The sequence below is a fragment of the Vibrio lamellibrachiae genome (assembly GCF_050337265.1).
Classification (GTDB): Bacteria; Pseudomonadota; Gammaproteobacteria; order Enterobacterales; family Vibrionaceae; genus Vibrio; species Vibrio kyushuensis.
The window spans coordinates 1-50,903 of the sequence record NZ_JAKJSU010000021.1; the positions used below are offsets into that span (position 1 = coordinate 1).

The following is a 50,903-nucleotide window of genomic DNA, read 5'->3' on the forward strand; positions in this document are numbered from 1 at the left end:
TTGAATGCGTGTTTGAACTTTTATAATCAGTTTTCCGAATTTTAGAATTTGCTTGGCGACCATAGCGTTGCGGACCCACCTGATTCCATGCCGAACTCAGAAGTGAAACGCAGTAGCGCCGATGGTAGTGTGGGGTTTCCCCATGTGAGAGTAGGACATCGCCAGGCTTTAAATATCGTTTTTAGGTCAAGACCTAAAAACAGATGGACACTTGCTTTTGCAAGTATGCCACTGCGGAGTGGTAGTTCAGTTGGTTAGAATACCGGCCTGTCACGCCGGGGGTCGCGGGTTCGAGTCCCGTCCACTCCGCCACTTATTAAGAAAGCCCGATTCGAAAGAGTCGGGCTTTTTTACGTCTGTAATAAAGTAATAAATAGAAGTTAGCGCCTAGAAATAGAAACTGAGTTTGCCTTTCGATAATTGGATATGTTGATGGACTCCAATTCACTCTGTTATTCACACGGAAAACCGAAAGAAAAAAGACCTAAGCTACTTGTTAATCTTTCTAATATACGAAAATATCTCTTTCACCTCCTCTTCTGATAGTACTGCCCCCCAAGCCGGCATACCCTCGTTCCCATTTAGCACCGTATCAATTAGCTCATTTTCAGTTTCAAACCAAGAGGTTAGCCCTGAGTAAATATTTGATGGGGCTTCAGCTAAACTACTGGCGGCTAATCCGCCACCATGACCTAGATCTCCATGGCAAGTAGCGCATAGGCTTTGATAGTTCTTTTCTCCATTAGATTCATTGGCTAATACGAAAGGAGTGGTGAAGATGATAGCTAGAGAGAGTATTAGAGTTTTCAAAGGTAGACCCGCATTGTTTAGTTTTATTAATAGTAAGCGGCTGTCCGTGGATTTTATGTGAAAAAATACCGACAACGTTGTCGGCATATTTATTCGTATTAAGGTGCTAGTAATAGGTTAGCTGTTGTTTACTAACATAAGAGCTTTCTTCGAGACTTCATGTGCTGCTTTCGACATGTCTTGTTTCTCGAGTGCGTCTGCAAGATAAGCATAATCTGAGACATTTGAGCGAATAGAGAGTGCAGTCTCTAAGTGAGTTTGTGCATCTTTCCAGTTACTTTCCCTTAGATAAAACTGAGCAAGTGCACTGTGCGCTGAAGCGTTTGTATTGTCTTTTTTGATTGTTGTTTTTAGTAACTGAATAGGTGGATGAGTATCCGTTAGGTTCATTTCAGGGAGCAACTCAAATAACTCAGGCGTAGTATGTTTCTTTAGAGATTCCTTTAGAACTATATACGCTTCGTTATCCGCTTTTCTGCCGATAAGTTGCTTTATAAAACAAGTGATTAAGTGACTATCTGTTTTGACTTTCTTAGGTAACTTATCCCAGTGAGTGATCAAGCCTTCACTGCCTTTTTGTACGGCAATTTCAGCTAAAAGACCACACTGTGCTTTTTGCAAAATAGCAGCTTGTTCTTCACTACCGATGAGTTTGGCTTTGATAAGTTTAGGAGAAAGCTCAATGAGCGGCTGCCAAAGCTTAAGCTCTAGATAAACGGTTTTAAGCAGATTCAATAGAATAGAATTATTAGGGTACTCATTTTTTAAGTTAGACAAGGTATCAAATGCTAACTCATACTCAGCCTCACGGACTTGTTGCTTGGCTTTAGTTAGCTCTACAGCTAGGTGAGCATTCTCTTGTTCACTTGCTTTTGTTAGGTAATGATCTCGCTTTTGTTTGTCACCCATACCTTGTGCCGCTTCTGAGGCCACGAGGTAACAGAGTAAAGGCATGTCATGATGGTTAGCCCATCGCATGACCTTTTTTTCTGCGACTTTTAAATCGCCTTCCAGAAGCTTAATGATGCCTTCATTTGTATATCGACGAGAACGTCTTAATTTTCTCACACTGAACCAATTCCAAGTTGTGGAACTGGTACGTAGTGCTTTTTTTATCAAAAACTCTAATAGGAACAGTGCCGCTAGAGTAGCAATGATGAAGATTACCAAGGTGGTAACGCTCATCTCGATGGTTTTGTTAGCCACCGAGATCAGCACATAGCCTTGTTGCCCTGCGAATTGAGTCCCTGCGAATAACCCTAGGCCAAGAACGACAAATAGGAATATAGAACGAAACATTACTTATCCTCCGTAACTAAGGTAGTCACTTCGCGACGTAATCTTTCAGTAATAACGTCTGAAAGGATATTTTGTGTTTGTAGTTTATCAGGGTAATCAACTTCGATACTTTGTTTACCAAGAAATGCCAGCGATGCATTGAACTCTTTTACTGTATTGTCATCGGCATTAAAGAAAGAAGTGGACCATTGATGTGCGGTCGTTAATGCGGTTGCATAGATCTCTTCTTGCTCTATATATGTCGCTTTAATTGCTGTCTCAATCTTAGCTTTAACGTTCTCTCTCAGATAAAAATCTTGCTGAGGGGAGAGTAAAGGTATGACATTGCCATCACGAGTTCGGTAAGTAATGAAATTCTCAGAGAAGTCTTTAATCGACGTCATTAAGTTCGTCTGCCAGTCGTATATGTCTTGCGAGACTACCGCTTTTTCTTGTGCTTGAGCTTCAGGAAGAATAGCGTTGGCTAGAGGCAGTGAGTTCACTTGTTGCTGTAAAGCAGTAAGTCGTAAAACCAACCCATCGCGGTCAATAATAGGCACCGATTTTAGGTGTGTGATGTCATTGGCCATTGCTTTGCGAAGTGGGACTAAGCTCGGATCATTTAGAGATGCGATGCGTTGGTCTGCGCTCTCCATCAACTTTGTTGCACTGACGACATCTTGTTCTAGAAATAGCTTACGGCCAGCAAGCTTAACGAGGTAATCTGCTTCAGCGAGTAACCAATCATTTGGACGACGGCCTTTCACATCAGCAATCGCAAGTTGAAGGCTTTCTATACTCTTTTGTTGTTGAGTAAGAACCACTTCACTGCGGTGGGATATTTGAGACGCTTGCTTAATAGTCTCTTTTTGGGCAGCTTCTAATCGACTAGTTAACTCTAATTGAGAGGAGGATATTTCAGCCTTTAATGATGCTATTTGCGCCAAGTGAGATTCATTCTGCTGCTGAATCTTGTAGGTTAGTGCTCCGCCAACTAATAGAGATAAAATGATCGCTGCAATGCTCAGCTTACGTGATTTCTTTGCGGGTGGTTGATCCGAGGTTTTGTTACTCGAGCCTTTTGTTGTGGGTTTTTCCTGTTTTTCTTTTTCTACTATGCTCTTTGGTGCCGCTTCTTTTTTTGTTTCAGGCGCCGCTGATTTATCTGATGCGATTATGGCGTCACTGGTGTTTGATATAGCATCTTCTGATGTTGGCTTCTGTTTTTTTTCAGGTTCAATATGCTCGTTATTTTTTTTACTTGTCATTGCTTATAGTCCTGTTTATTTAAGCTGGAGAGCAGTCACTAAATCATGGTTGGAAGCACTACCGGTATTCGTGACTGAGTTAAATCCTAATTTTTTCGCATCAAGTGCAATACGTTCACTTGGTACCAATAGGTGTAACTGAAAAAGCCAGTTTTTATAGCTTGGATTTACTTGAGAAGTGAAGAAGTTCAGTTGTCCAGAGCTAGTGATAACAAGGGTATCAACACCTTGTTGTTGCCATTGAGCAATTAGAATTTCAGATGAAAAGTGTAGATAATTTCTTTGGTAAACTTCTCTATATTCCACGTTGGCTAAACGTTTTAATAATGTGTCGTAAATGAGTTCGCGCCCACCATCACCCCGTAAAATTACGATGCGCTTGTTCTCAATTGACTGAAGCGGTTCTAGCGCTAATAAGTGCTCGCTATCTCCAACCTCTGGGTAGTGTACTTTTTGTTGGCACAGTTTGCTTAAAATCTGTGCTGTTTTTTGACCGACCGCAATATAGGTCGGATGAGTTGGCCAAGATTCTGAATTGTTCTGTAAGGCTTGGTGAGCGAAATTGACGGCATGTTGACTGACGGCAATGACAATATCGAAGCTATTGAGCTGATTGAGAAGGGTATCAAGGTCTGGATCAGGGGTAATCGAAATCAACGGATGGTGGAGAGCTTTTATCCCCACCTCCGATAGCTGTTGGCAAAGCTGAAGCCCTTGTGATTCAGGGCGAGTTACCAATACTGCCATAGATTATTCGTGCTCAGCGTACAACTTAGAGAGAATCTCTTTTGCACCATCATCAAGCAGTTGATTAGCGAGGGTTACGCCAAGTTGCTCTGCTTGTGCTCTTGGCCCGCGAATCTCACCACGTACCATTTTAGAACCATCTGGCTCACCGACTAAAGCTCTTAACCAGATATCGTCACCGTCTAAAAGAGAGTAACTACCAATAGGGACTTGGCAACCGCCTTCTAGTGTTAAGTTCATTGCACGTTCACAGAGGACTCGGTCTTTAGTGTCAGCGTGGTTTAACGGTTCAAGTAACTTGATTAGACGGTCATCGTCAAGACGGCATTCGATGCCGACAGCGCCTTGTCCAACGGCTGGAAGAGACTGCTCTGGTTCAATAAAACTACGAATACGTCCCTCAAGTTTTAAACGTTTTAGGCCGGCAGCTGCAAGCACAATTGCATCGTAGTCACCCGCATCAAGTTTGCCTAAACGAGTTCCAACGTTGCCGCGTAGCTCTTTGATGATCAGATCTGGGCGTGCTTCTAGTAGCTGGCATTGACGGCGAAGGCTACAAGTACCAACAATTGCACCTTGTGGAAGTTCTTCTATAGATTGATATTTATGAGAAACAAAGGCATCGCGTGGGTCTTCACGCTCACAGATAGTGACTAAGCCTAAGCCTTCAGGAAAATCAACAGGAACATCTTTCATTGAGTGAACCGCTAAATCAGCACGTCCTTCAAGCATCGCAACTTCAAGCTCTTTAACGAAGAGGCCTTTACCGCCTACTTTTGCTAAAGGTGTATCAAGGATGATGTCTCCTTTAGTCACCATCGTTACTAGCTCAACTTCAAGATCTGGGTGTGCATTTTGAAGGGCATCTCTGACAAAATAAGCTTGCCATAGAGCGAGTGGGCTTTTACGAGTGGCGATACGGATAGGTGCGTTCTGAGTCATGAATATCTCAATTGATTGACATTTTGTCTTCATCCTACCATTCCAATAGTGAAATTCTTACTACTAGATCGCGTGGTTTTCATATTGATGAACGGTTAGCAGAAATAGCTCAAAATTGTGTGAGCTACATCTCGTTTATAATATGAGCTATTATTAGAAATGCGAGTTAACTACGACACTATGTAAAAAATAAATGCTGAAGATGATGGTGAAGTGCTTTCTTGCGTGAGCGCGGTTCAATTCTTTACCAAATCGAATAAAAGTGTTAGATTGATCACGTTTTGGCATTGTGTTTTGCTCGAAAGATGAACGAAATACAAAATTATAATTCAATCAAGGAATTACCTTGCAGGCTTATACACAGACTTTAATCCAACGATTAGATCGCTTAAACCAGCAACGCATTGAGCGTGCGCTGGCGCTAATGGATCTACAAGGTCAACGTGTATTCAATCTCATCCCACTGCTTTTTCATTTTAATCATCCCATTATTCCTGGTTATAAGGATTGCAATATTCCTTATGGCATCAGTGGCTTTGAAGCGACAGCGACTCAAAGAACTTATATAGAAGACACGGAAAAAACGGTCAATCAAACGTTAAAAACGTCTGACTCACCAGCTATCCTTGGTTTGTATACCATGGGAAGTACTTCTTCTATCGGTCAGAGCACGTCAAGTGATTTGGATATTTGGGTTTGTGTCTCTCCAGAGATGAATAGAGAAGATAGAGAAAACCTAACCAGTAAATGTTTAGGGATTACTGAGTGGGCTAAAACGCAAGGTATTGAAGCCAATTTCTTCTTGATGGATGAGACTCGCTTTAAAAGTAATTATTCTGAAGAGATGACCGGTGACAACTGTGGCTCATCTCAACACCTGCTACTTCTTGATGAATTCTATCGCTCAGCTGTTCGACTTTCGGGTCAGCGCCTATTGTGGCAAATCGTTCCTCCAGAGATGGAAGAGTGCTATGACGATTACGTCAAAGACCTCTGTAGTAAAGGCGATATTGACTGCAATGAATGGATCGACTTTGGCAAGCTTAACCGAATCCCTGCCGAAGAGTACTTTGGTTCGAACCTCTGGCAATTATATAAAAGTATCGATTCTCCGTATAAATCGGTATTAAAAGCGATACTGCTTGAAGCTTATTCGTGGGAATACCCAAATACGCAGTTATTAAGCCTTGATACTAAGCGTCGCTTCTTCGCACATGAACCTGATTTGTATGGAATGGATGCGTACTATCTCATGTTAGAGAAGGTAACGCGCTATCTTGAGCGTATCGGTGATGAAGCACGCTTGGATTTAGTTCGACGTTGTTTCTATCTGAAAACTCATGAGAAGCTTTCTCGTGACCCGGGTGCAGGCTCTGTCGCGTGGCGACGTGAAGCTCTGACGGACATGACAACAAAGTGGAATTGGGGTTCGTCGGTTATTTCTGAACTTGACGATCGCCGTCATTGGAAAGTCGAGCAAGTAAAAGTGGTGCATCATGCACTGCTTGATGCCTTAATGCAGAGCTACCGAAACCTGATTCAATTTGCCCGTAAAAATGATATTACCTCTGCGATTAGCCCTCAAGACATCAGTATTTTGGCACGTAAACTGTACGCTGCATTTGAGGTGCTTCCGGGCAAGGTGACTCTGCTTAACCCGCAGATCTCTCCTGATTTGCATGAATCTGATTTAACCTTTATTGAAGTACAAGATAACCGATCTAATCTACCCGGTTGGTATTTGTATAAACAGCCGCTGATCCCTCATCGTATTATCGGTCAGCCTAGCCTTGAGCATCACGAGTATCTTAGTAAGCTTGTTGCTTGGGCGTTCTTTAACGGCATGATTACAGAATCGACTCGTTTACATTCCGTTGTTCGTAAAGCTCAGCTCGATATTGATAAGTTTTATCAAATGGTGAGTGATTTACGTAATACCTTCTCACTGCGTAAGCGTCGCCCCAGCATGCAAGCGCTGGCTAGTCCGTGTGAAATTAGCCAATTGGCGATGTTTATTAATTTTGAATGTGACCCTACTGCTGAGATCAATACCAAAACAACTCGTGTTGACATGAAAGATGTCGATATCTTTAGTTTTGGTGAAAAGCAACGTAGCTTGGTTGGCAGTGTAGATTTGGTTTATCGTAACTCTTGGCATGAAGTGCGTACGTTGCACTTTCAAGGTGAAACCGCGATCTTGGATGCGTTGAAAACCGTATTGGGCAAGATGCACCAAGATGCGATTCCACCAGAGTCTGTTGATGTTTTCTGTTACGCGAAAAACTTCCGTGGTGCGATTCGAAATACGGTCTATCAGCTACTCGCAGAGTGTATCGATTTACGTTTGAAACCGATTGAACAAGAGAAGCGTCGTCGATTTAAAGCGATGCGCATTGGCCAGCAGATGTACGGCCTGTTTTTTGAGCGTCGTGGCGTGTCGGTTCAAAAGCTTGAAAACTCGATTGATTTTTATCGGAGTATTTCGACCAATAAGTTAAATGGCTCGCCTCTGTTGATGCTCGACAAAGAGCAGGATCGTCAACTACCTGAAATCATCGACGCCTTTGCGAGTGAGGGTTTGGTGCAGTTTTTCTTTGAAGATACTGACAAAGGGTTCAATATTTACGTACTCGATGAAAGTAATCTAAGTGAAGTTTATCACCAGTTCAGCGGTGAAAAAGACGAAATGATTGCGAGTGTAAATACTTTCTATACGTCAGCGCAGGATGAAAACCTACTGCCTGCAAAACAGATTAACTTTAATCTTCCTCAGTATTATCAAATTGTTCACCCTGAAGAAGGTGAAAGTTATGTCGTACCTTATCGTAACGACAACACAACCTATTCCAAGCCATCGCGAGCAGTGAATGCATAGCTAGTTGCGATGTACAGAAAGTTACGTAATAAAAAAAGAGTACCCTTAAAGGTACTCTTTTTTGTTTGAATCACGAGTTATTGAATCTCAGTGACTTATGGCCACTCAATTGTTTCATCAGCGTGTTTTTCACATTCTTGCTTCACCATAGAGAAAAACTCTTGGCCAGTTTTAGAACAAATCCACTGATCTTCAATTTGTTTAAAATGAAATCCGCCAGATTTAGACGCTAGCCATATCTCATGCATTGGCTCTTGTCGGTTCACAATGATCTGACTTCTATCATCAAACTCAAGGGTTAGTACGTTTCCAGAGCTCTCAAAATCAATATCTGCACCTGACTCATCAATCGCATCTTCAATGCGTTGCATCTGTAAATCGACCTCTTGATGAAATTCCGTATCGTTCATCTCTTCTATCCTATTGCTTTTCTTGATTGTGGTGCGATTATAGGGGGCATTGAATCAATAATCACGAGATGCAAAATGAAAAAATCGATCGTAGCACTATTTATGCTCTCTATTTTTACACTTGCAGGCTGTGGGCAGACGGGCGGACTTTACATGCCAGAAGATGCCGCACAAAATGAACAAGCTCAATAAACAACGAAGTTCTATAAAAAGATCAGTCAAAATTTAGTAAGGAAAACACTTTGGATTATTTCAACTACCAGGATGATGGCCAGTTATGGGCTGAAGATACCCCGTTAACGAGTCTAGTTGAGCAATATGGCTCACCTTTGTACGTTTACTCTCGAGCAACGCTTGAGCGCCATTGGAACGCATTTGATAAATCCGTTGGTGAGCACCCTCATCTTGTCTGTTATGCCGTGAAAGCCAATTCTAACTTAGGTGTACTGAACGCACTTGCGCGTATTGGTTCAGGGTTTGATATCGTATCTGGTGGTGAACTAGAGCGTGTTATTGCGGCAGGTGGTGATCCAAAGAAAGTTGTTTTCTCCGGTGTTGGTAAAACTGAAGCTGAAATGAAGCGTGCATTAGAGCTTGAGATCAAATGCTTTAACGTTGAATCTGAACCAGAACTTGAACGGCTTAACAAAGTCGCGAAGTCATTGAATGTCATTGCGCCAATCTCTCTGCGTATCAATCCTGATGTTGATGCGAAGACACACCCTTACATCTCAACGGGTCTTCGTGACAATAAGTTTGGTATCGCATTTGATAGAGCACCTGCAGTCTACAAATTTGCTCAAAGCCTCGAGAATCTAAACATACAAGGTATTGATTGCCACATTGGCTCTCAATTGACGGACTTAGCCCCGTTTATCGATGCGACAGATCGTTTGCTTGCTTTGATTGACCAATTAAAAGCCGATGGCATTAACATTGTGCATTTGGATGTTGGTGGTGGTTTAGGGGTTGTATACCGTGATGAACAGCCACCGCAGCCATCTGATTACGCGAAAGCACTACTGTCTCGTTTATCAAATCACCCTGAGATTGAGCTTATCTTTGAACCTGGTCGTGCCATTGCTGCCAATGCAGGTATCTTGCTGACTAAGGTAGAGTTCTTAAAGCACACTGAATATAAAAACTTTGCCATCATTGATGCGGCAATGAACGATTTGATGCGCCCAGCACTTTATCAAGCGTGGCAAGATATCGTTCCTGTTGTGCCTAAAAAAGGCGAAGCGCAAACCTACGATATTGTTGGACCTATTTGTGAAACAGGCGATTGTCTAGGTAAAGATCGTAGTTTGGTGTTGGCGGAAGGTGATTTACTTGCGATACGTTCAGCCGGTGCTTATGGTTTTGTTATGTCGTCGAACTACAACACCCGAGCTCGCGTCGCTGAAGTTATGGTAGATGGCGATAAAACACACTTAGTTCGCGAACGTGAAGAGCTATCTAGCCTATGGGCTCTTGAAAACATCTTACCGGAGTAACGGCAGCACTATGCATTTCCATTTTTCTAAAATGCACGGATTGGGTAATGACTTTATGGTCGTTGACTGCATTACCCAAAACATCTTTTTCTCACCAGATCTGATTCGCCGTTTAGCAAATCGTCATACTGGTGTGGGTTTTGATCAGCTGTTAGTGGTTGAAGCTCCCTATGATCCGGAAACTGATTTTCACTATCGCATTTTTAATGCTGACGGTAGTGAAGTCGAGCAGTGTGGTAACGGTGCACGCTGCTTTGCTCGTTTCGTTAGAATGAAGGGACTCACCAATAAATTTACCGTTAGTGTGAGCACTAAAAAAGGCAAAATGGTCCTGAGCCTTGAAGAAGATGATCAGGTAACTGTCGATATGGGCGAACCTGTGTTTGAACCGAGTAAGATCCCGTTCAAAGCGAAGCAGACTGAAAAAACCTATATTTTGCGTACAGATGAACACACCCTGTTCTGTGGTGCGGTCAGCATGGGTAATCCTCATGTTGTTACTGTGGTTGATGATGTGGACAACACTGATGTCGATACATTAGGACCACTGCTTGAATCGCATGAACGTTTCCCTGAGCGTGTTAACGCAGGCTTTATGCAAGTGGTTAGCCGTGAGGAAGTTCGTTTACGTGTCTATGAACGTGGCGCAGGTGAGACCAATGCATGTGGTAGTGGTGCGTGTGGCGCTGTTGCGATTGGAATCGTACAAGGCCTTCTTGATAGCTCTGTAACGGTGCATTTACCCGGTGGTGATCTTCATATTGAATGGCAAGGCCCTGGCCATCCTCTTTATATGACTGGCCCAGCAACGCATGTCTTTGATGGTCAGCTATCTTGTTAGTTTAATTTGCCGTTCAGAAATAAAATGATAATTAAGGATTAATTTTGTCTCATATTGAAGCGGGTGCCTTAACCGCTGAAGTGGTTGCCGAGTATCTTCAAGACAACCCAGATTTCTTTTTACAGCGACGCCCATTGGTCGATCGTTTGTCATTGCCACACCAAGAGCAAGGCGCGGTATCACTGGTCCATATTCAGCTCAATAGACAGCGTTCACGTATTGAAGAGCTCGAAGAAGAGATCACCACGCTCATGTCGCTTGCAGCAAAAAATGATCGCACGTTTCATGAGTTTATGGACTTGCAAGAGCAAGTCTTAAAGTGTGAAGATCTGAATAGTGTATTTATTGCAATCGAAGAGAAAGCAAAGTCACTGTCACTGTTGGCTCATATTCGTCTAGTGGACGCTCAAAAATCTAAATATGCAGCGAAGCAAGAGAGTATCCAACGGTTTGCTGTTAATCACCTAAATGGTAAAGATGCTTATCTAGGACGTTTACGCAAAGCCGATCGACTTGAATTACTCGGGGAAGAGACTCACGCTCCTGAGCTAGGATCTTATGTTGTACTTCCATTGATTAAAGAGAACACATTAGGGGTACTGGCATTTTCTAGTGATGATGGCGGTCATTTCCAACCTCATCTTGATACACTTTTCTTGCGTCACTTAGCATTAGTGGTATCCCACTTAACCAACACTCTTCCTTGGCAAGCAATCGATAATGACCGAGTCTACAGCAGCACTTCCTCATAGTTTACAACGGCCCTTAGAACGCTTTTATGAATTTCTTAGAAGCGAAAAAGGGCTGAGCCTACATACTCAACGAAATTACAAACAGCAGTTAGAAACTATGGCCCATCACTTAGTCTCGATGGGTCAAGATGAGTGGCAGCAAGTGGATGCCGCTTGGGTAAGGCAGCTTGCCAGTAAAGGTATGCGTGATGGTATGAAAGCCAGTAGCATAGCGACTAGGCTCTCTTGTTTAAGAAGTTTCTTCGATTTCTTAATCCTAAGAGGCGAACTTAGCGCAAATCCCGCGAAAGGTGTGTCTGCTCCACGTAAGCAAAGGCCATTGCCAAAAAATCTTGATGTCGATGAAGTGGGGCAGTTGCTTGAAGTTGAAAGTGGCGATGATCCTCTTTCAATCCGTGACCGCGCGATGATGGAAGTTATGTATGGGGCAGGACTTCGTTTGGCTGAATTGGTTGGTATTAACCTCAAAGATGTTCGTGCCAGTGCGGGTGAAATCCGAGTCATTGGTAAAGGTGACAAAGAGCGAAAAGTTCCTTTTTCAGGCGAAGCGAAAGAGTGGGTCGCTAAGTGGCTGAGAGTTCGCACTGATATGGCGAATAGCGGTGAACAAGCTCTGTTTGTTTCTAAGCAAGGCGTCAGAATTTCTCATCGAAATGTTCAAAAGCGTATGGCGGAATGGGGACAAAAGCAGGGGGTAGCGAGTCATATTAGTCCGCATAAACTGCGTCACTCGTTTGCTACGCACGTATTGGAATCCAGTAATAATCTTAGGGCTGTTCAAGAGCTGCTTGGGCATGAAAACATCTCGACGACTCAGATTTATACTCATTTGGATTTTCAACACCTTGCTCAAGCTTATGATGAAGCCCACCCAAGAGCGAAGAAAAAGGACAGCAAATAGATGCGTTTTTACCGTAGTATGTCGCCGATTAAAGCGATGACATTTGACCTTGATGATACCTTGTATGATAACCGTCCGATCATTCGACGTGTTGAACAGCAAATTACGAACTGGCTGCATCAGCATCATCCTGTCAGTGCAACGCGATCACTTGGGTGGTGGCAACAGCTAAAAAAAGAGGTTGTGATTGCAGAGCCGCTACTCAAGCACGATGTAACGCAATGGCGATTCGAGCAAGTTTTTCAAGGGCTTTTCCAACTAGGCTACGATAAACAGCAGGCTCAACAGGCTGCACAAGCGACGATTGAAGAAGTGCTGGTATTACGGAGTCAGTTTGAAGTGCCTGAAGAGTCTCATCGAGTCTTGAGAGTACTCAGTCAGCGTTACCCATTAGTCGCCATCACAAATGGCAACGTGGATGTGAATAAGATTGGATTGAGCCAATACTTCTCACTGGTATTGAAAGCGGGTCCTGACGGATTGGCAAAACCAGAAGCGGATCTATTTGTTCAAGCGGCAGAGTTTCTAAGTCTACAGCCAAAAGACATCCTACATGTGGGCGATCACTTAGTGACGGACGTTTTGGGTGCCAAACGAAATGGGTTTCAGGCGTGTTGGTTTAATGATCAAGAAGCCGATCTCATTCATCATAAACACAGTAAGACGCTACCCGATGTGGAAATAAACCGGTTGGACTCACTGCTTCAGTTTTAATCGGCTCATCGACTCACAATTTGGCTTGGTATTGATGACCACATTTGTCGGCATGGAAGACTTTCATATAATATTGAAAGAATTCCATGAGCTTTTGCGAAGATATATTCTCTTCTACTGAATTCAATAGTTCAGCCCCAACCTCGAGGGTGCATAAATGCCCCTTGGCTTGATTTCGTCTAAGCTGATAGCTTGAGTTAGAACTTGGTGAAAGGTGGACATGTTGGCAACCTTCTAGCCAAGGAATCTTCTTCGCCATTTTCTTTGCTTCTTGCCATGTGCCATCGAGAATAATGAATAACGGTACTTTTTCTATCGATTCAATTTCTTTTCCAGCCGTATACCTCTTCTCTGTATCTTTTTGCTCAGTATTTTTCGATGCAATAGTTTCTATTGCTTGAGAAACAGCAATACTCTGTTCGCTAGGGAACAAAATGAGCGGCTCAAGGTGAGGCTGCTTAATAAGGTCAACGAGTGATTGAGTAGGCGCAGTTCGTTGCCAAATGTGTTGAGAGCAGTGCGTTAAACTGGCTTGTAACCATTGCCCACTATTGGTTTCTCGAGTGAGTTCGTTCTCATGCATCAGCAGTGCAATATGAATCGAAGAGTCAATGCGAGGAATTAAATCACAGACACAGTGAAGTGATAGATGGCAGTCTGGACAATTGATTGAGCTAGACATCTTGGCTATTACTCGTTAGTAGCGCTGTTGGTGGAAAAAAGAGTCAGTCCACCATTGGCAATAGGGTAGAGAACATTGCCAACTTTCTCTTGGCTTGCATTTAATTGCTGGCCATCGCGAGTGAAGATTCGCTCTGAACGTAGGAACTGTCTTTGATGGTGAGTCATTACCACTTGTACCTGATTTGAGTTCAGTTGCTGCCAATAGCCTTTCTCGATGATGGCGGGTTCGCCATTGTTATAATCATAGCGAGTCGTGGCGGTGTGGTCGTTGAATAATTCCATCTTAACGGTGAAGTTAGTACCTTGAGTTGAGGCGGCCTGATAAGAGCCTGTCCAGCCTAACGTTGCATCCTGATTAGAGAGTGTGGCGCAGCCTTTATACTGTTTATCATCAATACTCATCGTGGCTTTCCAGCCGTATAAGCTGTCACTCATGGTGTCATTGCACAGTTTCTCTTCAAGCAAAAGGTGGCCATTATCAAGTTGATATTCACGCGATTTAGTGGAAATGTTGCTCTGTTTTATCGTCAACGGTTGAGCATCACTCCCCATTTTTTGAAAGACAAACTTGTCCCCTTCGAACGTGCCAGACCAATTTGGCTCCATACCAAATACTCGTGTCGGCTTGAATGGAAGATCACATCGATTTGGATTTTCAGCGGTGAGTAAGTTTATTTGGTCAACCACAAATCGGGCTTCGAAATCAGTATCAAATCCGTGCTGGGTTGGAGTAACCAAATGGCCAATCACTTCAGCATATAATGGTTGATAGGGGCCTCTCACTAGTTGAGTTGCAGCGGGGCGTTGTGTTGAATCTAGTGCTAGCCACAGCTGTTTGTTACTGCCGCATGGAGTAATACTGCTAACCTCATGACCAATCACAACCTCACCACGAAGAACAAACGTCTGTGGTTGGATTGTCTCTGGTTTGTCGAGAGTAGCATTAACCGATTCTACAGATTGTGTTGATGTGGTGCTGGTGGAGCAAGCTTGAAGAGCTAAGAGTGAGATGAGTAAAGTAGAACGTCCAAATACCTTCATGAGACAGTGACCTTTAAGGATATCAATGGCTGCATTATGGCATAGCGAAGGTAAAAAATAGAAGTGTGATAATAAGGGCAGTGAGGTACTGCCCTAAAGTAGTTCAATTAACGAATGCCTTGTATTACTAAGACAGGTCAATCCATTTTAAATTAGATGCTCTTTCAAATAATGCGCAACAGCATCATCAGCGTTACTACCGATCACTGTGTTATTAGGAAGTGCTTTCATTACTTTATGGTGAGAGGTGCTCATGACTAATCCAAGACCTGCCATACTTAGCATTTCAACATCATTCATGCCATCACCAAAGGCGATACAGTTATCGAGTTTAAGGTTAATTGACTGAGCAACTACATCCAGAGCTTCACCCTTAGAAACTTCTGCTGCCATCACTTCTAAGCACCAAGGTGTTGAAAAGGCGATATTGGTTTCGTTACCAAATAGCTCATTGAGCTTGTCTTCAAATTGCACTAAGTAGTCGTGGTCATGATCTGGGTGGGTAAAGAATATTTTGGCAATGCCGTCAACCGGAGCGTTATCGACATCAAAGACCTTATAGGTAAAGCCGGACTCATCATGGAAGTTCTTAAGGATCTTATCTTCCTTATTAAGCAGCCACTCATCGTTTTGATAAAGATGAATCATGATATCTGGATCTTGTTTAATCACATCAATCACAGGTTGAACTAAGTGTTCAGGTACATTTTTACTGTACATCAATTGATCGTTTTGATCGTGAACACGAGCACCATTTGAAGTTACCATGTACGCTGGAATGCCCACTTGCTCACGGATCCCTGCTACATCAACGTGATGACGGCCCGTTGCGAATACAAATGTTAATCCCTTCTCGTGCAACTCTTTTAAGGTACGTTTGGTGAAATCACTGAGTTTGTGGTTTGGCGCAAGTAAGGTGCCATCAAGATCAGAAGCAACGATTTGAAACTGTGAGTAGTTGTCAGCGGTGGTCATAGTACCCTCATAATGCTGGAAGTGGGTCGAGTGGTCGTTTTATATGCTTAGTTTACGTCAAAAATGAGGAAAAAAAGAGGGTAACTTGAATCTCCCCTTTTTCCTCATTTAGCTTAATGAAGCTGCTGATATTTAGCTGAACGGTTCAATGATGATGTTCATTAATAATGATATTGTTAGCTAGTATTGAGAGAAAAAGCTAAGCGTACAATCGAGAGCATCGTTTCGATAGGTATCTTGTTCAAATAGCAGTTCATGCTTCGAACCATGAACAATCTTAAGCGCGCATTGTGAGTTGGTTTTAGCGAGCTTTTTTATGAAGCGAACTTGGTCTTTGTTATCTACGATGGAGTCTTCACTGGCCTGCATGACCAACAGCGGAATTTCAATGCGCCTTGTTTGTTGAATACACTGTTTTGTCGCAACCAAACCTTGCCAAACCCAACGATGGCTTGGCCCACCGAGTTTTAGTTGGGATTTACTTTCATACAAATCTCGAAACCAGTGGTAGCGTGGCTTACTTTGGGTCAGTTGGTTAATCTCAAACGGTTTTGCAAAGTAGCTTTGTTGGCCTGGTGCGTACTGTGGTAAAGCTGTGACCATGCTCATTACTTGAGTCACAGGGATAGCAACCGTACGTAGTAGCCTTGGCATCGCTATTCCAAACATGGGAGCGCTTAAGGCTGCGGCATCAAAATAATGTTCTGGATTGGTTTGCAAGTAGCGAGTAGCAATTGCTCCACCCATCGAGTGAGCAAGCAAATAGCGTTTCTCATAATGCTCTAGAGAGAATGAGTCTAGCACCTGCTGCATATCTGTTAGATAGTCATCAAACTCATCAACATAGCCCAATTCCGGGTCATCCGTTAAACGCTCTGACATTCCCTGACCTCGATGATCAAAGGAGTAAATATCATAGCCCTGATAGAAAAGGTCATGGAACAGCTCTTGATACTTCCAAGCAGACTCAATTCGACCATTAACGACAACAATTGCTTTGGTGTGTTTAGGGTCGGTTATCTTACACCAGTAAAGCTGGCGCTTATCTCGGGAGGTTAGATACCCTTCCGATCTAAATTGCCAAAGTTGTGAGATATTGGAATTGATAGCTTGCTCAAACGATGACTCTTGAGTATAAGATGAGTTATTCGAGCTCGATTGATTCATAGCATCCTAGTTAATATTTACGTATTACTGAGGTGTAAATTATGTGGGGCTAAGTTCATTTAGTCGAGGAAAATTACATGGATATGCATATTTGGTTGGCGTACGTGGTTACCGCCATTGTATTTAGTTTAGCTCCAGGTTCTGGTACGGTGAACTCAATCAGCAACGGTTTGAACTATGGCACTAAAAAATCATTGTCTGCAATTGCTGGCCTTCAGCTTGGCTTAGCTTTTCATATTATGCTGGTGGGCGCTGGTATTGGTGCTTTAGTTGCTCAATCTGCCTTGGCATTTAGCATCATTAAATGGGTTGGAGTCGTTTATCTAATTTGGTTGGGTATTCAAAAGTGGCGCGATCAAACAAGCTTAGAAGCGAATGCTGATGGTGCAGAGTTGTCTAATTTGGTACTAATGCGTAACGCGGTATTAATTAACTTAACCAACCCGAAATCGATCGTCTTCTTGGTGGCACTGTTTCCTCAATTTCTAGATCCGAGTAAAGACCAATTTACTCAATTGCTGGTATTGGGCGTAACAACCGTCGTTATTGATAGTATTGTCATGCTTGGATATACCTCCCTTGCGGCAAAAATGGGTCGATTCATTCGTTCTGAAAGCGTGATGGGGAAGGTTAATCGCGTCTTTGGTTCGATGTTTATGGGATGTGGTGCACTGTTAGCGACTTCAAAAATATGATGAAATGCATCATTCGCTCATAGATACAGAATTACTATGAATAATATTTACGTTGCTCGTCAGCCTATCTTAAATGCTAAGCGGCAGACATTAGGCTATGAGTTGTTGTTTCGTGACGGGGAAAATAATGCCTTTCCTGCACATATTGACTCAAACCGAGCAACGTATCGTTTAATCGTAGAGAATTTTTTATCTATTGGAACGAACCCCTCTATCGATCGTTCACGCTGCTTTATTAATTTCCCTTATCAAAGTCTCATTAATGGTCTACCTAATATCTTGCCTAAAGATAAGGTGGTTATTGAGGTGCTTGAAACTTGTGAACCGACTGAATCGTTACTTGTTGCCATTAAAGAGCTCTATCAGCAAGGCTATATTATTGCCCTTGATGACTTTGTGTATCAGCCCCAGTGGCGTCGCTTTTTACCTTATGTCCAAATTGTAAAGATAGACATCATGGCGATGGGGTTGGCGAAAGCGTGCTTAATGGTGAAAGAGCTTAGAGCCAGTAATAACCGTTTGAAGTTTTTGGCTGAACGGGTTGAGACAGCAGACGAGTTCTCCGCAACGCGATCGGCTGGATTTACTCTTTTTCAAGGTTACTTCTTCAGTAAACCAGAGATCATCAAACAACGTTATATCAGCCCAGATCAAGTCATTGCGATGGAGCTATTTAACGAGGTTTGTAAGCCAAATGTAGACTTCGATAGAGTAGAGCGAATCATCGCCAAAGATGCGAAGCTTTCTTATAAATTGCTCAAGTTTGTCAATACGATGTCGGACCGATTAACTGTACCGATCACAACCTTTCGTCAAGCGCTTCTCTATCTTGGCCAGGATAAGCTCAAGTCTTTTGTTTCATTAACCGTTGCTTCATTTGTCTCTCGCAATAAACCACAAGAGCTGTCCAAGCTATCGCTTCAGCGTGCTCAGTTTTGCTTTCTGATGTCACGATATCCAATGTTCTCGCCTTATCGCGATCAAGCCTTTTTAATCGGTCTATTTTCGATGCTTGATGCCTTGTTAGATTTATCCCTTGATGACCTAATGGAGCAACTGCCACTCTGTGATGGTGTTAAAGGAATACTGCTTGAGCGAAGTGGTCCGTTTGGCTCACTGTTGTTGATGGAAGAGTGTTTTGAAAATGCCGATTGGCAAGGTTTGCAATCCTTTTGCCATGCTCTAGAGCTGAATGTTGAAGAGGTGATCAATGCATTATCTTCAGCACAGAAGTGGAGCCAGCAAGTGAATCAAGTCAAGTAAGCTATTGGCATATAAACTCTAGTCATGTAGCTACGAGTCATCATCAACGAAGACCTACAGTCGAATTCCTACCTTCCATTCCGAAAACGCTACTACCTGTTATATGAACTTTTTATTGCAGTGCTAATGCACCTATTGACATCAAACAGACTAAAATTAATATATATGGATATGCGTATATGTGAGATTTAAGAATGTTACCACACCAGTTTTTCAAAATGCTTTCTGATGAAACGCGCATGCGATGCCTTCTATTGATCGCAAGAGAAGGGCGGTTATGTGTTTGTGAGCTTACCGGTGCCTTAGAAGAGAGCCAGCCTAAAATATCACGCCATCTTGCACAGCTTCGTCAATCTGGCGTGTTGGTGGATGAACGTGAAGGCCAGTGGGTTTACTACCAGGTTTCGAGCACGCTTCCAGGCTGGCTACGCAAGGTGATAGCGGGCTTAAAAGAGTCCAATTGCCTACAAGAACAATATCAATTAGATGTGCAGCGTTTACAGGAAATGGCTGCGCGTCCTTGCACTTAATTTTATGAATAAGAGAACGAGATAATGACAGTTAAAGTAGGAATTAATGGTTTTGGCCGCATTGGCCGCTTGGCTCTTCGCGCGGCATTTGATTGGCCAGAACTAGAGTTTGTGCTTATTAATGATGTTGCGGGTGACACCAAAACTCTTGCACATTTACTTGAGTTTGATTCGGTTCAAGGCCGTTGGAATCACGAAGCGACGAGTGAAGGTGATGAGATCATCGTTGATGGTCAACGCATCAAGACAACCCAAGAGCGTGACATCAATGCCGTCGATTGGTCTGGCTGTGATGTTGTGATTGAAGCAACAGGCGTTCACCGTAAAACATCGATTTTGAATCAATACCTAGAGCAGGGCGTGAACCGTGTTGTGGTTAGCGCACCAGTGAAAGAAGAAGGTATTGCTAATATTGTCGTTGGTGTGAACGATGCGATCTTTGATGCAGATAAGCACCGCATTGTTACTGCTGCATCTTGCACAACCAACTGTATTGCACCTGTCGTTAAGGTTATTAATGAAAAGCTTGGCATTGAACAATCTTCATTTACCACAATTCATGACTTAACTAATACTCAGACCATTTTGGATGCACCGCATAAAGATCTTCGTCGTGCGCGTGCTTGTGGTATGAGCCTTATCCCAACATCAACGGGTTCTGCGACAGCAATTGTAGAAATTTTCCCTGAGCTGAAAGACAGAATCAACGGTCATGCGGTACGTGTACCATTAGCGAATGCTTCGTTGACCGACATTGTTTTTGATGTGAAGCGTGATACGACTGCTGAAGAAGTGAATGCCATGCTTAAAGAAGCATCGGAAGGTGAACTGAAGGGAGTTCTTGGATTTGAAGATCGCCCGTTGGTATCGATTGATTACCGTGGTGACCAGCGTTCAACGATTGTCGATGCCCTTTCAACTATGGTTGTTGGTACGCGCATGGTGAAAATTTATGCTTGGTACGATAACGAGATGGGCTACGCAACGCGTACGGCTGAGCTTGTTCGTACTGTTGGCTTGGCTTAAGGAGAACGTTATGACACATCCAACATGGGAACTGGCCGTTGAAGAAGGTGCTTTAGTATTAACGCCTTGTCCGGGCACGAAAGGAACGGATCTTCTTGCGTCTCTTGATCAGCTTAAAGCGCAAGGCGTAAAAGCGATTGTGACTGCGATTAATGCGCAAGAGATGGCGTCAAAAGGCGTTGAAGCGCTCGGTGAGCAAACCAAACAGCTTGGTATGGAATGGCATCATATTGTCATTGAAGATGACCAAGCTCCAGATAACGCTTTTGCTCAGCAGTGGGCTAATGCATCGCCACAGTTGCAGGAAATTATCGCGGAAGGTGGCAAGGTTGCGCTTCACTGTATGGGGGGATCTGGTCGAACGGGCCTGTTTGCTGCGCATTTATTGTTAGAGCGACAGTGGCCACTAGAGAAGATTATCACCGACGTTCAAGCACTGCGTCCTGGTGCTTTTACCAAGGCTATCCAAATCGAATACATCACTGCGATTGCTGCTCGGTAGTGATTGGTAGACAGTAATGGTTAGTAAGCTTTTGCCATGAGTAAATAGTAAAAACCAAGAGGTTTGTATTGGTTAAAGAGCTTTTGGGACATGATGATCCAAAGCTCTTTTTGATGGAATAGATTGTTGTCTGTAATTTTGAGAATCCATATGTTTTCAAATTTAAGTAAAAGTGTTCGCCAATATATGTTGGTGACATTCAACTACTGGAACTTCACCATCACAGATGGTGCGCTTCGTATGCTAGTGGTTCTGTATTTCTACGATCTTGGCTACAGTTCGTTAGAGATCGCCTCGTTATTCCTTTTTTACGAATTCTTTGGCGTGGTGACCAACCTTATTGGTGGATGGCTTGGTGCTCGGCTTGGTTTGAATAAGACCATGAACATAGGGTTAGGGTTGCAAGTGCTCGCTTTGAGTATGCTTGCAGTGCCAAGTGCGATGTTAACGATTCCTTGGGTGATGGCCGCACAAGCTTTGTCTGGTATTGCGAAAGACCTCAATAAGATGAGTGCTAAAAGCTCCATAAAAACCTTGGTACCTGATGAACAGCAAGGTGCATTGTATAAATGGATCGCTATTCTGACGGGATCTAAGAACGCTCTTAAAGGTGCAGGCTTCTTTATCGGCGGTTTATTGCTTTCAACCGTTGGTTTCCAACATGCCGTACTTGCGATGGCAGCGGTACTAACGCTGGTATTCATTGGCAGTGTCGTTAGTTTAGAAGCGGATATGGGCAAAGCGAAAAACAAACCCAAATTCAACCAAATATTCTCTAAATCAGAATCAATCAATATCCTCTCTGCTGCGCGTATGTTCTTGTTTGGCGCTCGTGATGTGTGGTTTGTTATTGCGTTGCCTATTTACCTCGGCAGTGTGTTTGGGTGGGATCATTCATGGGTGGGAGGATTTCTAGCGACTTGGACGATTGCTTATGGTTTTGTACAAGGAATCGCACCTAAGATAACGGGTAAGGCACAAGGAAAAGTTCCTGATGGACACGCGGCTCTGGTGTGGGCAAGCGCACTAGCGATTGTGACTGGCTGTATTGCTTATGCGGTACAAATTGGTTGGCAGCCTGAGTTGGTTATTATCGGTGGCTTGATGGTGTTTGGTGCCATATTTGCGGTTAACTCCTCTCTGCATTCGTATCTCATAGTGAGCTATGCAAAAGGTGATGGAGTTTCGTTGGATGTGGGGTTCTATTACATGGCCAATGCGATGGGGCGTCTCATTGGTACTATCCTGTCGGGTTGGGTATTTCAAATGGCAGGCCTTGCAGCGTGTTTATGGGTCTCCTTTGCTTTCCTAGCATTAACATCCTTAATTTCGATAAAGCTACCAAAGTTACAATCAGTCAACGCTTGAATTGAATGCAATTAATTAACCAAAAGCTGACGAGTGTGTTACATCGTCAGCATTTTTGTTGCTATATTCAGTCTGTTACCGATACGAATGAGGATAGTGGCTTGAGAGAACGCGTTCAGTTTTTTGATTTATTACGCTGCGTAGCGGCAGTGGCTGTGATCGCAATTCATGTGCTAGCACCGTATCGACATGAGCTTGGTGTTATTCCATTTGATCAATGGGTTACAGCGGTGAGTGTCAATGGCGTATCTCGCTGGGCTGTTCCTGTTTTTATTTTGATTACTGGTGCGTTGATGCTGAGCGATCAGCGTCCGTTTGATGCTAAATATTATGTTAAGCGTCGTTTGGGCAAAGTGCTGCTTCCCTTTATTGCATGGTCTCTGTTTTATGCGTATCTATCAGGTTGGACATTAGCGGGTTATGACGGTGATGTGACTAAAGAGGTTCTATCGGAAAGCTTAACTCACTCGACTTATTATCATTTAGGCTTCTTTTACTACTTTATTCCTCTTTATTTTGTAATTCCTTTGCTACAGATATTTGTTCGTCGAACCACTGATGAGGCCGTGTATGCGTTGGTGGCTGTTTGGCTGCTAACTTCTGTATTGTATCTATTTAAGGTTGATGGCCCTTGGAGCAATCAACTCTGGCTATATGCAGGTTACCTTCCACTTGGGTATGTCTTGTTTAAGAAGGTCCCGCTCAATAAAAGCAGTGTCGGAATCTTTACCGCTCTTGGTATTGCAGCGCTGCTGGCTACGGTGTTATCTGTGGTGAGTTTAAGCATCGAAGCGGAAGAGTACACCGTTGCTCGATGGCTCTCTTACAAGACCCTAAATGTGATACTCGCAGCGAGCATGATATTTATGTTATGTCGTTATTTTGGAGAGGGGTTATCTGCTCGAACCTCGAAAGTGGTTGGATTGATTAGTCAAAATAGTTTGGGTATCTATATTCTTCATCCAATATTTCTATGGCCGATGAAGGAGTTTGGTTGGTATCAGGGACATCCTGCTTGGGTTATCCCTGTTTGGATCGTCATCAGTGGTGCGGGAGCCTTGTGTTTGAGTTGGCTGTTTTCACGTTCTGCTAAGACAAGCTGGTTACTGCCTTAGCATGTGAAGTTGTCTCCCTAGGCTATTAGCGTTTCATAGCGAAATGAAGGAATTTATCACCTTGGTAGGTAAGTTTTCCTTTATCTCCAGGGTTTAGTGCATGGTAGTAATGAACACCAATTTGAAATTCGCGCTTAGGCCCTAAGTGCCCACGTTGGACATAAATCCAAAACTCGTCCTCTTCCCCTGGCTCTGCGTCAGGGACTTGGATGACTTGTTTATCTAAAATAGTCACGTTGACCGACTGTTCAGGTGCGTTTTCTCCCTGCATATGCCTTCGGTAAAAACCGAGAAAGACCCAAGCTGCAACTAATGCTAGTAGGGTAATTGCAATAAAAAGTAAAACAGGCATGACGCTCTCCATAGTATCGACACGCTATTGTAGCTCTGAGAGTAATGGAGTTAGCAATTAGAGATCATGATTCGTGAGCCATGTATGAATCTAATCATTAATTTGGTTAGATAATCATATTTTCAATGAGTTATAGATCTAGGTTTATCGTTTAATTTTCTAAAAAACTCGAAAAAGTGATCCGTATATAGAAGAATACAAGTGTGCCTGTCTACAATAATAGTGATGGAGGAACGTGATGTCGGATATTGAAAAAGTTGTTTTACGAACTCGTAAACTCGAGACATTGCTTCGAGGGCAATATCATGCGGAAGGGAAAGGCCTACATCAGTTAATTACTAGCTGTGAAGAGCGTTTACCTCATGACGTGATTGGAAAGCTAAGATACATAGCGACAATTCGTAATAAAATCGTTCATGAAGACAAGTATGAACTCGAAGATCGTAAAGCGTTCTTGTCTACATGTGATGAATGTGAACAGGAACTAACACCAAGAAGTAGTCGCTTTATCTGGAGAGTGGCTATTACATTGATGGCACTCATTACTCTGGTAGCACTGGGGTTTTACTATGTGCATTGGGATGAACTATCTAAACATTTATAAGAAATATTAATTAGTTAGCACGGTGTGTGGCTGAAATTTATCGAACTATATTACAAATAAACAAAAGGGACGCATTTGCGTCCCTTTTGTTTATTTGTAAGTTTAGTAATACATCATAGGTAGTATCATTAAGCCTGTTACTACGGCGATCATTACAAGTCCTTGTTTTTGTGAAGAAGTAATCATAACTCTGCTCCTATATGTCGATGTTAGTTACTATGCTTATTAGAATAGCACCACTTTAGTGGTTTGATCAAGTTCAACTTGATCAAACTTGCAAAAACCTAACTTTACTGAGGTGGAATTGACGAAAAATGGAAGGAAAGTCGTTGTGTTTCTTGCTGCTTCTATTTTGAACTGATTGTTTTATTATTTGTCGTTTTTATTTTAACTTCATGATTTTAAGTAATAAAAAATGGTCATGTTTTTGTTCGGTAATGTTAAGTTATTTATTACACGGTCTTGGTGATCAAACGGGAAGGTAGCTGTGTTAATTCTTGTTTATTATTTTTATTGAGCGAAGATTATTGGACATTCACTTGTAACATTTGATGAAAATGCTGAGCGAGTTGTTATTTTCACTACTATATTGACCTTGATAGTGACAGCGGAAAGCAAGTGCTGAAATTTGCATTTTTAGTTGGTAAGTTATTGTATTTTAGGTTGGTTTGTTTTCTTGGATTAATGTGTTCTTTTTTGATGATGGTGACTTCCGTAACGATAGCTGCATGACATCTTGAATTTATGACCACCTTGGCCGATATACGACGGTTATACCTAATTTCTTAACTGCTTTGTTTAAGTCCTTCCTAAACTCATATGAAGAGGTTTAAAAGGAATTACTATCGAGATCCAAGTTTTGTCATACACCTCTAGACATCACTTATTACAAGCATAAACTGGCGGCGTAATGAATAGAGGTATTGGTATGTGGAGTTGGATGTCTGTCGCCCTGGCAGGCTTTGTTAGTATTTCAGCAAATGAAAGCAGTAAAAACACTCAAGCTATGGCATTTCGAGCCGTGAGCTTCGCATTTTTATTGGTCATCTTGTATCAACAAAATAGTGAATTATCATCAGTCCAGCTATGGGTAGCACTCGGACTAGGTGTGTCGATGATTGCCGATACATTGTATTTGTTAAAAAGAAACCACAGACTTTGCTTTAGCTGCTTTTTGATTGCTCAGGTCTGCCTTAGTAAATCCTTTTGGGTTCAGCTGTCTGGTGGTGTTGAGTGGTGGTTACCTGCTTTTTTATTAGCAAGTGGTGTTGTGGCTTTTTTCCTACTGCTCCCACAAATAGATAGGCTTATTTTTCCTGTCACGATCATGGGGTTAGTCTTAGTCCAATTAGCTTGGGCTGCTGGTGCGGTCTGGTTGCTACAGTCTTCACTATTAAGCTTAATCGGCTTTATCGGTACCTTGGTACTGATTCTATCGGCTGTACTACTCGCCATCCATGATTACCGACGTCCAATTGTTGGTGGCCGCTATGTGGTGTCCGGAGCCTATTTGTTGGCTTATTCACTGATCACGGCTTCAGCTGTTGTATAATATTAGGCTGAGATACAACACAATTATCAAGTAAAGAGAATACAAAAATGTCGACTGAAATCCATGCACATGCCGTACTTAACCTGCTACGTGAACAAGCCATGACGGAAGAAGCACTACGGGAAGCAATTAAGAAACAGTATGGAGAAGACGTTAAGTTTCGGACTTGCAGTAAAGATGGCTTTGATCTTGAATCGTTACTGGCTTTCTTTAAGCAAAGAGAGAAAGTTTGGGTTAAAGATGGTGTTTGGAGTCTTAATGCTGAACGAGTGTGTAGCCACTAATTTATAGAGTTGGCAATAGGCCGATATCTAGATAGGTAAGCAGGTTTCTTAAAGGCGTTGAAATCGTTATACTGCGCCAACTATTTTTAAGAGACCTGTTTGCTATGGAAATCCTATCTGCTGCGACCATGCTATTCCTCATCATGGATCCCCTTGGCAATCTTCCTATTGTTCTTTCAATACTCAAACACTTAGATCCTAAGCGTAGAAAAAAAGTACTATTTAGAGAGCTACTATTTGCTCTTGGAATACTGCTGCTGTTCCTCTTTGCTGGTCAAAGCATCATGAACTTCTTACACGTCGAACCGGAAACGCTGAGTATTTCTGGCGGCATTATCTTGTTTATTATCGCTATTAAAATGATCTTCCCTAGTGCAGGAAGCATTACTGGCCTTGCGGCGGGTGAGGAACCTTTCATCGTGCCGATGGCAATTCCGATGATAGCTGGCCCTTCTGTTATTGCTGCGTTATTACTTCTCTCTAGTCAGCACCCTGACAATATGTTGGAGCTTTCCGCGGCTGTGATGCTGGCATGGGGCGCGACGTTCTTCATACTCATGTTCTCAGGCTTCTTCCATCGCATTTTGGGCGAGAGAGGCTTGAAAGCGATAGAGAGATTAATGGGACTACTGTTGGTAATGATTTCGACGCAGATGTTCCTGAACGGTGTTAAAGGCTATATGAGTGTGGCGAGTTAATCCTTCATTGCTCTACGTTTTACAACCTATAAAAAAGCCGCTCACTGAGCGGCTTTTTTGTGCTAGAAACATTATTAACAAGCAGAGCTACTCTTTAGACTCTTTCTGCTGTGTTACTACTTCAGGCAGCAAACGTTTATTACGAATATCGATAACAGCGCAGACGCCAAAAACAAGAATAGAGAGCCTATCTCCCCAAGTCATTTTCAACTGTTTTGAAAAGGCCGCTGAAAAAATCACAGTTTGCAGTAGGTGAGTAAACAGTAAGAACCCCATAATGATATACAGCACCAAATCGAGCGGGTAATGGAATGGCGTGATGAGATTATAAATCAGCACCAACCAAACGATCGACGTGACTGCCTTTGCGATAATTATTCCCACATTCATCATAGTCTCCTTGTGATCATGACTTAAGGTTACAGCTCTTTTCTAGTAAACAGACGATAGCTCAGTTGCCCAGTCGTCTTCTCTCGGTAGGTATGCCAGTGAGGCGGTATGCCTTCAAGCGTCAGCTCTTTTTCGGTCTCAACATAAATTAATGCATCGTCACTGAGCCAGTTGTTCTGCTCTAGCAAGACAATAGCTTCAGCAAGAAGCCCTTTTCTAAAAGGCGGATCGATAAAGACAATATCAAACGGTGTACCTGCCTGTTTTAAGTAAACCAAGCTGTCGCTATTCACGATATTGATATTCTCAGCTTTGACGGCTTCTGCATTGGTTTTTAACTGCCTGTAGGCTTGGCTGTTAAGCTCAATAAGAGTGACTGATTCAGCTTGGCGAGAAGCAGCTTCAAAACCCAAGCCTCCCGAGCCGGCAAAGAGATCCAAACATTTAGCGTGGGGCACATCTTGTGCCAACCAGTTAAAGAGGGTTTCTTTGACTCTGTCCGTCGTCGGTCTTAGCCCTTCTAAATCGTGAACAGGCAGTTTTCTACCTCTCCACAGGCCGCTGATAATACGAACAAAGCCAGTGGAAGGCTTTTTTTGTGATGTGTTTTGCTGGCGACGTCTTACCATGGATTTTTTGACCGCTAATTAAGTGTTACTATACACCGCTACCTTAAATGTATCGGTAGGGTGTAAATCTGAATTTAATAATGACAGAGTGTACCAATCTAATTGAAGGTTTTTCACTGCTTTGTCATTTTCTTTTCTATAGAAGAGATAATTCTATAAGAAAAGTGTTGTTGTTAGTTTAGTAAATCTAGGATATCTCCAGATGACGGAAAAAAAGAAACGCGGCTTACTCTCTTGGCTTGGCTTTGGTGATGAAGAGCAAACCAAAGAATCACCAAAATTAGACTCAGCAGAGCAACAAGACGAGCCTGAGTTATTACAAGACTCATCAGTTGATGAACAGTCAGCGTTAAAAGAACAGTCAGCCGAAGAAGCGTTGGTGGAATCACCTGAATCTTCCGCTATTGAGGAACAACCGGTTGAAGAACCTGTTGAGATAAGCAGTGACGTGGATGACTCTGTTCTATCAGAAGCAGAAGCAGAAGTCAGAGTTGAAGAACAAGAGAAACCAACCGAAAGTTTCTTTACTCGTTTAAAACGCAGCTTAAGTCGAACTAAAGCCAATATTGGTGCTGGCTTCTTCGGCCTATTTAAAGGCAAGCAGATTGATGATGATCTGTTTGAAGAGCTAGAAGAGCAACTTTTGATTGCTGATGTGGGCATGACCACGACGGTTAAAATCATTGAAAGCTTAACGGACAAAGCCTCGCGCCAAGATTTAAAAGATGGTGAGGCGCTGTACGGACTACTCAAAGAAGAGATGTCTGAGATTTTATCGACAGTGGATAAACCTTTACTCGTTGATACAACAAAAACACCTTACGTTATCTTGATGGTGGGTGTGAACGGTGTCGGTAAAACGACAACAATTGGTAAACTGGCAAAACAGTTCCAGAGCGATGGTAAGAAAGTGATGCTCGCAGCAGGTGATACATTCCGTGCTGCGGCCGTTGAGCAACTTCAAGTTTGGGGCGAACGTAATAATGTCCCTGTGATCGCTCAACATACAGGCGCTGATAGTGCCTCTGTTATCTATGACGCAATAGAAGCAGCAAAAGCGCGTGGCGTTGATGTTGTTATTGCCGATACAGCTGGTCGCTTACAAAATAAAGCTAATCTAATGGAAGAGCTGAAGAAAATTGTTCGCGTGATGAAGAAGATTGATGACTCAGCCCCTCATGAGATTATGCTGACGTTGGATGCGGGTACGGGGCAAAATGCAATTAGCCAAGCAAAACTCTTTAGTGATGTAGCCCCTGTAACGGGCATTACTCTCACTAAGTTAGATGGCACTGCAAAAGGTGGTGTTATATTTGCTATTGCGGACCAGTTTCAGATCCCGATTCGTTACATAGGCGTTGGAGAAGGGATTGACGATCTTCGTCCATTTAAAACAGAAGAGTTTGTTGAAGCGCTGTTTAGTCGAGAAGAATAGCCGTCGTTTAATCGTAATGGACTGTAGATTGTAAGAGGAAGCGTAGGTGATTAGTTTTCAGCAAGTAAGTAAAGCGTATCGTGGTGGTCGTCAGGCGCTACAAAAAGTGGATTTTCACCTGAAGAGGGGCGAAATGGCCTTTTTAGGTGGTCACTCTGGTGCGGGTAAAAGTACCTTGCTGAAGCTTATCTGCGCGATGGAGCGACCAACCGATGGTAAAGTTGCTTTCAATGGCCATGACATCACCCGTATCCCTAATAAAGACATCCCTTTTTTACGTCGTAATATAGGGATTGTTTTTCAAGACCACCGACTATTAATGGACCGAAGTGTCTTTGATAATGTGGCTTTGCCTATGCGAATTGAGTCTATCTCTGAGGCTGACATTAGGCGCCGAGTCAGTGCTGCACTAGATAAGACGGACCTACTTGATAAAGCACGCTGTCTACCTAGTCAGCTTTCAGGTGGTGAGCAGCAACGAGTCGGCATTGCTCGCGCAGTGGTTAATCGACCTACGTTACTGCTGGCTGATGAGCCAACAGGTAACCTTGACCCTGAACTTTCTAGTCGTGTCTTAAAGTTGTTTGAAGAGTTTAATCGAGCGGGTGTGACGATCATACTGGCTACCCACGACATCGGCTTGGTAAATACTCGTCCTCAATATCGCCACTTAGAGTTAAATCAAGGTTTTTTAAGTGAGGTTTCAGATTATGGGCGGTAATGTTCGTAACAAAAAATCGGCGAAAAAACGCCCTCAAAGTCCTTTTAAAACGGTAGGCTTCTTTCGATCTCATATCAATCAAGCGAAGAGTTCATTTTCTTCTTTGTGGATTAGGCCTCTCGGAAATATTCTCACTTTAGCGGTTATTTCGATGGCACTGGCGATGCCTGCTTGCTTGTATCTGTTGGGTAAGAACATGGCCGCTGTTGCTGACAATGTGGTGAGCCCCTCTCAAGTGAGCGCCTATATTGTTGAGCAGACACCAGAAGCAAGAATTATGGTGTTAAAGGATGAAATAGAAAGCCGATCTGAAGTAGCGCATGTCGAATACATTTCGTCACAGCAAGGGTTAGATGACCTTAGCCAGTACTCTGGTTTTGAACAAGCTATCAGTCTGCTTGATGACTATGCATTACCGAGTGTACTTGTGATAACGCCAAGTGCCGACGATAAACAGTTGATTGAAGCGATCGTTGATGGCCTGAAAGAGAACAAAGAGATAACTGATATTCGCCTAGATGAAGATTGGCTGACTCGCTTAGACGCTATTCAAGCGCTCATTACCGTGATAGTTGTGACACTCTCTATATTGATGCTGACCTCGGTTTTTCTTATTGTAGGTAATACCTTACGTTTTAATGTTCTTGCTAATAAAGAGGAGATTCAAACCATGAAGCTTATCGGTGCTACCGATGGTTTTATCTTGCGTCCTTATGTGTACTCCGGAATGTGGTTTGGTTTATTAGGCGCTCTTTCTGCGTGGATACTAACTGCGCTGATTACAATACTGCTTAACGGCACCGTAAAAGATTTAGCAATGCTTTACGATAGCCACTTTAGATTGATAGGACTAAGCTGGGATGAGTCGCTACTGCTTGTAATGCTAGGTTTACTACTTGGTTGTGCGGCAGCAAAAGTATCGGCCAAACGTCATCTAAAAGAAATTGAACCAGTTTAATTTGGTAATGTCGTAATTTAATCGATAAGTAAAGAAACTCGTGTAATAGTGATGTACTTATAATGATAGCGACGTACTTATAAATAACGCTTAACGTGTTTAAGTAGCGCCTAGAGCCAATTAGCTTCGAAACTTGAACATAAACTTTAGCGTGAACCCTATTTTGACTTGTAACAGTTATAGGTTTGTGCATAATAATTGACCCCTGCTTGAAACCTGTTCATATTGAGTTCAAGTGAAATGGGGTAAACCTATAATCCAGATCAGAGATTGATGAGGAATTGAATGGCAACTAAATCGTATTCAATGGCAGTAGTATCGCAAGATAGCCTAGATAGCTATATTCGTTCAGCACATAGCTACCCAATGCTAAAGCCGGAAGAAGAGCGTGAACTCGCAGAAAGATTACATTACAAAGGTGAACTAGAGGCTGCTAAAGGTCTTATTTTGTCACACCTTCGATTCGTCGTTCATGTCGCTCGTGGTTATTCAGGTTACGGCTTACCAATGGCTGACCTTGTTCAAGAAGGTAACATTGGCCTGATGAAAGCGGTGAAACGCTTTAACCCTGAAGTGGGTGTTCGCTTGGTTTCTTTTGCGGTGCATTGGATTAAAGCGGAAATTCACGAATACGTATTACGTAACTGGCGTATCGTTAAAATTGCAACAACCAAAGCGCAACGTAAATTGTTTTTCAATCTACGTAAATCGAAAAAGCGTTTGGGTTGGTTTAATAACGGCGAAGTCGAAACGGTTGCTCGCGAACTGGGTGTTGAACCTTCAGAAGTTCGTGAAATGGAATCTCGCTTAGCGGCGCAAGATTCTACGTTTGAAATGCCAAACGATGATGACGAAAGTGGTCACTCGTATACAGCTCCTGTGCTTTATTTAGAGGATCAGGCGTCTGATCTTGCTGATAATGTGGAAGCATCGAATTGGGAAACTCATACCAATAATCGACTTAGCCACGCTTTAGCAACACTTGATGATCGCAGCCAACACATTGTTCGCTCGCGCTGGCTAGACGATAACAAAACGACATTGCAAGAGCTTGCTGAAGTCTATGGCGTTTCTGCTGAGCGTATTCGTCAGCTAGAAAAGAACGCGATGAAGAAACTAAAAGCCGCAGTCGGTGAGTTTTAACACGTAGAAGGCCTGCGACAGGTTAGCTTTAGAATTATAGAAAGCCGAGATCATTTGATCTCGGCTTTTTTGTTTTTGTGATCTAATAACAATCAGTTATTTACAAGCTTGCCTGTGGGTAACTCTGTGCAAAGTTTATTGAGCACCTGTCAGAAAGCGGGGTAAATAAAGGCTTCATGGGTAATATTCCTATGGGGATACTTTTCCATTTACTCACAAATAAATAAAGATCAACACTATATATAGTAGATCAAAGGATCCAAAACCACGTTATCAACGCAATCCACAGACTTATGCACAATCGAGTACTTGCTCAGAGCTGGTGGATAACCCTATTGCTTGTTGGTACTTATCAAGCTTGGGATAGGTTACAATCACACTTCAAAAGTTAGAGATACATAGGTGTAAAATTGGACCAATTTCAAACCATCAATATTGAACAAACGCAGACATTATTACAAAAGCCAGAAGCGATTTTGGCTGATACTCGAGATAGCCAATCATTTGCTCAAGGGCATGTAGAAGAAGCCTTCCCGTTAAACAATGACACCATTGTTGAGTTTATGAATGAAGTGGAGTTTGAACAGCCTATTCTTGTTATGTGCTATCACGGAATTAGCAGCCAGAACGTGGCTCAATATTTGATTAATCAAGGGTATAGTGAAGTGTACAGTGTTGATGGTGGCATAGAAGCGTGGCGAAGAGCAGGATTACCTCTAACCGTATCAAAATAGAGCAACGGCATCAGAATAGAGCGAATACTTGTAATTCAACCCATCAGCGGCGATATTAATTGGCTTGGTACAAATAAGTAGATAACAAATGATTCGATTACTAACCGTGAGTAACCCTAGAGCCGCACAAGCTTTTATTGATTACATGGCTTCTAGAAAGATAGAAGTACGTATGATGCCAGAAGGCGAAGGGCAGTTTGCACTGTGGTTGTTAGATGGTCAGCATCAAATCGAAGTTGAAGCGGAACTTGAACACTTTCTGAGTAATCCAACAGATAATAAGTATCAAGCAGCATCATGGGCGATGGCGGAATCACGAACCAACGTTTTTTCTTATCATATGCCTAGCTTTATCGACATGATTAAAGCGAAAGCGGGGCCTGTTACTTTATTCGGCATGGTATTGTGCATTGTTGTCTTTGCATTGCTACAGCTTGGCTTTAGAAATAATGTATTTTCACTACTTCACTTTCCTGCAGACCCTAGTCAACAGATTCAGATCTGGCGCTGGTTTACCCATGCGATCCTCCACTTTTCAGCAATGCATATCGTCTTTAATATACTGTGGTGGTGGCAGCTCGGTGGTGATATAGAAAAACGCCTTGGTTCGTTAAAGCTATTACAGATTTTTGCCATATCGGCAGCGTTATCTGGTGCTGGGCAGTATTGGGTTGAAGGGGCTAATTTTGGTGGTTTATCAGGGGTAGTATACGCTTTGGTGGGCTACCTATGGATGATGGGTGTTAAGGCGCCTCACTTAGGGTTAAACATGCCAAAACCGTTGATTGGCTTTATGTTAGTTTGGTTAGTATTAGGGTTTGTTCAGCCTTACATGGCGATTGCCAACACCGCGCATTTAGTAGGTTTGATTTCAGGTGTAGGGCTTGGGCTTCTCGATGCGAGTAAGAAGAAGCTCGCTTAATCGGAAATTACATTGATTTGAAGAGTTGATAGGCTTACTTCAAAAGAGTAAGCCTAATTGATAGAGTCGATATAGGTTTCTTAAGTCTACTGATATAGATATTTAGTGAATAGTAGATCTGCGATGATCGTTCGACCTGTTTCTGGCAGAAGTGTTTCATTAAGTTGATCAACCAAAATTTTACGTAGATCTTCTCTTCCTGAAAGAGATTTTATAGTATCTTCTGATTGCTGACCAAGTAGCTCTATCACTGCGTCTCTAATGAGTGGTTGATGCTGTTCAACAATTGGTAAATCCGCGGCGCTTGCCACCATAATATCGATGCGAACCTGAATGTAGCCCAGCTTTTTTCCCTTGGTATAAAAGTTCGTGGTGAGATCCGGTTCTAAAGTGAAGTAGGCAAGTTGAGGTACCGCTTCTTCTTCCGCGTAACTTGGCAGCGAAAAGAGTAGACTAAAAATAGCAATTGTTTGGACTAGGTAACGTTTAAGCATATAAATGACTTTTCTTTTTTATAATGATGATACTCGTATCTATAGAGTCTTGTTACAATGGAGTATCTGTTTGTAATGAAATGCGGTTTGCATCCCTCGGTTGGTTTTGACCAATCTTTGCAGCTTTATTCTACGATGTTAAAGCTAATAATTGAATACTAGTATGAATCTATCAACTTCGCTCTATCTATCTGCTTTGCTTCAAGTAAATTGGCAAGATCCTTCCGATTTTGACTTTCCGTCTCAACAATCCAGAAACTGGTTGTTAGAACTTGGGTCTTTGTCGCGCTTACTCGAACGCCACTGCCAAGCATTAACGGTAGACCTATTACATAATCGCATTGTGAAAGCAGAGCGACTTAACGAGCAAGAAATATCCCTTTTATCTCCAGAGCAGTGCTTATTACGTAAAGTCGTATTGAAAGGCGATGGAATTCCGTGGGTGTTGGGGCGTACATTAATCCCGAGTTCTTCGATTGCTGATCAGCAGCATGACTTAACAGAGCAGGGTGAGATCCCTTTAGGTTTAACAGTGTTTAGCACTAATGATGTAAAGCGAGATGCGCTTCAAGTGGGTTGGGCAGAGACAGAGCAAGGACGTTTTTTAGCGAGACGTTCTCGACTGTGGATGAATAATAAGCCGATGTTAGTTGCAGAACTGTTTTTACCAGCATCACCCATTTACGTTAAAGAGTGTCAATCATGAGTAGTGTCGATGCTAAGGAAAAGCATGAAGTGAGCGTAAAAGAGAAAGTAAAAGCTTACTGGCTACTCATGCGAATGAATCGCCCGATTGGTTCATTACTGTTGTTATGGCCGACGTTATGGGCGTTAATTGTGGCGGCGGAAGGACTTCCTAAGTGGGATGTTGTTGTCGTCTTTACCCTTGGGGTGCTATTGATGCGCTCAGCAGGCTGTGTGATTAATGATTTTGCGGATCGTCACGTTGATGGTCACGTGAAGCGAACCAAGGACCGACCATTGCCGTCAGGTATGGTTTCAAGTAAAGAAGCCATTGGGCTGTTTGTTTTGCTGGCCGTTGTTTCGTTTCTTCTGGTATTAACCATGAACCCTCTAACGATTAAGCTCTCCTTTGCAGGTATCGTTCTTGCGTTTATTTACCCGTTTATGAAACGTTATACTCACCTTCCTCAATTATTCTTAGCGCTGGCTTTTAGTTGGGCTATCCCTATGGCGTGGGCAGCACAAACCAATGAGTTGCCACTCATGGTTTGGTATTTGTTTGTGATCAATGCTGTTTGGACCATTGCTTATGATACCCAATATGCGATGGTTGATCGTGATGATGATGTTCAAATCGGCATTAAATCAACAGCTATTCTCTTTGGCCGATTTGATAAAATGATCATCGGTGCACTGCAGCTAGTAATGCTAATTATGTTGATGTTACTGGGTGATTACTACCTGCTAGGAACCACATTCTATTGGGGATTATTGGTTGTTGGGGCTTTATTTGTCTTTCAGCAACACTTGATTCGTCACCGTGAACGCATGTCATGCTTTACAGCATTTCTAAATAATAACTACGTAGGTATGGTTATAACCATCGGCTTACTACTGGGTTTTCTAATTTAGCGAATTGCTTCTCTCGCTATATCCATTTTATAAAAAAGGCATCCAATAGGATGCCTTTTTTATTTTTGTAGTGAACTATCGTTAAGCTAGCCATCGTTAGGTTGCAGCTGAATGGCTATTGATTCGCTTGGTGGATGCTCTCTTGAATGGTTAGACGAACTTCAGGGTAGAGCATTGAGTAGAGCAGTTGAGCCAGTTCTTGGCTTCGCTCTTGGTCGCACTCACCATTTTGATCAAGGTATGCTTGCTGTTTAAGCGTGTTAAACATGCTAGAAAATACACCTTTATCAAAAAACTCAGGTGCGTTGATACCGTGTAGTCGACCAAGCCTTTGAGCGATATCTTGGCTTCGTTTCTCTAAATCAGATTTTCCTAACTCAGGATTATCAGAGAGTAGATTTAGCGCGATCGCGTAGCGTTGTAGGGTTTCAGTAATCGTTCTACCTAGCAGCATCAATACCTGAGTATTGGCTTGGTTGATGGCAACGTTATCGCCATCAATACAGACATGACCTTGGTTTGAAAGCTCTTCAATGTAAGCGCTGACTACGTCTGCTAGCGCTTCTTCCTCAATACTTAAAAACAGCTCTTGCTTAAGGAAAGGATAAATCTTTGCAACTCGGCTTTGAATAGTCGCGATAGGTAACTGCTGGCTACGAATCAGCATTTGTGCAATCAGCGATGGAATTGCCAGTAAGTGAATAATGTTATTACGGTAATAAGTCATTAATACCGATTGATGACGGTCGAGTGAAACAATGCTGCCCATCGCATCACTATCGATAACAAATTTATCCAGAGACTCTGCATGACGAACAAGCTCATCTGCACTTTCCGACGGCATCGTAAACGTTAACGAATACGGTACATTCTTCAAAAGCGATAAATAGCTGTCGATTTGATTAACCAAGCTATCGCGAGAGAGTGCTCGTTGGCGTGATGCCAAAAGTGCCGTCGCGCACAGTGTGAGTGCGTTAGCTGCCGCTGCATCGTTGATGTTGGTCATCATCTTATTGGCGAGCTTGTTCACCACTGGGTTCATCCACTGAGGCTTGTTTCCACCCATTGGATCGATGTCTTGTGTCCACTCTGGAGCGTGTTCGTTTAGGTACTGGTTCAAAGGGATTGGCTCACCAAAGTTTACGTAGCCTTTACCAAAGTTGCGTAGCTTACGAATAGTACGAAGAACCTGGCCTGCGTTTTCTTTCTCTTTGTCTTTTCCACGAAGTTCTTTGGCGTAAGTGCTCACTTCCATTACGTGTTCATAACCAATGTAAACAGGCACTAACGTTACTGGGCGGTTTAAACCACGCAGCATCGCTTGAATCGTCATGGCCAGCATTCCGGTTTTAGCTTGCAGTAGGCGACCTGTGCGAGATCGTCCGCCTTCACTAAAGTACTCGACTGAGTAACCTTTACTAAATAACTCAGCAAGATATTCACGAAATACCGTCGAATAAAGCTTATTACCTTTAAAACTACGGCGAATAAAGAAAGCCCCACCACGTCTAAAGATAGGACCGGCAGGGAAGAAGTTTAGGTTGATGCCAGCTGCAATGTGAGGCGGGACCATACCTTCATTGTAGAGAACGTAAGAGAGAAGCAAGTAATCCATGTGACTACGATGACAGGGGACATAAACAATCTCATGCCCATCTTGTGCCAAGCGTCTGATGGTAGCAGCATTTGAAATATTCAAACCTTGATAGATACGGTTCCATAACCAACCTAGCGTACGCTGACCCACTTTAATAAGTGAGTAGGAGAAGTTAGCTGCGACTTCTTCCATGATCGCGTGGGCTTCTTTACGGGCTTTTTCGATCGGAATGTTTTTAGCTTTTGCTTCTTCCTCAATCGCTTTTTCTATCGCTTGAGAATCAAGTAGACGTTGAAACAGCGCCTGACGATTAGGGAGGTCTGGGCCAGAGGCTGCCAGTTTTTGACGAGAGAAGTGAATGCGGGCAACACGAGCAAGTTTATGTGCGATGGATTCATCGGTACCGTGTGCATCAGCCATATAACGTAGTGACACTACAGGGCTGAAACGAACCATACAGTCACGGCCAGAAAATATTACAGCAGCGGCTTTTTGAGGGCCATTAAGCGCTTGAAGATAAGGTTTGGTCTGCTCTTCTTTACCAGGCTTACGCCCCCAAAGTACTGTTGTTGGGATGATCTGAACATCAAGGTTGCTATCGAACTGGTGAAGTTCTAGCAGTGATGAAAAGAGAGAGATCGAAGTATTGGGTACATCTTGATTACGTTGAACAAGGGTTGGTCTTGTTGATGTAAACACATAGCGAGGAAACGACTGGCCATTGATAACGACGGGGCTTAAAGGATCAGGAAGACCGAGTTCCAGAACGTGCTTTTGCAGTGTTAGCAGGTCAACACTTGATCGGAATGGCAGTGCATACACAATAGGCTTGTCAGCATCAATATTATGATCTTCAATAGGGTTTGAAGGAATTGCCTTACCTTTAACTAAGAGTGATAAAGGTAATTTTAGCAATGATCGTGCTAGGGATTGTCCTGAAGACATATAGATTCACAGCCTCGTGTGTTTCAAATAAGCATAAGCGAATTTCTAATTATTTGTCATTTTAACGATAAGTAGAGAGTCGCCTAGGCAGGTCATTTAAAAGAGCGGCAAGGATACCAGAAACTGGTCTAACCTTTTAATCATAATGTGGATGATTTGGTCAGATTCGTGCGAATTTTATATGAATGTTTATCTTATAAGGGAAAGGACGTGCCAGATAAAGCTGTACATGGATTCAAACGGATTAGAAATGCGTTAGTGTATTCATCTAAAGGGCTCAAAGCGGCGTTTAAAAATGAAGCTGCATTTAGGGAAGAGCTACTACTCGCCATCATCTTTATCTCTAGCTCCTTTTATTTTGAAGTGACAGATGTTGAGAGGGTACTTTTAGTAACTTCAGTTCTGCTCGTGCTGGTGGTCGAACTAATTAACAGTGCAATCGAAGCTGTTGTGGATAGAGTAGGTGAGGAGCATCATGAGCTTTCTGGGCGTGCGAAAGACATGGGCTCTGCGGCAGTATTAATTACGATTCTTCTAGCGGTGTACGTGTGGATAGAGATCATAATTATTTGACCGAACTTATCGATGAAAGTCGAAAGATTGAAAAAACAACCAATTATCTTTTCATTTTATAACTTACTGGATATACTCACAGTTAACTGTATAAAAAGACAGGTTACTTATGAAGCCATTGACTGCACGCCAGCAACAAGTATTTGATCTCATCAAAAGTAAAATTGATGATTATGGAATGCCACCGACTCGAGCTGAGATTGCTCGTGAATTGGGGTTCCGATCTGCGAATGCCGCAGAAGAACATCTAAAAGCGCTTGCACGCAAGCAAGCGATCGAAATTATTCCAGGCGCTTCGCGTGGTATCCGCATTCTATTAGAAGCGGCTAACGAAGAAGAAGGCTTACCGCTGATCGGTCAAGTCGCTGCGGGTGAACCAATTCTTGCTCAAGAGCATGTAGAAACTCACTATAAAGTGGATGCCAGCATGTTTAAGCCTCAGGCTGACTTCTTGCTTCGTGTGAATGGCGAAAGTATGAAAGACATCGGCATTATGGATGGCGATCTGTTAGCTGTTCATAAAACACAGGATGTTCGTGATGGCCAAGTTGTCGTTGCTCGCGTTGATGATGATGTGACAGTTAAACGTTTAGAGCGTAAAGGCTCAACGGTTTTGCTTCATGCTGAGAATACAGAATTTTCTCCAATCGAAGTTGACCTTACTGCGCAAAGCCTTGCTATAGAAGGTATTGCTGTTGGTATCATTCGAAATACCGATTGGATGTAACTTTCTTAATTGAGAAATAGCAGCCTATTTTGATCGGCGATGTTCTCAATAGCTTGTAAGTTTAAATGATATTCATTATCATCTTCTTTCTGGATTCATAAGGAAGATGATAATGCCTCTGCCGACCCCTTCTTCAAAACGACGTTATCAAATCCCCGCTGATTTGCTACAACCTTTATGGCTGAGAAGCCGTGAGAGTTTAGTGGATGATGGTCTTGTTTATGATCCTATCGCTGCAAACGCTTGTCGTTATTGCCAAGTTGCCCCTGAATGCCTGTCAGGAGATGTCGATCAGAAGCAGCTTTTGCATGCCACTCTTACCCAGCTTTGTGATTTACAAGTAAAAACGTTTATTGAACGTTATCCAGATGCTTGGATCATTAATGTAGGGGCAGGGTTAGACACTCGTTTTTACCGTGTCGATAATGGGCTTTGTCATTGGATCGAGTTAGATGTGACCGAGAATCTGTTATGGCGACAAAAACTATTCCATAAGAGCGAACGCTATTTGCATCAATGTGGCAGTGTTGATGATCTTCAGTGGCTCGATCAATTGCCTGTTCCAAACCATGCCAATGTCATGATCGTATGTGAGCACGCGCTGCTCGATGGATCTCAACAACAAGTCGCCAGTTTTGTACAAGCGCTCGGTCGTCATTTTGATGGGGCGACAGCGTGTTTGGTCATCGCCGGAGATAAAACCTCGACTCAAATGGGGAAAAAGATGGGGTCTGGGGAGTACGCACACGGCTACTCTCATCCAGGTGAGTCCATTTTGAATTATTTACCCTGGGCACAATGGGTAAAAACATTCTCACCATTAGAAAAAAACTGTGGTCGCTGGAAGTTTTGGCAGCGATGGCTAACTAAGTTCCCCTCTTTAAAACAAAGACTAACACCAGTAGTAGTTCAGCTTCGTTGGTGATCCGGTTACACTTCACTCTCTAAAAGTGAGGTGACTGTGATTTCTCAACCAATTCAATTCTTCAATTATCTGTTTCGAACGCTAAGCAATCTCTCGCTGCATAAGAGGGTACTATTGCTCGCCATTCCAATGGTGCTTTCCAATATTACGGTTCCTTTGCTTGGGTTAGTGGATGCTGCGGTAATCGGTCACTTGGATCACGCATGGTATTTGGGTGGGGTTGCGCTTGGCGGCACGATGATCAGTGTGACGTTTTGGTTACTCGGCTTTTTGCGTATGTCGACCACAGGGCTAACCGCTCAATCCTATGGCGCAGATGATAAGCAGCAACTGGCGCTAGTGTTCATTCAAGGCTTATTAATGGCCTTTGGCTTTGCCGTTGTTTTTCTATTATTTCACGGTGTGCTGTCTGATGTAATTTTTTCACTGAGTAGCGCAAGTGAAGAGGTGAAATTTTACGGTGAACAGTACTTTGCAATTCGAGCTTGGAGTGCACCTGCTTCATTAGCTAACTTTGTCATCTTAGGTTGGTTGTTGGGCACACAAAACGCCAAAGCGCCTATGTGGATGGTGATCATTTCTAACGTGACCAACATTGCTCTCGATGTTCTGTTTGTGATGGGGTTTGATTGGAAAGTCGAAGGGGCAGCTCTAGCCTCGGTTATCGCAGATTATATGGGCTTCGCATTTGGGCTATGGTGTGTTTATCGAACGTGGTGTGAACGTAAGCTGCCTTCTCCTCGCTCTATAATTGCCCAAAGTGGCAACGATATTGGTCGGTTCGTTAAGCTAAACCGTGATATTTTTCTACGCTCGCTCTGTTTACAAGCAACCTTTAGCTTTATGACATTCCAAGGGGCAAGCTTTGGTGACGATGTTATCGCTGCTAATGCGGTATTAATGAGCTTTTTGATGATCATTTCTTACGGTATGGATGGTTTTGCCTATGCGATGGAAGCCATGGTCGGTAAAGCGATAGGCGCGAAAGATAGAAAAGAGTTAAGTCAGTCTTTGATTGGAACGTTTTTTTGGAGTCTGATCATCTGTGTTGCTTTAACCGTCTCATTTTATATTTTCGGATCGAGCCTGATCAGTTTGATCACCGATATTCCAAGCGTACAAGAGAATGCTTATATTTATCTTCCGTGGTTAATTGCGATGCCACTTACGGCAATGTGGTGTTTCTTGTTTGATGGCATATTCATCGGTGCGACAAAAGGTAAAGAGATGCGAAACAGTATGTTTGTTGCGACAAGCTTTTTCTTTGCGATGTTCTATCTAACCAGTTCGATGGGTAATCATGCTTTATGGTTAGCGATGTTGAGCTTCATGGCGATGCGAGGGATCGGCTTAGCGGTTTTATTAATCGTGCAGTGGCGAAATGGAACATTCTTAGAGCAAAAAACCGCAGGTTAATGCCTGCGGTTTTGTTGGTTTAGATTTTATACGTAATTAGAACAGGCGGTTTAACCCATTCAGCGCTGCTACGCGATAGGCTTCCGCCATGGTTGGATAGTTAAACGTTGTATTAACGAAATACTCAATGGTGTTTGCCGAGCCTTTCTGCTCCATGATCGCTTGACCGATATGGATGATTTCAGCCGCACGCTCGCCAAAACAGTGAATGCCTAAAATCTCTTTAGTTTCTCTGTGGAAGAGTATCTTCAAGCTGCCGATATCTTTGCCAGCGATTTGTGCTCTAGCTAAATGCTTAAACGATGCTCGGCCCACTTCATAAGGCACTTTCGCAGCGGTCAACTCTTGCTCTGTCTTACCCACAGAGCTGATTTCCGGAATGGTGTATATACCAGTCGGAATATCTTCAATCAAATATCCAGAAGCCTGCCCATGAGTGATTGCTTGTGCAACGAATCGGCCTTGGTCGTACGCAGCACTTGCGAGGCTAGGGTAGCCAATCACATCACCCACCGCGTATACATGCTCGATACTGGTTTGGTAATTGCTGTTCACGGAGACTTGCCCACGAGAGTCTGCGGCGAGACCGACCGCGTCAAGGTTAAGCTTGTCAGTGTTACCTGTTCGGCCATTGGCATACAGTATGCAATCGGCACGCATTTTCTTACCAGATTCAAGATGAACTATAACGCCATCTTCATTTGCTTCTATCTTCTCGAAGGTTTCATCATTTCTGATCACCACACCACTATTCCAGAAGTGATAAGAGAGCGCATCAGACGTTTCGTTATCTAGAAATGAAAGGAGTCTATCTCGCGTGTTGATAAGGTCTGTTTTAACGCCAAGCCCGCGGAATATAGAGGCGTATTCACAGCCAATAACACCTGCACCATAGATAATGATATGGCGAGGGTCGTGCTCTAAGCTTAGGATCGAATCACTGTCGTAAATACGTTGGTGGGTAAAGTCGACATCAGCAGGTTGGTATGGGCGAGATCCCGTCGCAATAACAAATTTATCAGCGGTGTATTTTTCAATCGTCCCATCAGGCTGAGTGACATCGATAGAGTGATCACCAGAAAACTGAGCTGTACCAAAAATAAGCGTACATTCATTTCTATCGTAGAAGCCTTGACGAAGTCGAGTCTGTTTATCAATAACAGATTTCGCGTGGCCTAGAATGTTAGAAAACGTGGAGTGAATACTGCTGTTATTGTGACAAAAAAGAGGGTTGCTATTAAATTCGATAATACGGCTAACGGCATGACGAAGCGCTTTTGAGGGAATGGTTCCCCAGTGGGTACAACCGCCACCGACGCTGCTCTCTTTTTCTATGATAGCGACATTGAGCCCCGCTTTGGTTAAACCCATAGCTGCCCCTTCACCTCCTGGGCCACTACCGATAACAATTACGTCAAAGTGGTTACTCTCAGTCATAGATATTTCCTTGTTATAATTTTTTACATTGCTGTAGCGAGATTTTAACGCATATTGCAGATAGGTAAATGAATTCAACACGAGAGAGTCGAAGTGATCACGGAGACTGAGGTAAAATGAGTGAGAGGAAAGTGATCTCTGACTTATTTATTACCGTTGCCTTATGAGCTACGTAGGAATAAAGCAAAACATAAGGTTTATGAACATCATCGCTTCGCGTTATAGTATGGTTGTTAAAATAATGAGCAAAGTAGTCCAGTCATGAAATCTATGGGTATTCGCGCACAACAAAAAGAGAAGACTCGTCGCTCATTAATTGATGCAGCATTTAGTCAGCTTAGCGCAAACAGAAGTTTTTCTAATTTGAGTTTAAGGGAAGTGGCTCGTGAAGCGGGGATTGCCCCGACCTCTTTTTATCGTCACTTTAAAGATATGGATGAGCTAGGCTTAACCATGGTGGATGAAGGTGGATTATTACTGCGCCAGTTGATGCGTCAGGCTCGCCAGCGTATTGCAACAGAGGGGAGTGTAATTCGTACCTCAGTTGAAACGTTTATGGAATTCATTGAAAGCAGCCCGAACGTCTTTCGCCTATTACTTAGAGAGCGCTCAGGGACATCATTTGATTTTCGTACCGCCGTTGCGCGCGAGATACAACACTTTGCGGCAGAGCTAACCGAATATTTAACCATTACGGGAATGAGCCGTGATGAGGCACTTACTCAGGCAGAAGCTTCTGTAACTCTCGTATTTAGTTCGGGTGCAGAAGCTTTAGATTTATCCAAACGTGAGCGAGATGAATTAGCTGAACGTTTGATTATGCAGTTACGAATGATCGCTAAAGGTGCTTTTTGGTACCGTAAAGAGCGAGAAAGACATCGAAATAGAGGTAGGGCAGATTAATGTCGAATACAGAAAACGTGTCGAACACAGAAAATAAAGTAGACCAAGGCTTTGAGGCTGAAAATAACGCTCAAGTTGATCATGATTCTAATATAGATAAAGGCTCTGAGCGTAAAACACTGCTGCTCGCTTTGATTGCAGGAATGTGTGGCGATTCACTGTTGTCTTGGATGACAATCAGTGATGTTAGTTTTTCCATATTCCCAATTATTGCCTTAGTGCTATCAGTACAAGCTCTATATCAAGAATATCTACGTAGTCCTGTATCAGAAGATATTCCATTAGTCGGCTTAGCGTGCTTTTTCGTTGGTGGTTTTGGCCACTCAGCCTTTATTAAAGCTCAGTATCCTGATGCGGGTTCAAACCTGATTGCTATAGTGGTTGTGATGCTACTGATGCTGTGGATAGGTAAGAAGCTTGGTTTTATTGGTAAAGATTCGTAGCTCTAAAAAGCGAGTACCGAATTATAGAAATAAAAAACGAGCCAAATGGCTCGTTTTTTTGTTTTCATAGCGCTATAAATATGACGCTGGCTCTAAGCTTTGCGTTCAAGTAAAACGCCTGCTTCCATATGGTGGGTATATGGGAACTGATCAAACAGAGCGAATCGAGTCACATTATGAGTCTCGGAGAGAATGTCAAGGTTATCTTTTAGCGTTTCTGGGTTACATGAGATGTAAAGAATACGCTCGTACCCTTGAACCATTTTACAGGTATCAATATCCATTCCCGAGCGCGGCGGATCAACAAAGATAGTATTGCAGTTGTAGCTAGTAAGATCGACATTCGCCTGCTTCAAGCGGCGGAACTCACGCTTACCTTGCATTGCTTCGGTAAAGTCTTCCGCTGACATACGGATGATTTGGACATTGTCGATGTTATTCGCTGCAATATTATATTGAGCGGAAACCACTGAAGGCATCGCAAGTTCAGTAGCGAGTACACGTTCGAAGTTTTTTGCCAGCGCAAGAGAGAAGTTGCCGTTACCACAGTAGAGCTCTAGAAGATCACCTTGGCTCTCTTGAGTGCAGTCAGTCGCCCATTCAAGCATTTTCTCTGCAACTTTCCCATTTGGCTGTGTAAAGCTGTTTTCTACTTGTTGGTAGATATAGCTATTGCCATCTACGTCTAATTTCTCAATAACATAGTCACGGTCTAGGACTATTTTCATCTTACGAGCGCGGCCAATAAGATTGAGGTTAAATCCTTCGTCATTTAAACGTTGCTTTAGAACTTTTGCTTGTTCAGTCCATTCATCATCAAGTTGGCGATGATAAAGCAGTGAAACCAGTATTTCGCCGCTCAGTGTTGAAAGGAAATCAACTTGAAATAGCTTATGGCGTAGTGTGTTGTTCTCTTTCATTGCATCAATAAGTAGAGGCATCAGATCATTGATGAGTCGGCTAGCTGCAGGGAATTGATCAACGCGGTATTTCTCTTTCGTCTCTTGATTGAACATCACGTAGTACATGTCTTCGCCTTCGTGCCATACGCGGAACTCTGCTCGCATACGGTAGTGTTGCTCAGGAGATTCAAATACTTCTAACTCAGGCACGTTATAGTGAGAAAACATTTGGGTTAGACGTTCCGTCTTTTCTGCCAATTGTTGTTGATAGTGCTCAGGGTTTACATCAAGAGTCGCCATGGTTTTGCCTTTATCGCTAGTGCATTCTAAGAAAGAGCGCAGATTTTATTCAATCCTAGCCACTTGTCCAGTGATGAATGAAACTAGTGCTATTTTCTAGTCATTAAAACTATAGCTTATAGCGATGTTTACCTAGACAAAGTTGAGCGAGACGAATAACATCCTCGACTAACTGGTGCCACTCTAGAAGTATAGATGGCTGAATAGGGAATCTGGTGAGAATCCAGAACTGACGCGCAGCGGTAAAAGAGAACGAATACTCAAATGACACTGTACTAGATTGTATGGGAAGTCGAGTACTAGGCGGTGTAAACCAAGCTCTTAAGTCCGAAGACCTGCCAGTAGCCGAGAACAACATTAGATACTGATATCAATGCTCGGAAGGATTTCGCGATTTAGGACAAATAAGACAATGAACAAATCTATTCTAGCGATCGCTGTAGCATCGCTAACTACGCACGCCTCTATTTCTTACGCTGAGCAACAGGTTGATGAGACCATGGTTGTTACGGCTAACCGCTTTGAGCAGACTCAGCAGTCAGTACTTGCTTCGACTAGTGTTATTACACGAGATGATATCGAAGTGAGCCAAGCTACGACTGCCTTGGATTTACTAAAAACCCTACCGGGAGTTACGATTAACTCTCAAGGAAGTAAAGGTAACATCACCGGTATTTATATACGAGGAACGTCGAGTAAGCATGCACTAGTTATTGTCAATGGTATTCGAATTAACTCACCTACAGCCGGTGAAGCATCCATCGGCCTTATACCTGCCTTTGCGATTGAAAAAATAGAGGTCATTCGTGGTCCTCGCGCTGCGGTATACGGCTCTGATGCAATGGGTGGCGTTATTAGTATTTCTACTGTATCTGAGGCTGATAGTAAGCACCAACTGTTGCTAGGTTACGGAGATCAAGGTCAAGATCAGCAAGGTTGGAAATCAAGTGGCCAGCTGTCAGAATCAACTAAGGGATCATTTGTATTTAATCGAGAGCAGAGCGATGGATATCGTATCTACGATGGAGCGCCGGTAGATGAGACCCATGGTTTTGATAGTCAAACCGTTTTTGGTAACTTAGAGCATCAGCTTACGGATGCATGGAGTCTGTTTTTTGCGGGTTATACGCAAAACTCTCAAGTGGAGTTTGCAAATAAATACACAATTGGAGCACCAAGTGAACAAACAGATGGTGACTTTTACAGCTTAACTGGTGGGACCCGCTACTCCCTAGGTAACTTTTCTTCTTCCCTACAAATTGGTTCTACAAAAGATCACAATGCTACCGGAGACGCTGCTGGTACGAATGCAAAGTCGACTCTTACTGGCTATAGCAACTCGGTAAGCTGGGTAAATACTTATACAGGTCTTGAGCATATCGTTTTGAACGGTGGTATTGATTACCTTAAAGAGCAAGCGTATCGCGGTGGATCGAATACCGATGATTATGATAAAACAAAAAAAGACAATAAAGCGGCATTTTTGACAGCACTTGGGGAGTTTGGTGACTTTACTGCTGAAGCTAGTGCTCGTCATGATGATGATAGTGTGTTTGGTGGATACAACACATGGAATGTTGCCGTTGGTTACTTCCTATTAGATCAATTTCAATTAGTTGCATCTTCAGGAACCGCGTTTAATGCTCCTACTTTTAATGATTTGTATTGGCCTCAAAGTGGTAACCCAGATCTAAAGCCGGAAGAGTCGAATTCTACAGAAATAGGTGTATACGGATATCATGATCTATTTGATTGGAGTTTAGTTGCTTACCGTTCAGAGTTTAAAAACCTAATCGAGTGGGCACCAACTGGTTCTGGTGCATTTGATCCATGGGTTCCTCAAAATGTTGCGGAAGCTGAGATGGAAGGCTTAGAATTAGGCGTTAACTTTTCTACAGGAATTGTTGAGCATAGTGTAGGAGCAGAATGGTTAAGCGCGATTGATAATCTGTCGAAAGAAGATCTTATTCGTCGACCTAAACATAAGTTTAGCTGGATCCCAACAGTGAGGTTTGACAAGGTTGATGCATCACTGACAGTGCTACATACCGGAGAGAGGTATGCTTCTAACGGAGAGTATCTATCATCTTACACTACTGTTGATTTAGGAATGGGTTATCGTGTTACGGAACAGCTAAATCTAGGCTTGAGGGTGAACAACGTTTTTGATGAAGATTACCAATCGGCGGTCTCAGCTCAGAGTTCTGGCGAAGACCTCTACTATCAAGGAGCTGAACGTAGTTTCTTTGCAACCGCAGCTTACCAATTCTAATTATTATCTAAACCGCCTTCGGGCGGTTTTTACTTTTCTATAGGTCTGAATAATGAAAAAGAACGTAGTGATAAGCTGGTCGAGTGGAAAAGACTCGACACTAACCCTAATACGGCTACTTGAAGATCCTAACTTTAATGTAGTGGGCTTATATACCACCTATGTAAAAGATGAAGTTCCATTCCAAGCCACTCCGCTAGAAGTTGTCCAAATGCAGGCTGACCTTGTTAGGCTTCCCCTAATAACTATTGAACTTCCAGAAGTCTTTCCGAGTAACGCTATTTATCAGGAAACAGTAATAGATGGGCTCAAGAGTTCAACGTTGCCGATTGATGCCATAGCGTTTGGGGATATGTTTTGTAATGGCATTGTTGATTATCGAAAAAGTTATATTGAGCCAGCAGGGTGGGAGTGTGTGTTTCCACTATTAGGGGAGCCTTCGGAGACGTTAGCTGCGGAAATTCTTAGACGAGGAATTATTACATCCCTCATTACCATTGATGGTGATCGCCTCGATAGAGAGTACTGCGGTAGAGAATACAGTCACTACTTGCTTAAAGAGCTTCCCGAAAACATCGATCCATGCGGTGAAAATGGCGAGTTTCATACTTTAGTGACACAAGCACCGTGCTTTGAAGGGAAAATAGAGCTAAAACTACTGTATGTCGATCATGATGAGCGATTCAGTTATCAAAGATATCAAGCAACCGCGTTGCCAAATCATAAAGAGAAGGTATGATTTGCGGGTACTAACTTAGGAATAATTAATAGCGTGTCTAATCAGAGCAATCCTTCAGTTCTAATCTTTGACTCCGGTGTTGGTGGGCTCTCTGTCTATCAAGAAGTTAAACTTCTTCTGCCACAAGTAAATTGTACTTACCTGTTTGATAACGAAGCTTACCCATATGGAGAGCTCTCTCAAGAAGTATTGATTCATCGAGTAGACATGCTTATTTCCAATTATCTGGCTGAGAATCCTATCGACGCTGTGGTGATTGCCTGCAATACCGCAAGTACTATTGTTCTTCCCACATTACGTAAAAAGCACACTATCCCTGTCATTGGTGTCGTCCCAGCAATAAAGCCAGCATCAACGATTGCCAATAAAGCGGTTGGCCTAATAGCCACGCCGGCAACTATAACTCGCGAATATACGAAAGATCTTGTACGAAGCTTCTCAAGTGATACACACGTTGAAATGCTTGGTTCAACTCAGTTGGTTGAAATGGCTGAAGCAAAATTAAGGGGAAGGGAGGTATGTATCGAAGTATTAGCACAAATACTAAAGCCTCTTATTGGCAATATTGACGTTGCCGTACTTGGATGCACACATTTTCCTTTGATCAAAGAAGAGATAGCGCAGGTATTAGGTAATAAAGTGACTTTGATTGATTCGGGTGTAGCGATAGCTAGGCGAGTGCAGTCATTACTGAAGTTAGAACCTGGAAATGTTTATAAAGAAAGGCAGGCTATTTGGAGTAGTGCGCGTCCATCAGATGAAAGCGCACTTAATTATGTATTGAAAGAGCTAGGTTTTAGTCCTGTTCAATGTCTTCGTTTTCCGGGTGTTTAGGATCGTTCGCTACTCTTACCTTTAGAGTACGCTGCATATAGTCTTGGTCGTTAAGAGCTTTGATTGTTGATTTAACATCATTAGCTGCGATGACTACAAAACCAAAGCCTCTTCTTTTACCTGTGCGCTTGTCTTTCATAAGGCGCACGGCAAAAACCTCACCATGTTTAGAAAAAAGTTCCCTTACGTGTGCTTCATTTGCTTTATAAGGTAGGTTACCTACATAAAGAGTTTGTGTTGAAGGAGAAGAAGTTTCAGAAGTTTCCGTGTCAGTGTTAGAAGGTTTTAGAATAATGGCAGAAGCACAAACACCGATAACGAATGCGATTGCAGAAGGTATTTCTACAAAGTTGAGAACGATAGCGCCAACAACTGCGACGGCTACTACCATTGGGATCGATTTATTAGAGTTCATATTGAATACTACATTTCAATTAATAAGAGAGAGTTAGGGTCTACTGTTAACAAAATAGACACATGAATCTTACGTACATGTTTTGACTTTTACCAATATAATGATGTGACATGTCTCAAATGTTGAAATTTTATTCAATATTAGTGATGTTGGTGGCTTTTTAGGCGAACGAATTTAATTTAATAAAAAAGCCTTGTCATAAAGTTAATCCTCTCTATAATGCCGCCTCACTGACACGGAATGAGACACACATCTCATCGAGTGTTAAGTAGGAAAAAAGAGTTTGAAATTAACTCTTGACTCCAAAGTTTCAAAGCGTATTATACGCACCCCTGACAACGAACGGCAACGAACGAAAGTCAGGCGCTCTTTAACAATTTAAACCTATCAATCTGTGTGGGCACTCGTTGATGAAAATCCAAAATGTTTTTACCTTGGTAAAAACAGTTTCTTCGGAAACACTTGGGCTTCAATGAACTGAGTGACCAATACGAATAACTACTTGTAGTTATTTGGCACAGTCAATTCATTACCATTCTGTTGGAATGGTAATAGCTTTAAAG

53 protein-coding genes, 1 tRNA gene, 1 rRNA gene and 1 riboswitch are annotated in these 50,903 nt (G+C 42.7%); of the genes, 37 read left to right on the forward strand and 18 right to left on the reverse strand.

Translation table 11 applies throughout. From position 1 onward, the window contains the following. Nucleotides 1-51: 51 nt before the first annotated feature. A 5S ribosomal RNA gene (rrf, locus tag L4C54_RS23480) occupies nt 52-167 on the forward strand. A gap of 68 nt (nt 168-235) precedes the next feature. Beyond that, a tRNA-Asp gene (locus L4C54_RS23485) sits at nt 236-312 on the forward strand. A gap of 177 nt (nt 313-489) precedes the next feature. Here L4C54_RS23485 and L4C54_RS23490 read toward each other — a convergent pair. From L4C54_RS23490 to hemC, 5 genes are read right to left on the reverse strand one after another with little or no spacing between them, the layout of a single operon-like run. Continuing rightward, nucleotides 490-897, reverse strand: coding sequence for a c-type cytochrome (locus L4C54_RS23490; protein ID WP_428810020.1), 408 nt, complete (start codon nt 895-897; stop codon nt 490-492). Nucleotides 898-927: 30 nt separating this feature from the next. After that, complete coding sequence (locus L4C54_RS23495) at nt 928-2,109, reverse strand: heme biosynthesis protein HemY (protein ID WP_428810021.1); 1,182 nt, start codon at nt 2,107-2,109, stop codon at nt 928-930. Then, entirely contained in the window at nt 2,109-3,356 is a 1,248-nt protein-coding gene (locus tag L4C54_RS23500; RefSeq protein WP_428810022.1) for a uroporphyrinogen-III C-methyltransferase, read from the reverse strand. Before L4C54_RS23500 ends, L4C54_RS23495 begins: the two co-directional genes overlap by 1 nt. A gap of 15 nt (nt 3,357-3,371) precedes the next feature. After that, nucleotides 3,372-4,103, reverse strand: coding sequence for a uroporphyrinogen-III synthase (locus L4C54_RS23505; RefSeq protein ID WP_428810023.1), 732 nt, complete (start codon nt 4,101-4,103; stop codon nt 3,372-3,374). 3 nt (nt 4,104-4,106) lie between these two features. Next, on the reverse strand, nt 4,107-5,045 hold the full coding sequence (gene hemC, locus L4C54_RS23510; protein ID WP_428810024.1) for a hydroxymethylbilane synthase: 939 nt from the start codon (nt 5,043-5,045) through the stop codon (nt 4,107-4,109). Between the two features lie 346 nt (nt 5,046-5,391). Between hemC and L4C54_RS23515 the strand changes: the two genes are divergently transcribed. Continuing rightward, nucleotides 5,392-7,920: a class I adenylate cyclase gene (locus tag L4C54_RS23515; RefSeq protein WP_428810025.1), complete on the forward strand. Its 2,529-nt coding sequence runs from the start codon at nt 5,392-5,394 to the stop codon at nt 7,918-7,920. Nucleotides 7,921-8,015: 95 nt separating this feature from the next. Here the strand turns inward: L4C54_RS23515 and cyaY are convergent, their stop codons facing one another. Continuing rightward, the gene (cyaY, locus tag L4C54_RS23520) at nt 8,016-8,330 is read right to left on the reverse strand and encodes an iron donor protein CyaY (protein WP_428803993.1); all 315 of its coding nucleotides are present in this window, start codon (nt 8,328-8,330) and stop codon (nt 8,016-8,018) included. 75 nt (nt 8,331-8,405) lie between these two features. Between cyaY and lptM the strand changes: the two genes are divergently transcribed. From lptM to yigB, 6 genes are read left to right on the forward strand one after another with little or no spacing between them, the layout of a single operon-like run. Further along, entirely contained in the window at nt 8,406-8,522 is a 117-nt protein-coding gene (lptM, locus tag L4C54_RS23525; protein WP_428803992.1) for an LPS translocon maturation chaperone LptM, read from the forward strand. 50 nt (nt 8,523-8,572) lie between these two features. Next, nucleotides 8,573-9,826, forward strand: a complete 1,254-nt coding sequence (lysA, locus tag L4C54_RS23530) for a diaminopimelate decarboxylase (RefSeq protein ID WP_428803991.1) — start codon at nt 8,573-8,575, stop codon at nt 9,824-9,826. Nucleotides 9,827-9,836: 10 nt separating this feature from the next. Beyond that, complete coding sequence (gene dapF, locus L4C54_RS23535) at nt 9,837-10,667, forward strand: diaminopimelate epimerase (protein ID WP_428810026.1); 831 nt, start codon at nt 9,837-9,839, stop codon at nt 10,665-10,667. Nucleotides 10,668-10,711: 44 nt separating this feature from the next. After that, nucleotides 10,712-11,419: a DUF484 family protein gene (locus L4C54_RS23540; protein WP_428810027.1), complete on the forward strand. Its 708-nt coding sequence runs from the start codon at nt 10,712-10,714 to the stop codon at nt 11,417-11,419. Next, on the forward strand, nt 11,388-12,320 hold the full coding sequence (xerC, locus tag L4C54_RS23545; RefSeq protein ID WP_428810028.1) for a tyrosine recombinase XerC: 933 nt from the start codon (nt 11,388-11,390) through the stop codon (nt 12,318-12,320). Before L4C54_RS23540 ends, xerC begins: the two co-directional genes overlap by 32 nt. Then, nucleotides 12,321-13,034: a 5-amino-6-(5-phospho-D-ribitylamino)uracil phosphatase YigB gene (gene yigB / locus L4C54_RS23550; protein WP_428810029.1), complete on the forward strand. Its 714-nt coding sequence runs from the start codon at nt 12,321-12,323 to the stop codon at nt 13,032-13,034. Nucleotides 13,035-13,047: 13 nt separating this feature from the next. Here yigB and L4C54_RS23555 read toward each other — a convergent pair whose 3' ends face one another. From L4C54_RS23555 to L4C54_RS23570, 4 genes are all read right to left on the reverse strand, one after another. Next, the gene (locus L4C54_RS23555; protein WP_428810030.1) at nt 13,048-13,716 is read right to left on the reverse strand and encodes a tRNA-uridine aminocarboxypropyltransferase; all 669 of its coding nucleotides are present in this window, start codon (nt 13,714-13,716) and stop codon (nt 13,048-13,050) included. Nucleotides 13,717-13,724: 8 nt separating this feature from the next. Beyond that, nucleotides 13,725-14,759: a COG3650 family protein gene (locus L4C54_RS23560; protein WP_428810031.1), complete on the reverse strand. Its 1,035-nt coding sequence runs from the start codon at nt 14,757-14,759 to the stop codon at nt 13,725-13,727. Nucleotides 14,760-14,906: 147 nt separating this feature from the next. After that, on the reverse strand, nt 14,907-15,734 hold the full coding sequence (locus L4C54_RS23565; RefSeq protein WP_428803984.1) for a Cof-type HAD-IIB family hydrolase: 828 nt from the start codon (nt 15,732-15,734) through the stop codon (nt 14,907-14,909). A 180-nt stretch (nt 15,735-15,914) separates the two neighbouring features. Continuing rightward, a complete protein-coding gene (locus L4C54_RS23570; RefSeq protein WP_428810032.1) occupies nt 15,915-16,901 on the reverse strand; it encodes an alpha/beta fold hydrolase in 987 nt (328 codons plus the stop codon). Nucleotides 16,902-16,978: 77 nt separating this feature from the next. On the opposite strand from L4C54_RS23570, the gene rhtB reads away from it, so the two are divergent. The 7 genes from rhtB to L4C54_RS23605 all read left to right on the forward strand — a co-directional run bounded on the left by rhtB (nt 16,979) and on the right by L4C54_RS23605 (nt 23,400). Next, nucleotides 16,979-17,596, forward strand: coding sequence for a homoserine/homoserine lactone efflux protein (rhtB, locus tag L4C54_RS23575; protein ID WP_428810033.1), 618 nt, complete (start codon nt 16,979-16,981; stop codon nt 17,594-17,596). Between the two features lie 36 nt (nt 17,597-17,632). Further along, complete coding sequence (locus tag L4C54_RS23580) at nt 17,633-18,859, forward strand: EAL and HDOD domain-containing protein (protein ID WP_428810034.1); 1,227 nt, start codon at nt 17,633-17,635, stop codon at nt 18,857-18,859. 194 nt (nt 18,860-19,053) lie between these two features. Continuing rightward, on the forward strand, nt 19,054-19,389 hold the full coding sequence (locus L4C54_RS23585; protein ID WP_428803980.1) for a metalloregulator ArsR/SmtB family transcription factor: 336 nt from the start codon (nt 19,054-19,056) through the stop codon (nt 19,387-19,389). Between the two features lie 24 nt (nt 19,390-19,413). Next, nucleotides 19,414-20,415, forward strand: coding sequence for an ArsJ-associated glyceraldehyde-3-phosphate dehydrogenase (locus L4C54_RS23590; RefSeq protein WP_428810035.1), 1,002 nt, complete (start codon nt 19,414-19,416; stop codon nt 20,413-20,415). A gap of 10 nt (nt 20,416-20,425) precedes the next feature. Then, a complete protein-coding gene (locus tag L4C54_RS23595) occupies nt 20,426-20,917 on the forward strand; it encodes a cyclin-dependent kinase inhibitor 3 family protein (protein ID WP_428810036.1) in 492 nt (163 codons plus the stop codon). A gap of 150 nt (nt 20,918-21,067) precedes the next feature. Continuing rightward, entirely contained in the window at nt 21,068-22,285 is a 1,218-nt protein-coding gene (gene arsJ, locus L4C54_RS23600) for an organoarsenical effux MFS transporter ArsJ (protein WP_428810037.1), read from the forward strand. Between the two features lie 101 nt (nt 22,286-22,386). Next, a complete protein-coding gene (locus tag L4C54_RS23605; RefSeq protein WP_428810055.1) occupies nt 22,387-23,400 on the forward strand; it encodes an acyltransferase in 1,014 nt (337 codons plus the stop codon). Between the two features lie 25 nt (nt 23,401-23,425). Here the strand turns inward: L4C54_RS23605 and L4C54_RS23610 are convergent, their stop codons facing one another. After that, nucleotides 23,426-23,752 (reverse strand): DUF2500 domain-containing protein, encoded by a 327-nt coding sequence (locus tag L4C54_RS23610; protein WP_428810038.1) that lies wholly within the window; start codon nt 23,750-23,752, stop codon nt 23,426-23,428. Nucleotides 23,753-23,990: 238 nt separating this feature from the next. Between L4C54_RS23610 and L4C54_RS23615 the strand changes: the two genes are divergently transcribed. The 4 genes from L4C54_RS23615 to L4C54_RS23630 all read left to right on the forward strand — a co-directional run bounded on the left by L4C54_RS23615 (nt 23,991) and on the right by L4C54_RS23630 (nt 26,890). After that, nucleotides 23,991-24,356 (forward strand): DUF4145 domain-containing protein, encoded by a 366-nt coding sequence (locus L4C54_RS23615; protein ID WP_428810039.1) that lies wholly within the window; start codon nt 23,991-23,993, stop codon nt 24,354-24,356. Nucleotides 24,357-25,284: 928 nt separating this feature from the next. Continuing rightward, a complete protein-coding gene (locus L4C54_RS23620; RefSeq protein WP_428810056.1) occupies nt 25,285-25,908 on the forward strand; it encodes a lysoplasmalogenase in 624 nt (207 codons plus the stop codon). 47 nt (nt 25,909-25,955) lie between these two features. Further along, complete coding sequence (locus L4C54_RS23625) at nt 25,956-26,192, forward strand: YecH family metal-binding protein (RefSeq protein WP_428810040.1); 237 nt, start codon at nt 25,956-25,958, stop codon at nt 26,190-26,192. A 104-nt stretch (nt 26,193-26,296) separates the two neighbouring features. Next, the gene (locus L4C54_RS23630; protein ID WP_428803971.1) at nt 26,297-26,890 is read left to right on the forward strand and encodes a YhgN family NAAT transporter; all 594 of its coding nucleotides are present in this window, start codon (nt 26,297-26,299) and stop codon (nt 26,888-26,890) included. An 87-nt stretch (nt 26,891-26,977) separates the two neighbouring features. Here the strand turns inward: L4C54_RS23630 and L4C54_RS23635 are convergent, their stop codons facing one another. Continuing rightward, entirely contained in the window at nt 26,978-27,283 is a 306-nt protein-coding gene (locus tag L4C54_RS23635) for a DUF1145 domain-containing protein (RefSeq protein ID WP_428810041.1), read from the reverse strand. A gap of 26 nt (nt 27,284-27,309) precedes the next feature. After that, nucleotides 27,310-27,909: a 16S rRNA (guanine(966)-N(2))-methyltransferase RsmD gene (gene rsmD, locus L4C54_RS23640; RefSeq protein ID WP_428803969.1), complete on the reverse strand. Its 600-nt coding sequence runs from the start codon at nt 27,907-27,909 to the stop codon at nt 27,310-27,312. 202 nt (nt 27,910-28,111) lie between these two features. Between rsmD and ftsY the strand changes: the two genes are divergently transcribed. The 6 genes from ftsY to glpG all read left to right on the forward strand — a co-directional run bounded on the left by ftsY (nt 28,112) and on the right by glpG (nt 33,822). Beyond that, nucleotides 28,112-29,344 carry a signal recognition particle-docking protein FtsY gene (ftsY, locus tag L4C54_RS23645; RefSeq protein WP_428810042.1) on the forward strand — a complete coding sequence of 411 codons (1,233 nt, stop codon included), beginning with the start codon at nt 28,112-28,114 and terminating at the stop codon, nt 29,342-29,344. Nucleotides 29,345-29,390: 46 nt separating this feature from the next. Then, a complete protein-coding gene (gene ftsE, locus L4C54_RS23650; protein WP_428810043.1) occupies nt 29,391-30,065 on the forward strand; it encodes a cell division ATP-binding protein FtsE in 675 nt (224 codons plus the stop codon). Next, nucleotides 30,055-31,023, forward strand: coding sequence for a permease-like cell division protein FtsX (ftsX, locus tag L4C54_RS23655; protein WP_428810057.1), 969 nt, complete (start codon nt 30,055-30,057; stop codon nt 31,021-31,023). Before ftsE ends, ftsX begins: the two co-directional genes overlap by 11 nt. Before the next feature lie 285 nt (nt 31,024-31,308). After that, nucleotides 31,309-32,166, forward strand: coding sequence for an RNA polymerase sigma factor RpoH (gene rpoH / locus L4C54_RS23660; RefSeq protein WP_428803966.1), 858 nt, complete (start codon nt 31,309-31,311; stop codon nt 32,164-32,166). A gap of 410 nt (nt 32,167-32,576) precedes the next feature. Next, nucleotides 32,577-32,900 carry a thiosulfate sulfurtransferase GlpE gene (gene glpE / locus L4C54_RS23665; RefSeq protein ID WP_428810044.1) on the forward strand — a complete coding sequence of 108 codons (324 nt, stop codon included), beginning with the start codon at nt 32,577-32,579 and terminating at the stop codon, nt 32,898-32,900. Nucleotides 32,901-32,988: 88 nt separating this feature from the next. Beyond that, nucleotides 32,989-33,822, forward strand: coding sequence for a rhomboid family intramembrane serine protease GlpG (gene glpG / locus L4C54_RS23670; protein WP_428810045.1), 834 nt, complete (start codon nt 32,989-32,991; stop codon nt 33,820-33,822). 86 nt (nt 33,823-33,908) lie between these two features. Here glpG and L4C54_RS23675 read toward each other — a convergent pair whose 3' ends face one another. Next, nucleotides 33,909-34,316, reverse strand: coding sequence for a flagellar basal body-associated protein FliL (locus L4C54_RS23675; protein ID WP_428803963.1), 408 nt, complete (start codon nt 34,314-34,316; stop codon nt 33,909-33,911). Nucleotides 34,317-34,479: 163 nt separating this feature from the next. Between L4C54_RS23675 and L4C54_RS23680 the strand changes: the two genes are divergently transcribed. Further along, nucleotides 34,480-35,022 carry a chorismate lyase gene (locus tag L4C54_RS23680; RefSeq protein ID WP_428810046.1) on the forward strand — a complete coding sequence of 181 codons (543 nt, stop codon included), beginning with the start codon at nt 34,480-34,482 and terminating at the stop codon, nt 35,020-35,022. Continuing rightward, nucleotides 35,019-35,912 carry a 4-hydroxybenzoate octaprenyltransferase gene (gene ubiA, locus L4C54_RS23685; protein ID WP_428810047.1) on the forward strand — a complete coding sequence of 298 codons (894 nt, stop codon included), beginning with the start codon at nt 35,019-35,021 and terminating at the stop codon, nt 35,910-35,912. The genes L4C54_RS23680 and ubiA overlap by 4 nt, the downstream gene beginning before the upstream one ends. Before the next feature lie 115 nt (nt 35,913-36,027). Here ubiA and plsB read toward each other — a convergent pair whose 3' ends face one another. Further along, complete coding sequence (gene plsB / locus L4C54_RS23690; protein ID WP_428810048.1) at nt 36,028-38,454, reverse strand: glycerol-3-phosphate 1-O-acyltransferase PlsB; 2,427 nt, start codon at nt 38,452-38,454, stop codon at nt 36,028-36,030. A 210-nt stretch (nt 38,455-38,664) separates the two neighbouring features. Between plsB and L4C54_RS23695 the strand changes: the two genes are divergently transcribed. The 4 genes from L4C54_RS23695 (at nt 38,665) to dinF (ending at nt 42,095) form a co-directional block, all read left to right on the forward strand. After that, entirely contained in the window at nt 38,665-39,027 is a 363-nt protein-coding gene (locus tag L4C54_RS23695) for a diacylglycerol kinase (protein ID WP_428803959.1), read from the forward strand. A 109-nt stretch (nt 39,028-39,136) separates the two neighbouring features. Continuing rightward, nucleotides 39,137-39,754: a transcriptional repressor LexA gene (gene lexA, locus L4C54_RS23700; protein WP_428803958.1), complete on the forward strand. Its 618-nt coding sequence runs from the start codon at nt 39,137-39,139 to the stop codon at nt 39,752-39,754. Between the two features lie 106 nt (nt 39,755-39,860). Further along, on the forward strand, nt 39,861-40,679 hold the full coding sequence (locus L4C54_RS23705; RefSeq protein ID WP_428810049.1) for a class I SAM-dependent methyltransferase: 819 nt from the start codon (nt 39,861-39,863) through the stop codon (nt 40,677-40,679). A 36-nt stretch (nt 40,680-40,715) separates the two neighbouring features. Next, on the forward strand, nt 40,716-42,095 hold the full coding sequence (gene dinF, locus L4C54_RS23710) for an MATE family efflux transporter DinF (RefSeq protein WP_428810050.1): 1,380 nt from the start codon (nt 40,716-40,718) through the stop codon (nt 42,093-42,095). A 36-nt stretch (nt 42,096-42,131) separates the two neighbouring features. On the opposite strand, the gene sthA is transcribed toward dinF, so the two are convergent. Next, nucleotides 42,132-43,532, reverse strand: a complete 1,401-nt coding sequence (sthA, locus tag L4C54_RS23715) for a Si-specific NAD(P)(+) transhydrogenase (RefSeq protein ID WP_428803955.1) — start codon at nt 43,530-43,532, stop codon at nt 42,132-42,134. Between the two features lie 261 nt (nt 43,533-43,793). Between sthA and fabR the strand changes: the two genes are divergently transcribed. Next, complete coding sequence (gene fabR, locus L4C54_RS23720; protein WP_428803954.1) at nt 43,794-44,435, forward strand: HTH-type transcriptional repressor FabR; 642 nt, start codon at nt 43,794-43,796, stop codon at nt 44,433-44,435. Between the two features lie 17 nt (nt 44,436-44,452). Beyond that, entirely contained in the window at nt 44,453-44,878 is a 426-nt protein-coding gene (locus L4C54_RS23725; protein ID WP_428810058.1) for a YijD family membrane protein, read from the forward strand. Nucleotides 44,879-44,970: 92 nt separating this feature from the next. Here L4C54_RS23725 and trmA read toward each other — a convergent pair whose 3' ends face one another. Then, nucleotides 44,971-46,080: a tRNA (uridine(54)-C5)-methyltransferase TrmA gene (trmA, locus tag L4C54_RS23730; protein WP_428810051.1), complete on the reverse strand. Its 1,110-nt coding sequence runs from the start codon at nt 46,078-46,080 to the stop codon at nt 44,971-44,973. 155 nt (nt 46,081-46,235) lie between these two features. Then, a riboswitch (cobalamin riboswitch) is annotated at nt 46,236-46,437 on the forward strand. A 55-nt stretch (nt 46,438-46,492) separates the two neighbouring features. On the opposite strand from trmA, the gene L4C54_RS23735 reads away from it, so the two are divergent. Genes L4C54_RS23735 through murI form a run of 3 tightly spaced genes read left to right on the forward strand, consistent with a single transcriptional unit; the run spans nt 46,493 to nt 49,925 of the window. Then, nucleotides 46,493-48,352 (forward strand): TonB-dependent receptor domain-containing protein, encoded by a 1,860-nt coding sequence (locus tag L4C54_RS23735; protein ID WP_428810052.1) that lies wholly within the window; start codon nt 46,493-46,495, stop codon nt 48,350-48,352. Between the two features lie 52 nt (nt 48,353-48,404). Further along, nucleotides 48,405-49,091 carry a Dph6-related ATP pyrophosphatase gene (locus tag L4C54_RS23740; RefSeq protein ID WP_428810053.1) on the forward strand — a complete coding sequence of 229 codons (687 nt, stop codon included), beginning with the start codon at nt 48,405-48,407 and terminating at the stop codon, nt 49,089-49,091. Between the two features lie 33 nt (nt 49,092-49,124). Beyond that, the gene (gene murI / locus L4C54_RS23745) at nt 49,125-49,925 is read left to right on the forward strand and encodes a glutamate racemase (RefSeq protein ID WP_428810054.1); all 801 of its coding nucleotides are present in this window, start codon (nt 49,125-49,127) and stop codon (nt 49,923-49,925) included. Here murI and L4C54_RS23750 read toward each other — a convergent pair. Next, on the reverse strand, nt 49,888-50,340 hold the full coding sequence (locus tag L4C54_RS23750) for an RNA recognition motif domain-containing protein (protein WP_428803948.1): 453 nt from the start codon (nt 50,338-50,340) through the stop codon (nt 49,888-49,890). The genes murI and L4C54_RS23750 overlap by 38 nt on opposite strands. Nucleotides 50,341-50,903: the final 563 nt, after the last annotated feature.

Bases quoted from the DNA above. Each gene is read 5' to 3' on its own strand.
- L4C54_RS23490 (WP_428810020.1), bottom strand. From the start codon at position 897: ATGCCGACAACGTTGTCGGTATTTTTTCACATAAAATCCACGGACAGC.
- L4C54_RS23495 (WP_428810021.1), bottom strand. From the start codon at position 2,109: ATGTTTCGTTCTATATTCCTATTTGTCGTTCTTGGCCTAGGGTTATTC.
- L4C54_RS23500 (WP_428810022.1), bottom strand. From the start codon at position 3,356: ATGACAAGTAAAAAAAATAACGAGCATATTGAACCTGAAAAAAAACAG.
- L4C54_RS23505 (WP_428810023.1), bottom strand. From the start codon at position 4,103: ATGGCAGTATTGGTAACTCGCCCTGAATCACAAGGGCTTCAGCTTTGC.
- hemC (WP_428810024.1), bottom strand. From the start codon at position 5,045: ATGACTCAGAACGCACCTATCCGTATCGCCACTCGTAAAAGCCCACTC.
- cyaY (WP_428803993.1), bottom strand. From the start codon at position 8,330: ATGAACGATACGGAATTTCATCAAGAGGTCGATTTACAGATGCAACGC.
- lptM (WP_428803992.1), top strand. From the start codon at position 8,406: ATGAAAAAATCGATCGTAGCACTATTTATGCTCTCTATTTTTACACTT.
- dapF (WP_428810026.1), top strand. From the start codon at position 9,837: ATGCATTTCCATTTTTCTAAAATGCACGGATTGGGTAATGACTTTATG.
- xerC (WP_428810028.1), top strand. From the start codon at position 11,388: ATGACCGAGTCTACAGCAGCACTTCCTCATAGTTTACAACGGCCCTTA.
- yigB (WP_428810029.1), top strand. From the start codon at position 12,321: ATGCGTTTTTACCGTAGTATGTCGCCGATTAAAGCGATGACATTTGAC.
- L4C54_RS23555 (WP_428810030.1), bottom strand. From the start codon at position 13,716: ATGTCTAGCTCAATCAATTGTCCAGACTGCCATCTATCACTTCACTGT.
- L4C54_RS23560 (WP_428810031.1), bottom strand. From the start codon at position 14,759: ATGAAGGTATTTGGACGTTCTACTTTACTCATCTCACTCTTAGCTCTT.
- L4C54_RS23565 (WP_428803984.1), bottom strand. From the start codon at position 15,734: ATGACCACCGCTGACAACTACTCACAGTTTCAAATCGTTGCTTCTGAT.
- L4C54_RS23570 (WP_428810032.1), bottom strand. From the start codon at position 16,901: ATGAATCAATCGAGCTCGAATAACTCATCTTATACTCAAGAGTCATCG.
- rhtB (WP_428810033.1), top strand. From the start codon at position 16,979: ATGGATATGCATATTTGGTTGGCGTACGTGGTTACCGCCATTGTATTT.
- L4C54_RS23580 (WP_428810034.1), top strand. From the start codon at position 17,633: ATGAATAATATTTACGTTGCTCGTCAGCCTATCTTAAATGCTAAGCGG.
- L4C54_RS23585 (WP_428803980.1), top strand. From the start codon at position 19,054: ATGTTACCACACCAGTTTTTCAAAATGCTTTCTGATGAAACGCGCATG.
- L4C54_RS23590 (WP_428810035.1), top strand. From the start codon at position 19,414: ATGACAGTTAAAGTAGGAATTAATGGTTTTGGCCGCATTGGCCGCTTG.
- L4C54_RS23595 (WP_428810036.1), top strand. From the start codon at position 20,426: ATGACACATCCAACATGGGAACTGGCCGTTGAAGAAGGTGCTTTAGTA.
- arsJ (WP_428810037.1), top strand. From the start codon at position 21,068: ATGTTTTCAAATTTAAGTAAAAGTGTTCGCCAATATATGTTGGTGACA.
- L4C54_RS23610 (WP_428810038.1), bottom strand. From the start codon at position 23,752: ATGCCTGTTTTACTTTTTATTGCAATTACCCTACTAGCATTAGTTGCA.
- L4C54_RS23615 (WP_428810039.1), top strand. From the start codon at position 23,991: ATGTCGGATATTGAAAAAGTTGTTTTACGAACTCGTAAACTCGAGACA.
- L4C54_RS23620 (WP_428810056.1), top strand. From the start codon at position 25,285: ATGTGGAGTTGGATGTCTGTCGCCCTGGCAGGCTTTGTTAGTATTTCA.
- L4C54_RS23625 (WP_428810040.1), top strand. From the start codon at position 25,956: ATGTCGACTGAAATCCATGCACATGCCGTACTTAACCTGCTACGTGAA.
- L4C54_RS23630 (WP_428803971.1), top strand. From the start codon at position 26,297: ATGGAAATCCTATCTGCTGCGACCATGCTATTCCTCATCATGGATCCC.
- L4C54_RS23635 (WP_428810041.1), bottom strand. From the start codon at position 27,283: ATGATGAATGTGGGAATAATTATCGCAAAGGCAGTCACGTCGATCGTT.
- rsmD (WP_428803969.1), bottom strand. From the start codon at position 27,909: ATGGTAAGACGTCGCCAGCAAAACACATCACAAAAAAAGCCTTCCACT.
- ftsY (WP_428810042.1), top strand. From the start codon at position 28,112: ATGACGGAAAAAAAGAAACGCGGCTTACTCTCTTGGCTTGGCTTTGGT.
- ftsX (WP_428810057.1), top strand. From the start codon at position 30,055: ATGGGCGGTAATGTTCGTAACAAAAAATCGGCGAAAAAACGCCCTCAA.
- rpoH (WP_428803966.1), top strand. From the start codon at position 31,309: ATGGCAACTAAATCGTATTCAATGGCAGTAGTATCGCAAGATAGCCTA.
- glpG (WP_428810045.1), top strand. From the start codon at position 32,989: ATGATTCGATTACTAACCGTGAGTAACCCTAGAGCCGCACAAGCTTTT.
- L4C54_RS23675 (WP_428803963.1), bottom strand. From the start codon at position 34,316: ATGCTTAAACGTTACCTAGTCCAAACAATTGCTATTTTTAGTCTACTC.
- L4C54_RS23680 (WP_428810046.1), top strand. From the start codon at position 34,480: ATGAATCTATCAACTTCGCTCTATCTATCTGCTTTGCTTCAAGTAAAT.
- ubiA (WP_428810047.1), top strand. From the start codon at position 35,019: ATGAGTAGTGTCGATGCTAAGGAAAAGCATGAAGTGAGCGTAAAAGAG.
- plsB (WP_428810048.1), bottom strand. From the start codon at position 38,454: ATGTCTTCAGGACAATCCCTAGCACGATCATTGCTAAAATTACCTTTA.
- lexA (WP_428803958.1), top strand. From the start codon at position 39,137: ATGAAGCCATTGACTGCACGCCAGCAACAAGTATTTGATCTCATCAAA.
- L4C54_RS23705 (WP_428810049.1), top strand. From the start codon at position 39,861: ATGATAATGCCTCTGCCGACCCCTTCTTCAAAACGACGTTATCAAATC.
- sthA (WP_428803955.1), bottom strand. From the start codon at position 43,532: ATGACTGAGAGTAACCACTTTGACGTAATTGTTATCGGTAGTGGCCCA.
- fabR (WP_428803954.1), top strand. From the start codon at position 43,794: ATGAAATCTATGGGTATTCGCGCACAACAAAAAGAGAAGACTCGTCGC.
- trmA (WP_428810051.1), bottom strand. From the start codon at position 46,080: ATGGCGACTCTTGATGTAAACCCTGAGCACTATCAACAACAATTGGCA.
- L4C54_RS23735 (WP_428810052.1), top strand. From the start codon at position 46,493: ATGAACAAATCTATTCTAGCGATCGCTGTAGCATCGCTAACTACGCAC.
- L4C54_RS23740 (WP_428810053.1), top strand. From the start codon at position 48,405: ATGAAAAAGAACGTAGTGATAAGCTGGTCGAGTGGAAAAGACTCGACA.
- L4C54_RS23750 (WP_428803948.1), bottom strand. From the start codon at position 50,340: ATGAACTCTAATAAATCGATCCCAATGGTAGTAGCCGTCGCAGTTGTT.